Origin of the sequence: Streptomyces venezuelae (genome assembly GCF_008642315.1) — a bacterium.
GTDB classification, from domain to species: Bacteria; Actinomycetota; Actinomycetes; order Streptomycetales; family Streptomycetaceae; genus Streptomyces; species Streptomyces venezuelae_D.
The window spans coordinates 7,385,777-7,443,237 of the sequence record NZ_CP029192.1 but is presented as its reverse complement, the minus strand read 5'-3'; the positions used below and the strand labels follow the sequence as shown (position 1 = coordinate 7,443,237).

The window sequence follows — 57,461 nt, the reverse complement described above, 5'->3', positions numbered from 1 at the left end:
ATCTCGGCGGTCAGGTCGGCGTCGCATCCGTCGAAGCCGACGGTACGCAGCCGGCCGCCGATCTGGTCGGCCTCGTAGACGACGGGCTTGAGGCCCATCTTCATCAGCTCGTACGCGGCGATGATGCCGGAGAGACCGCCGCCGATGACGGCGACCTCGGTGCCGTGCTCGGTCGCGGGTATCTGGCCGAGGCCCGCGGGGTGGGCGAGGAAGTCGTCGTAGGCGTAAGGGAAGTCCGGACCGAACATGGTGATCGGCGGCTGGGCGTCGGTGTGCTGGATGGCCGTGGGCACAGTGGACGTCATGGGGTACGGACTCCTTGCGGGGGAACTGAAGCAGAAGGCTGCGGGGCTGCGGGGGGGGGAGGGCTCAGACGAGGGACGCGTACAGGCCGGGGCGGCGGTCGCGCAGGTACGGGTTGTTCTCGCGGGAGGAGCCCAGGAACTCCGGGTCGACGTCGCCGAGGACGAGCTCCTCGCCGCGGCCCGCACGGGCGCGCGCCACACCGTCGGGACCGACCAGCGTGGAGAGCCCGACGAACTCGAACTCCCCCTCGGGTCCGACTCGGTTGACGTACGCGACGTACAGCTGGTTCTCGAAGGCGCGCACCGGCACGAGGGACTCGGCGACGAACTGGAAGGGGTGCATCTGCGCGGTCGGCACGACGAGCAGGTCGGTGCCCGCGAGGGCGTGCGCGCGGACGTTCTCCGGGAACTCCACGTCGTAGCAGATCATCAGGCCGACGCGGACGCCGCCGAGCTCGGCCTGGACGACGGTCTGCTCGCCGGGGGTGAAGGAGTCGCGCTCGAAGCCGCCGAAGAGGTGGGTCTTGCGGTAGTTCGCGAGGCGGGCCCCGTCCGGGCCGATCAGCCGGACGGAGTTGAAGACCAGGTCGCCCTCGCGCTCCGGGTAGCCGTAGGCGACGCCGACCTCGTGGCGGGCCGCGATCGCGGCGACGGCCTTCGCGGAATCCCCGTCGACGGGCTCGGCGAGCCGGGCGATGTCGTCGCCGATCGCGTACCCCGTGAGGTACAGCTCGGGCGCCACGAGCAGCCCGGCGCCCGCCGCGGCGGCGCGTCCGGCGGCCGCGTCGAGTGCCGCGAGGTTCGCGTCGACGGAACCGGGCTGCCCGGAGCTCTGGAGCAGGGCGGTGCGCAGCGCAGGCATGGCGGATCCTCGGGGCGTGCGAAGGGGAAGGCGGGGTCGGTAAGACGGTACGGTCGGCGGCTGTGCCCGGACAAGGCGCGACCGTTGCGGGCAGCTGCGTGATCTGTTGCGCGTGGCGGGGTGTGCGCGGCGATTCGTTGCGCGTCGGCATGGGCCCCGGGTATCAAGGGGGTCTTCCTGCAGGCGCAGGGTGCGGGTGAGGCTCCCCGCCGCGCGGTGGAAGAGGAGTGGGGCCCGTGGCCGGACGTGCCGGAACCCCCTTCCGCGAGAACGTGATCACGCCCGGACGGACCGGGTGCACGGACTCCGAGACGGAGGCTTTCCATGATCCGCACAGCCACCCCGCACCCCCGCGCCATCGCCGTGGCCGCCGCGTCGCTGCTGACCGTGGGGGCGGCGGGGCGACCGGCACCTTCCACTTCGTCCACCTCGACAGGCCGGGCGGCGAGGGCGGCTGGGCGAAGGGCCGTGTCGACTGCCTGATGACGGGCGGCAAGGTCGCCACGGCGACCGGCATCATCACCGAGGGCAACTTCAAGAAGATGAAGGGCAAGCGCGTCGGCTTCACCGTCGACGACCGGGGTCGCAACGATCGCGTCGGATACAGCTGGGCGGCCTACGGAGCCACCCAGGGCCAACCCGACACCCTGGCGCTGTGCGCGAGCTCGGCCCCCTACGAGAAGGTCAGGAAGGGCACGGGCGACTCGGACGTCGTCCCGTGGAAGGTCCCGTACCCGGAGCCGCAGGAAGCCGGGAACGCCGGGAACTAGGCCGGAGACCCCGAAGAGAAGCGGCGCATCAGGGGCGAGAGCACGAGCACGGACTTCGTCCGCTCCACGAACGGCTCCCCCGCGATGCGCTCGAGGACCCGTTCGAAGTGCCGCATGTCCGCGGCGAAGACCTGCACGATCGCGTCCGCGTCACCGGTGACGGTGGACGCGGACGCGATCTCCGGGTAGCGCTCCAGGCCTCGCTGGATCGCCTCCGGTGAGGTGTTGCGGCGACAGTAGATCTCGATGAACCCCTCGGTCTCCCAGCCGAGGGCCGCCGGGTCCACGCGGACCGTGAAGCCGGTGATGGCCCCGGTGGCCCGCAGCCGGTCCACGCGCCGCTTCACGGCGGGCGCGGAGAGTCCGACCAGCTGGCCGATGTCGGCGTAGGAGCGGCGGGCGTCCTCGGCGAGGGCGTGCACGATGCGTTCGTCGAGATCGTTCAGTCGCACGGGGGGTGGATCACTTCTCTGCTGTGGCCAATCGGGAGCGGCTCATGCCGTACAGGAAGTAGAACACGAGGCCGACGGCCATCCAGACACCGAAGACCTTCCAGGTGGCGGAGTCGAGGCTGAACATGTTGTACGCGCAGAAGCCGAAGCCGAGCACGGGGAAGAGCCAGCCGAGCGGCACCCGGAAGGTGCGCGGCATGTCCGGGCGGGTCCTGCGCAGCACGACCACGGCGATGTTGACCAGACCGAAGGCGAACAGGGTGCCGATGCTGGTGGCGTCGACGAGCTTGCCGAGCGGGATGACGGAGGCGAGCGCCCCGCAGAACAGCGACACGATGACGGTGTTCACGCGGGGCGTGCCCGTCTTCTTGCTGACCCTGCCGAACGCCTTGGGGACCAGTCCGTCGCGGGACATGGCGAACAGGACGCGGGTCTGGCCGTAGAGGACGGTGAGGACGACGGAGGCGATGGAAATGACCGCGCCCGCGGCGAGGATCGTGCCCCACATGTGCTGGCCGCTGACGTCGTTCATGATCGCGGCGAGCGTGGCCTCGGAGCCCTCGAAGTCCTTCCAGTTCCAGGCGCCGACGGCGACGGCGGCGACCAGGACGTAGAGGGCGGTGACGATGACCAGCGACAGCATGATCGCGCGGGGCAGGTCGCGCTGCGGGTTCTTGGCCTCTTCGCCCGCGGTGGAGGCGGCGTCGAAGCCGATGTAGGAGAAGAAGAGGCTCGCGGCGGCGGCGCTGACACCGGCCGTGCCGAGCGGCATGAAGTCCGAGTAGTTGCCGGACTTGAAGCCCATGAAGCCGATGGTGCAGAAGAGCACGAGCGCGGCGATCTTCACGACGACCATGATCGTGTTGGCCGTCGCCGACTCCTTGGCGCCACCGAGCAGGAACACCATGGCGAGCAGTACGACGATCAGGCCGGGCAGGTTGATGATCGCGCCGTCGACCTCGCCGGGCGCCGCGGAGAGCGCGTCGGGGATGGTGACGCCGATGGTCCCGTCGAGCAGCTCGTTGAGGTACTCGCCCCAGCCGACCGCGACCGCGGCGACCGAGACGCCGTACTCCAGGACGAGGCACCAGCCGCAGACCCAGGCGACGAGTTCACCCATCGTTGCGTACGCGTACGAGTACGAGGAACCGGCCACCGGGATGGAGCCGGCCAGCTCCGCGTACGACAGCGCGGAGAAGAGCGCGGTGAGTCCGGCGATCACGAAGGAGATGGTGACGGCGGGACCGGCCTTGGGGACGCTCTCGCCGAGGACGACGAAGATGCCGGTGCCGAGCGTGGCGCCGATGCTGATCATGGTCAGCTGCCACATGCCGAGGGAGCGCCGCAGCGCCCCTCCCTCGCCCTGGCCACCCTCCTCGACCAGGCGTTCCACCGGCTTGCGGCGCATGAGACGGCCGGCGAGGCCAGGGCTGCCCGGGGGGCTTGGGCGGTTCTGCGGGGGTGCGCCTTGGTCGAGCACGCGCTGGCTCCTTCATCGCTGCCGGTCAGGGCGGCGAGGACCCACGGCACCCGCGCTTGGCGACGGGAACCACCGAGCAGGCAGTCCCCGCCACACCACGTTCAGCGCCTGACTCTAGAGTCCATGGCTTCCCGACCGTAATGCAGCAACCTTGCGTACCGCCGAATGATCATTGCGCACTTCCGTCATATGCGTCTCTTCGTTGCGCGGTCCGTTTCGTCCGTTGCGTTCCGCCCGTCACCGGGAGCACGACGAAGGCCCCCGCGGACGCACCGCGGGGGCCTTCGTGCAGGTCGGGAAGGGTCAGCTCCAGCTGGCGTGCAGCGGCTTGCCCTCCGCGTAACCGGCGGCGCTCTGGATGCCGACCGTGGCCCTCTCGGCGAACTCCTCCAGGGAGGCCGCGCCCGCGTACGTGCAGGAGGAGCGGACGCCCGCGATGATCGAGTCGATCAGGTCCTCGACGCCGGGCCGTGCCGGGTCGAGGAACATGCGGGAGGTCGAGATGCCCTCCTCGAAGAGCGCCTTGCGGGCGCGGTCGTACGCGGACTCCTCGGAGGTGCGGTTGCGCACGGCACGGGCGGAGGCCATGCCGAACGACTCCTTGTAGGCGCGGCCCTGGGCGTCGTGCTGGAGGTCGCCCGGGGACTCGTAGGTGCCCGCGAACCAGGAGCCGACCATGACGTTCGACGCGCCGGCGGCGAGCGCCATGGCGACGTCGCGCGGGTGGCGGACACCGCCGTCGGCCCAGACGTGCTTGCCGAACTTCTTGGCCTCGGCGGCGCATTCGAGCACCGCGGAGAACTGCGGGCGGCCCACGCCGGTCATCATGCGGGTGGTGCACATGGCGCCGGGGCCGACACCCACCTTGATGATGTCGGCGCCGGCCTCGATGAGGTCGCGGACGCCCTCGGCGGCGACGATGTTGCCCGCCACGATCGGGACCTGCGGGTCGAGCGCGCGCACGGCCTTCACCGCGGAGATCATCGACTCCTGGTGGCCGTGCGCGGTGTCGACGACGAGCGTGTCGACGCCCGCGTCGAGGAGCTGCTTGGCCTTGCCCGCCACGTCACCGTTGATGCCGACGGCCGCGGCGATGCGCAGGCCGCCGTCGGCGTCGACGGCCGGGGTGTAGAGCGTCGCGCGCAGGGCGCCCGTACGGGTGAGGATGCCGGCGAGGCGGCCGTCCTTGTCCACCGCAGGGGCGTAGCGCCGGTTGGCGGCGTCCAGCTTGTTGAAGGCGTCGCGCGGGTCGATGTCGGCGTCCAGGAGCAGCAGGTCCCGGGACATGACCTCGGAGAGCTGCGTGAAGCGGTCGACGCCGGAGAGGTCGGCGTCCGTGACGACGCCGAGGGGCTTCTGGTCGGCGTCGACGACGACACCGGCGTCGTGCGCGCGCTTGGGCAGCAGGGCGAGCGCGTCGGCGACGGTCTGCGTGGGGGCCAGGACGATGGGGGTGTCCAGGACGTGGTGGCGCGTCTTGACCCAGGAGACGACCTCGGTGACGACCTCGATCGGGATGTCCTGGGGGATGACGACGAGGCCGCCGCGGCGGGCGACGGTCTCGGCCATGCGGCGGCCGGCGATCGCGGTCATGTTGGCGACGACCAGCGGGATCGTGGTGCCGGTGCCGTCGGGCGACGAGAGGTCCACGCCCTGGCGGGATCCGACGGCGGAGCGCCTCGGGACCATGAAGACGTCGTCGTACGTCAGGTCGTACGCAGGCTGGATGTCATTGAGGAAGCGCACGTGCTGCTCATCCCAGTCGATCAGAGGTGGCCCCCGGACAGGTAGCCGGGGGAAAAGCACGTACTTCATTCTCCCATGCCGCCGGGGTTGTGCCGCCTGGGACGATCACCCAGGCGGGCCGGTGGGGCACTGGTCCGATCATCCAAGGAGCAGCCGGAAACGGAACAGCGGGTTCAGTCGCCGCCACGCTCCGTGTCGGCACAGTCGGCACAGTCGGCGCTGTCGGCGCTGTCGGCGCTGTCGGCGGGACCGAGCGCGAGCACGATCTCAAGACCGCCTTCCGCCGCCCCCCGCCAGTGCTCGACGGCCGAGGAGAACACGTCCTGGGCGATCCGCCACTCCCCCGGCGCCGCGTCCGCGTACTCCTGCCATCCGGATACGACGAGCAGCCTCCCGCGCGCGGGCCGCTCCCACGACAGATCGGTGAGGCAGTCGGCGAGCGCGTCCCAGTTGCGCCCGAACCAGTCGGGCAGGCCGAGCCCGCGGGCGCAGCGCTCCATGAAGGCGGCCTTGTCCGTCACACCCGAGAGGGAGAGCGTCGTGGTGGCCCATCCTGCGCCGCGCACGGCCTCCAGCACGGGCGTGAACGGGTCCCCGCCCGCGTCGTGGGTCGTCATCGCCTCAGCACCGCCTTGAAGGACGCGTAGTGGTCGTCGGTGTAGTAGACCTCGTCACCGCTCCCGGTGACGATCCGCCGAGCCCCGCGCCCCCGCTCGCCGGGCGTGCGGACGGTGTACTCGTGGTAGTACCCACGCTTCTGCCGCGGCAGCTCGCGCTCGAAGTTGCCGAAGACGGTGCCGTCCTTCGGGTACGGGAAGGGGCCCCCGTCGTCGATGAGACGCAACGTCTGCCGCGCCTCACCGGGCAGCCGCTCGGCCTGGACGGTGGCCATGCCACGGGCCCAGGCGGGGGCGTCCCGGTCGCCGCCCGCGGACGAGCACCCGGCGACGAAAACCGCGAAGCAGGCGAGCAGAACCCCCAGGGCGCGGGGAACGAACCGGTACACCATGCGTCAGACCTTGCCACGGCGCCCCGTAAGGGGCGCGGGGAACTGCGCGAACAACCCCCACGACCCGCAGACGCTCAGCTCCCGTCCGGATCCGCCCGATCAAGTGCGGGCCGAGGCGCGGCCCCGGCGACAAGCAACTGATCGGCAGCAGCCGTGTCCGTCACCAGGCTGGTGACAAGCCCGGACCGCAGCACCGCGTCGATGGCGGCAGCCTTCCGCTGCCCGCCCGCGATGGCGACGACTTCCGGAATCCGCCGGAGCCGATCCGCCTCGACGGTGATGCACCGCTCCCCGAGGTCCCGCCCGACCCGACGCCCCTCGGCGTCGAACAGGTGGGCCGACATCTCCGCGGCGACGCCCAGCGAGGCGTAGTGCGCCCGCTCCTCGTCACTGAGCATGTCGTGGACGGTGGAGATCCCCGGCTCCCAGGAGCCGATGGAGACGCAGGCGACCGTGACCTTGTCGAAGTACTCGAAGGCGCGGGCGATGCCGGTCTGGTTGCGCAGCGCCGCCGCGGTCGCGGGGTCGGGCAGCAGCATCGGCGCATAGATGGGGTGGGCCTCGCCGCCGGACACCTGGGCGGCGCGGCGGACGGCCTCGACGGAGCCGCGCTCCGCGGTCCCGGCGTCGTACACACCCGTCAGCTGCACGACCGTGCAGGGCGGCAGCTGGTCCAGCGCGGCCGCCATGTGGATCGTGGAGCGGCCCCAGGCGAGGCCGAGCACGTCGCCCTCGGTGACGAGCTCGCCGAGGAGGTCCGCCGCCACCTCCCCGAGGTTCTCCGGGTCGGGCGACTCGTCGATCTCGTCGGCGGGCGCCGGCGACTCCACGACGACGGCGTGCCGCAGGCCGTAGCGGGCGCGCAGCGCGTCCGAGCGCTCCGCGTCCAGCTCGGCGGGCACCCGGATCTCGATACGCACGAGATCACGCTCCAGGGCGGTCTCCAGGACCCGCGCCACCTTGAAGCGGCTGACGCCGAACTCCTCGGCGATCTGGATCTTGGACTTGCCCTCGAGGTAGAAGCGGCGGGCCATGGCCGCCGCCTGCACCAGCTCCGCGGGTCCCATCCGCATGGCTGACCGACCCGCCGACATGGCCGACACGGCGCTCTCCTCACTGCTGTTCACAAACTGGATTCGCCGTTCATCCTTGCAGATCCGGCCTGGTCGATCAGCCCTGGCGGACTGCGTTCACGTTCCCTTGGCTCAGTGGTCGCACGCCCAGCCGCTTGACGCGGTCTTTGCCTCGGCTTGGGTGCGCAATGAACGTACCGCGTCCGCGGGATCCTTGGCGCCGTAGACCGCGGAGCCGGCGACGAAGACGTCGGCCCCGGCCTCGGCGCAGCGCTCGATGGTCTCGGCCGAGACGCCGCCGTCGACCTGCAGCCACATCTCCAGGCCGTGCTTGGCGATCAGCTCACGGGTGCGGCGGATCTTGGGCAGCATGATGTCGAGGAACGCCTGGCCACCGAAGCCGGGCTCGACCGTCATGATCAGCAGCATGTCGAGCTCGGGGAGCAGATCCTCGAACGGCTCGATGGGCGTCGCGGGCTTCAGCGCCATCGAGGCGCGGGCGCCCTTGGCGCGGATCTCGCGCGCGAGCCGGACCGGGGCCGCGGCCGCCTCCGCGTGGAAGGTGACGGACCCGGCGCCCGCCTCGACGTACTGCGGGGCCCAGCGATCGGGGTCCTCGATCATCAGATGGCAGTCCAGAGGCGTGTCCGTCGCACGGGCCAGCGACTCTACGATCGGCACCCCGAGCGTGAGGTTCGGGACGAAGTGGTTGTCCATCACGTCGACGTGGAGCCAGTCGGCGCCTTCGACTGCCTTTGCCTCCTCGGCAAGACGGGCGAAGTCCGCGGACAGGATGCTGGGGTTGATCTGCACGGCCATGCCCCAAGCCTGCCATGCCCGGCGCTCGTTGCTGACCGCAGTCCACCGCATGGGCACGGTGGCTCCCGCGACCGCGTGCCGAGTGCCATGCTGGACGGTCCAGCGGCACCGCGCACGGCAAGCGGGGGGAAGCCATGGCGGAGGAACGGCGGCAGGAGCGGCGCGGCGTCGCGTGGCTGGTCTGCGGGCGGCGCGCCAAGTGGCTGGTGGTGCTGTTCTGGCTGGTGGTGATCATCGTCGCGGCGCCCCTGGCCCAGAAGCTCACCGACGCCCAGGAGAACGACGCGGAGTCCTGGCTGCCCGGCTCCGCCGAATCGACCCAAGTACTGGACATCTCGGCCGAGTTCAGGCCCGAGGTGATCCCGGCGATCGTCGTGTACGCACGCGAAGGCGGCCTCACCGCGGCGGACCGCGAGCAGATCACCGAGGACGTCCGCCAGGCCGGGGAACTGCGCGCCCACGGCATCCGCGGCGCCGAGACCCGCGGCCCCGTGTACGACGAGAAGGCGAACCCCGAGGCGGCTCAGGTGGCCGTCCCGATCACCATGGACGCCGAGGGCTGGGAGCGCATCGGACCCGCCGTCGACAGCATCCGGGAACGGGTCGGGAACGGCGGCGACGGCCTCGCCGTGCACATCACCGGGCCCGGCGGCACCGGCGCGGACTCGGCGGAGGCCTTCGAGGGCATCGACTCGACGCTGCTGCTCGCGGCGGCCGGCATCGTGATCGTCATCCTGCTGTTCACCTACCGCAGCCCGACGCTGCTCCTCGCCCCGCTGCTCTCCGTGATCACCGCGCTGTTCACGGCCCAGGCCCTCGTCTACCTCCTCGCCGAGCACGCCGACCTCACCGTCAACGGCCAGAGCGCGGGCATCCTGACGGTCCTCGTCTTCGGCGCGGGCACCGACTACGCGCTCCTCCTGGTCGCTCGCTATCGCGAAGAACTCCGCCGCCACGAGGACCGCCACGAGGCGATGGCCCTCGCCCTGCACCGGGCGGGTCCCGCGGTCCTCGCGTCGGGCGCGACGGTCGTCCTGAGCATGCTGGTGCTGCTGGCCGCCGAGATGAACTCGACGAGCGGCCTCGGCCCGGTCGCCGCGATCGGCGTCACGGTGGGGCTCCTGGCGATGCTGTCGCTCTTCCCCGCCCTGCTCGTCATCTTCGGCCGGTGGTTCTTCTGGCCGCTGATCCCGCACGTCGGCTCCCCCGAACCGACCGAGCGCGGCCTGTGGGCGCGCACGGGCCGGCGCATCGACCGCCGCCCGCGGCTGATCTGGGGCGTCACGGCGGCGACCCTCGCACTCCTCTCGCTCGGGCTCCTGCAACTGCGGGCCGAGGGCCTCAGCAACGCCGACGCCTTCACCGACAAGCCGGACTCGATCACCGGCCAGGAGGTCCTCGCACGGCACTTCCCCGCGGGCTCCGGCGATCCGCTGGTGATCGTGGCCGGTCAGGCGCAGGACGACGCCGTCGTCCGCGTCGTACGGGACACGCGCGGCGTGGTGCCCGCGAGTGTCGCACGGCCGCCGGGGACGAAGGCCGAGCACGACGGCAAGGTGCTGTTCGAGGCGACGCTGACCGATCCGTCCGACAGCGCGGCCGCGAAACGGACGGTGGAACGGGTGCGCGACGCCGTCCACGCCGTACCCGACGCGGACGCGCGGGTGGGCGGCGGCACGGCGGCCCTGCTCGACATGGACCGCGCCACGGCCCACGACAACAAACTGATCATCCCGCTCGTCCTCGCCGTGGTCCTGCTGATCCTCGCGGTGCTGCTGCGCGCGGTGGTGGCCCCGCTGCTGCTCATCGCGACGGTGGTCCTGTCCTTCGCGACGGCCCTCGGCCTCAGCGCGCTGGCCTTCCGCCACCTCTTCGACTACGCGGGCGAGCCGACGGACTTCCCGCTCTTCGTCTTCGTGTTCCTGGTGGCACTCGGCATCGACTACAACATCTTCCTGTCGACCCGCATCCGTGAGGAGGCGGGCCACCAGGGCACGCGCGCGGGCGTCCTGACCGGCCTCGCCGCGACCGGCGCGGTGATCACCTCGGCGGGCCTGGTCCTCGCGGGCACGTTCGCGGCGCTCGGCACGCTCCCGATGGTGGCGTTCGCCGAGATCGGCTTCGCGGTGGCGCTCGGCGTCCTTCTCGACACCTTCGTCGTCCGTTCGGTCCTGGTGACGGCGCTGTTCCTGGACGTGGGGCCGAAGGTGTGGTGGCCGCATCCGCTGGCACGGCGTGGGGACTAAGGCCTTGTCGTGGGCGTGATGGTGAGGCGCCGCACCTGTGGCAGGACCAGCGGGAGCAGCGCGGCGGCCATGACGACGGCAGCCGCCCAGACGAGGGTGGTGTCCAGTCCGAGCCGGGCGGCCACGGGCCCGGTCAGGAGGTAGGCGACGGGTACGGGCAGCATCTGGCCGAGCGTCGAGTACGACAGGACCCGGCTGAGCCGGTCGCCCGGGATGCGTTCCTGGAGCAGCGAGAGCCATACGACCATGGCGAGCTCCAGGCCCGCACCCGCCACAACGAAGGCGGCCACCAGCGCGGGCAGCGGGGCACGGACGGCCATCGCCGCGAGGGGCAGGGCCAGCATCACCGTCCCCCCGCACACGACGGCACCCGCGGCGGACGGCCGCCACGCGAGTGCCAGCGCGGCCCCCGCGATCAGACCGCCGGTGAACGCGGACACGACCACGCCCCACAGCGCGGCCCCGCCGAGGACCCGTTGCGCGTACAGGGGCCCCAGCATCTGGTAGCCCGCCAGCCACGCGGAGCCGGTCACGGCGGCCTGGCACACCATCACCGCCAGCCAGCGCCGCTGCCACACCTCCTGCCAGCCGCGTCCCATCTCACCCCGCAGGCCCCTACCCGGCCTGCCCTCGCGTGGCGCCGCGGAGTCCGGACGTACGGCCGCCCGGTCCACCTTGATCCGCGCGAACAGCACGGCAGACACCGCGAACGTCACCGCGTCCCAGACGAGCGCCAGGGCCGGGCCCGCCGCGGCGATGAGCACGCCGCCGAGCGCCGGTCCCGCCATCTTCCCCATGTTCTGCCCGAACTTCAGGAGGGCGTTGGCCGTGCGCCGCTGTCCGGTCGGCACCACCTCGACGACGGCACCGTCCGCCGCAGGCACGAAGAAGGCGCTCGCCGAGCCGCACACCCCCGACGTGACCGCGAGCTGCCAGGTGTGGACGGCTCCCGACCAGAGCAGACACGCGGCCGCCGTCTCGACGAGCGCGCACACGACGTTGCACCACACCATCACCCGGAAGCGGTGGTACCGGTCTGCGATCACGCCACCGAGCGGCAGCAGGACGATCTGTGGCAGGACGCCGGCCGCGAGCACGATCCCCAGGGTCTGCGGGCCACCGCCGGTGGCGAGCGCGGCGAAAGCGAGCGCCAGCGGGGCGACGGCCGAACCCGCCCACGACAACAGGCAGCCGCACCAGTGCAGCCGGAAACCACGCCCGGCGAGCGGCACGACGGCCTCGCGCAGCCGGGCCCGCCACGTGGCCCGTACGTCGGACCGTGACTCCGTCGGATCCGGCGGCGCCGCGCTGACCGGCCTCACTCCCCGCCCCTCCGAAGCACACGGTCCCGGTGCGGTGGAACCGGGTGACGAACGGAGACTCTAGGGCGGCGACGAGCCCGCACACGGCGGACGCGCCAACCGCGCCCGAGCTGTCACCCGGAGCGAGGGGTCACCCCGAGCGAGGGGCCGGGCGGTGCGCCGGATCAGACGATGCGGTCGGACGGCGCGATCAGACGGTGCGCCAGGTCAGGCGGTGCGCCGGATCAGCGCCAGGTACATCGCGTCCGTCCCGTGCAGATGCGGCCACAGCTGTACGTCGGGGCCGTCGCCCAGCGCCGGAACGCCCTGCATCAGCGGCCGCGCGTCGACGAGTTCGGCGCCGCCGCCGTGCTTGAGGACGTCGTCCACGACGGCCCGCGTCTCGGCGAGGTGCGGGGAGCACGTGGCGTACCCGACGATGCCGCCGACCCGCACCGACTCCAACGCGTTGCGCAGCAGCGCGCGCTGGAGCGGCGCGAAGCCGTCCAGGTCCTGCGGGCGGCGACGCCAGCGGGCCTCGGGGCGGCGGCGCAGGGCGCCGAGTCCCGTGCAGGGCACGTCCATCAGGACGCGGTCGAAGGTGCCGGGCCGCCACGGCGGGCGGGTGCCGTCGGCCGCGATGACCTGGTAGGGGCCGGGGTTCCCGGCGAGCGCCTGGGCGACGAGGCCGGCCCGGTGCGGCTGCTTCTCGGAGGCGAGCAGCGCGGCGCCGCGCTGGGCGGCGAGTCCGGCGAGCAGGGCCGCCTTGCCGCCGGGGCCCGCGCAGCCGTCGAGCCACTTCTCGTCGGGCCCGTCCAGCGGGGCGTTCGCGAGTGCGAGCGCGACCAGCTGGCTGCCCTCGTCCTGGACGCCCGCGCGCCCCTCGCGCACGGCCTCCAGGGAGCCGGGTTCGCCGCCCTCGCTGAGCCGCACGGCATACGGCGACCAGCGCCCGGGCAGCGCGGAGTCCTCGCCGACGGAGTCGAGGAGTTCGTCGGCGGTGGTGCGGCCGGGGCGCGCCACGAGCGTCACCTCGGGCCGCTCGTTGTCCGCCTCCAGCAGGTCCTCGATGCCGGCGCGGCCACCGCCGAGCGAGTCCCACAGCGCCGAGACGACCCAGCGCGGGTGGGAGTGGACGATGGCGAGGTGGTCCTCGGCGTCCTCGTCGTAGGGCGGCGCGACCTTCTCCACCCAGCCGTCGAGGTCGTCCTGGGAGACCTTGCGCAGCACGGCGTTGACGAACTTGGCGCGCCCGTCGCCGAGCACCACGCGGGCCAGCTCCACCGAGGCGGAGACGGCCGCGTGCGTCGGGATGCGCGTGCCGAGCAGCTGGTGCACGCCGAGGTTGAGCACGTCGAGGACCGGCGGGTCGACCTCGCGCAGCGGCCGGTCGATGCAGGCCGCGACGATCGCGTCGTACGTCCCCTGGCGGCGGAGCGTTCCGTAGACCAGCTCGGTGGCGAGCGCCGCGTCCCGCGTGTCGAAGTCGCCCTTGTCGCGCGCCTTCTTGAGGAGGGGCGGCAGGACGAGGTTGGCGTACGCGTCGCGCTCGTCGACCGCCCGCAGCGCCTCGAAGGCGAGGTAGCGGACGGGGTCCTTCTGGGGGCGGCGGTAGGGCTTGCCGGACTTCCCGGAAGGCTTGCGGGGTCGCCGGTTCGGCTGGTCGTTCAAAGGTGCTCCGCTGCTGAAATGGGTCCGAGTGCTGAAGTGGTCCGAGTGGGAATGGTTCCGAACCAACTCAGCCTACGTCGCCGCGCCCCATCCGCTCACCCGGGGCGATCCGGACCCCGCGTGCCCAGTCCGCTCCGCGCATCGGCTTCTTGCCCTGCGGCTGGACCCAGAGCAGCTCGACGGCGTGCGAACCGGAACCGACGTACACGTTGTTCTTCGCCGCGGAGATCTCACCGGGCGCGAGGTCGGTGCGGTCCTGGACGAGGCCGGCCTGGATGATCTTCAGCCGCTCGCCGCGGAAGACGGTCCAGGCGCCGGGCGCGGGGGTGCAGCCCCGCACGACACGGTCCACCCGCATCGCGGGCGCCGCCCAGTCCACCTGCGCGTCCTCGACGGTGATCTTCGGGGCGAGGGTGACGCCGTCGGCGGGCTGCGACACCGCCTGCAGGCTCCCGTCCTCGATGCCGTCCATCGTCGCGACCAGCAGGCCGGAGCCCGCGAACGCCAGGCGCGTGAGCAGGTCCCCGCTGGTGTCGGTGGGCCGCACCGCTTCGGTGACCGTGCCGTACACGGGCCCGGAGTCGAGGCCCTGCTCGATCAGGAAGGTGGAGGCGCCGGTGATCTCGTCGCCCGCCATCACCGCGTGCTGCACCGGCGCGGCGCCGCGCCACGCGGGCAGCAGCGAGAAGTGCAGGTTGACCCAGCCGCGGGCCGGGATGTCCAGGGCGGTCTTCGGCAGCAGCGCGCCGTACGCGACGACGGGGCAGCAGTCGGGGCCGATCTCGCGCAGCCGCGCCAGGAAGTCCTCGTCGCGCGGCTTGGCGGGCTTGAGCACCTCGATGCCGGCCTCCTCCGCGCGCTCCGCGACCGGGCTCGCGACGAGCCTGCGGCCCCGCCCCGCAGGCGCGTCCGGGCGGGTCACCACGGCGGCGACCTCGTGCCGGTCGGAGGCGATCAGGGCGTCCAGCGCGGGGACGGCGACCTCGGGAGTGCCGGCGAAGACAAGCTTCACTGAGGGGTACCTCGGATCTCTAATCAGTGGTGGTCAGTGGGTGGGGCGACGGCAGCACACCAGTCTATGGGCCGCGCGCGGACCCCGCCCGGGCCGGTCGTCCCCGCCTGCGGCGGCGCTCCCCACCGGGGGCGTACGAATCGCCGCGCGCCCTGTGCATATGCATATACGCCCCCGCACCGTGACCCCACACGAACTAGCGCGTTGGTCAAGAAAGAGTTGACCACAACGGGCCGCCGACGCGGCCCGATCCTTTTCAACGCCGGTTCGAGAGGCTTGTTCATGGCCGACCACGCAACCCACGACGCCCAGGCACGGGCCAGCCTGCACCTCCTGGTACGGGACATCGAGCGGGTCCGGCGGCAGGTGGACGCGCTGCGCACCCTCACCGCGCAGCTCGGCAACGTCTACCGCCCGCGCCGCTCCAGCCCGTCCGCGGGCTTCGTCGTGTACGGGCGGGCCCCCGCCCCGACCGTCCGTCTCGCCCAGGAACTCCGGGACAGCGTCGAGACGCTGGTCACCGCGGCGGTGGACTTCGACCGCTCGCTGGGGTTCTCGTGGGACGCGGTGGGCTCGGCCCTCGGCGTCACCAAGCAGGCGGTCCACCGCCGTTACGGCGCGCGACGGGCCACCACGCAGGCGGCGGCCGAGGCGGAGCGGGCCACGGAGACCCCGACGCCCGCGGTCACGTCGACGGCCACGCGTCCCCTCCCGGTCGGCGTCCCCCTGCCGTCCGTGCCCGCGGCCCGAACGATGCCGACCCAGCCGACGGCGGGCAGCCCCACCCTCCGCGACGAGCCGAGGCCGACGGCCTTCCCCGGTCCCCGCAACGGCTGACCCCGCCGCACACCCCGACGACCGCTGCCCTCTCGCTCCTCCGCCAAGGACGAGGGGGCAGCTTCATGGGGGCGGCGGCTTCATGGGGACCACCGTTGGGCTTCGTGCGGAGGTGAACGAACCCCGCGCGGGGGTGAACGAACCCCGTACGGAGGAACCGCTCAGAACCGGCTCACCCGATGTCCAACGGATCGACCCGCACCCGCACGGGCTCTCCCCCCGCCTCCCGCGCACCCTTCGCCCCCCGCGCCATCCGCGCCGCCTGCGCCGTCTTCAGCGAAGCGGCGAGAGCCGCCCCGCTGCCCGGCGGCACCCGGATCAGCACCCGCTCCCACGGCTCGGACGCGGGCGCCGCCCCCGCACCACGCCGCGACCCCCCGGAACCGGCCCCGCCGCCCCCGCCAGGACCGCCGGGACCTCCCGGCCCGCCACCCCGCACCGGAACCGGCCCCAACACCACCGCGTCCCCCGGCAGTTCCGCACCCGCCAGGAACTCCGCGAGCGCCTCGGACGGACCCGCCACCGCCGCCATGCGCGACACCGGCGGGAAGCCCAGCTCGGCGCGCTCCGCGAGTTCCCGCACCGCGTGGCCCACCGGGTCCCACCGCACCAGCGCCTGCACCGGCCGCAGGGTCGGCTCGGCCACGACCACCACCGTGCCGCCCACGCCCTGCGGACGGACCAGTGCCGCGGCACCGACCCACCGCCGCAGCGCGTCCTCGCCCGCCCGCAGGTCGGGCCGGCCAAGCATCGCCCAGCCGTCGAGCAGCAGGGCGGCCGCGTAACCGCCCTCGGCCACGGGCTCCGCACCCGGTGTGCTCACCACCAGCGCCGGCGCCCCCGGCACCGTGTCGAGAACCTGCTCGCGGCCCGACGTCCGCACCGGCACCGCGGGGAACGCCCGGCCCAGCTCCTCCGCGGTCCTGCGCGCCCCGACGACCTGTGCCCGCAGCCGGAACCCGCCGCAGGACTCGCAGTGCCAAGCGGCCTCCGCCACGCCGCACCAGCCGCACCGCAGGGCCGCCCCGCTCTCCTGCGCCTCCAGGGGCCCGGCGCAGTGGCGGCACCGTGCGGGCTCACGGCAGCGCTCGCAGGCGAGCCGCGGCACATACCCGCGCCGCGGCACCTGCACCAGGACGGGCCCGTGCTTCAGCCCCTCACGGGCGACCTGCCACGCCAGCGTCGGCAAGCGCGCGGCCCGCGCCGCCTCGTCCCGCGCGAGGTCCAGGTCGCCCACGGTCCGCACGAGCGGCGCGTTCCCCCGCACCTGCTCGCGGTCGGCGACGAGCGGCGCGGCCCACCCGCTCTCGACGAGTTGCGCCGCCTCGACCGTGCAACTCCAACTCCCGAGCAGGAAGCCGCACTTGTCCCGCGTGGCCCGCAGCTCCAACACTTCTCGCACATGCGGAAAAGGGGCCCGGTCGTCGCTGTGGTTGGAGTCCCCGTCGTCCCAGACGACGACGAGGCCCAGGTTCCGTACGGGCGCGAACATGGCGGCCCGGGTGCCGACGACGGCCCGCACGGTCCCGCGCCGCACGGCGAGCCACTCCTGGTAGCGCCGCTCCTGCCCGGCGTCGGCGGTGAGCAGCGCATGCTGCCCGGGGCCGAGCAGCTCGGTGAGCGCGGCGTCCACGCGCGCGGCGGGCCGCCCGGTCGGCACGACGACGAGCGCGCCCCGCCCGGAGGCGAGGGTGGCCTGGACGGCGCGGGCGATCTCCTCGGCCCACTGCGGCCCGGGCAACGCCGTCCACACGGCGCGGGGCGCGCCCCCCGAGGCGAGGGAGCGCAGGAACTCCGGCCCGTGCCCGTACCTCCCCCAGCTCCCCGGTTCGGGCGCGGCCGGCGGGGCGGGCGGCTCGGGAGCCGCCTTGGACTCGGCCCGCGCGTGCCGGGGCGGCACCGCGAGCTGCAGCACGTCGGCGAGACTGCCCGCGTACCGGTCGGCGACGGCCCTCGCCAGCTCCAGGAGCCCGGAGTCGAGCACCGGCTCCGGCGACACGACCTGCGCCAGCGCCGCAAGCGGCCCCGTGTACTCCGTCTCCGCGCACCGCTCGACGATGAACCCGTCGATCAGCCCGCCACCTTCACGCCGCCCCTCCCGCACGTTCCGCGACCCGGCCCCGAACCGCACCCGGACCCGCACCCCGGGCTGCGCCTCGGCGTCCAGCTCCTGCGGCACGGCGTAGTCGAAATAGCGGTCGAGGTGCAGCACACCCTTGTCCACGAGCACGCGCGCGACCGGCAGCTCCTTGGCCAGCGCGGCCCCCCGCCAGGTCCGGGGCTTGGCACGCGGCACCTTGGCCCTGCGCACCGACTCACGAATCAGCGCGAGCTGCTCCGGCTCCTCGGCTCCCCCGCCCTCGACCTCGTTCTCCCTGCTCACAGCTGCATTCCTACCAGACCGCACTGACACGGCCGCACGGCCGCAAAAACGCCGATGCCCGGCACCCCCGCAGGGGTACCGGGCATCGACAGTGACCGGGAGAGGGCGAGGACTACAGTCCCGCCGCCTTCCGCAGCGCCTCCACGCGGTCCGTGCGCTCCCACGTGAAGTCGGGGATCGCCCGGCCGAAGTGGCCGTACGCCGCGGTCTGCGAGTAGATCGGGCGGAGCAGGTCGAGGTCGCGGATGATCGCGGCCGGGCGCAGGTCGAAGACCTCGCCGATGGCCGTCTCGATCTTGTCCGTGTCGATCGTGGCCGTGCCGAACGTCTCGACGAAGAGGCCGACCGGCTCGGCCTTGCCGATCGCGTACGCGACCTGGACCTCGCAGCGGGCCGCGAGACCGGCGGCGACGACGTTCTTGGCGACCCAGCGCATCGCGTACGCGGCGGAGCGGTCGACCTTGGACGGGTCCTTGCCGGAGAAGGCGCCGCCGCCGTGGCGGGCCATGCCGCCGTACGTGTCGATGATGATCTTGCGGCCGGTGAGGCCGGCGTCGCCCATCGGGCCGCCGATCTCGAAGCGTCCGGTCGGGTTGACCAGCAGGCGGTAGCCCTCGGTCTCCAGCTTGATGCCGTCCTCGAGGAGCGCCTTCAGCTCGGGCTCGACGACGAACTCGCGGATGTCGGGGGCCAGGAGCGAGTCCAGGTCGATGTCCGACGCGTGCTGCGAGGAGACGACGACCGTGTCGAGACGGACGGCCTTGTCGCCGTCGTACTCGATGGTGACCTGGGTCTTGCCGTCGGGGCGCAGGTACGGGATGGTCCCGTTCTTGCGCACCTCGGAGAGGCGGCGCGAGAGGCGGTGCGCGAGGTGGATCGGGAGCGGCATGAGCTCCGGGGTCTCGTCGCAGGCATAGCCGAACATGAGGCCCTGGTCGCCCGCGCCCTGCTTGTCGAGCTCGTCCTCGTCGCCCTCGACACGCTTCTCGTACGCCGTGTCGACGCCCTGCGCGATGTCGGGGGACTGCGAGCCGATGGACACCGAGACGCCACAGGAGGCGCCGTCGAAGCCCTTCTTCGAGGAGTCGTAACCGATCTCGAGGATCTTGTCGCGCACGAGCTGCGCGATCGGCGCGTACGCCTTCGTCGTGACCTCACCGGCCACGTGGACGAGGCCCGTGGTGATCAGCGTTTCCACGGCGACCCGGGAGGTCGGGTCCTCCCGCAGAAGCGCGTCGAGAATGGTGTCGCTGATCTGGTCAGCGATCTTGTCGGGGTGACCCTCGGTCACAGACTCCGAGGTGAAGAGGCGCCGGGACACATCGCTCCCTGTGGTTGCAGCGGCTGCTGGCTGATCATGGGTGGACGGCCGGGAGCTGCGCCCGGCGTCGTCCGAGACCAGTTTATCGGTCACACTCGGCCGCCGGACCACATGTCTCGCCACTTGGGAGCCCTGTGACCTGCGACACTGCCTTGCGCGGTACGACGATCGGCCCCCACCGGGAATCCTCGTGCCCGATTTTGGGCGGGTTTGAGGCGCCCGATGAGGCGAAGATGACATTGAGCCCTGCCTGTGGACACCCCGTCAAGACAAGCGCTCGAATATGGCCGAGTTCCGGATGGTGAGACGGGGAGCACACACAGAGCCGCGTGGCGTCAGGAGAGGCGCTGGGCGACCAGGTCCCAGACGGTGTCGGCGAGGGCTTCCTTGGGACCGTACGGCACCGGTGTCTCGCTGCCGTCCGCGCCCAGCACGACGGCCTCGTTCTCCTCGGAGCCGAAGGTCTTGCGCTCGCCGACCTCGTTGACCACCAGCAGGTCGCAGCCCTTGCGGGCGAGCTTGGCGCGGCCGTTGGCCAGTACGTCGTCCGTCTCCGCGGCGAAGCCGACGATCACCTGGCCCGCGCGGGGCCTCTCCCCCGCGATCTCGGCGAGGACGTCGGGGTTGCGGACCAGCGCGATGGGCGCGGGCTCCTGGCCGTCCTTCTTCTTGATCTTCCCTGTGGCGTACGTCTCGGGGCGGAAGTCGGCCACGGCGGCCGCCATGACCACCGCGTCGGCGTCGGCGGAGGCCTTCACGACGGCCTCGCGCAGCTGCACGGCGGTGCCGACCGGCACGACGTCGACGCCCGCCGGGTCGGGCAGCGCCGCGTTGGCGGCCACGAGCGTGACACGGGCGCCGCGGGCGGCGGCGCTGCGGGCCAGCGCGTAGCCCTGCTTGCCCGAGGAGCGGTTGCCGAGGAAGCGGACCGGGTCGAGCGGCTCACGGGTGCCGCCGGCGCTGACGACGACGTGGCGGCCCGCGAGGTCCTGGGCCAGGTCCTTGCGCGCGAGGACGCGGCGTACGACCTCGAAGAGCTCGACGGGGTCCGGGAAGCGGCCCTTGCCGGTGTCGACGCCGGTGAGCCGGCCGACCGCGGGCTCGACGACGAGCGCGCCGCGGCGCCGCAGCGTGGCCACGTTCTCCTGGGTGGCGGGGTGCTCCCACATCTCGGTGTGCATGGCGGGGGCGAAGACCACCGGACAGCGGGCCGTCAGGAGCGTGTTGGTGAGCAGGTCGTCGGCGAGTCCGTGGGCCGCCTTGGCGAGCATGTCGGCGGTGGCGGGGGCGACGATCACGAGGTCGGCGTGCTGGCCGATGCGGACGTGCGGCACCTCGTGGACGTCGGACCAGACCTCGGTGGAGACGGGGTGGCCGGAGAGCGCGGACCAGGTAGCGGCGCCCACGAAGTGCAGCGCCGACGCGGTCGGCACGACGCGCACGTCATGGCCGGACTCGGTGAGCCGCCGCAGCAGCTCGCACGCCTTGTAGGCGGCGATGCCGCCGCTGACCCCCAGGACTACCTTCGGCTTCTCGGCCACTGCCACTGTCTCCCCGCACTCGGATGCGTACTGCTCCATGACACACCACAGGCCCGGCAGTCGTACTGCCGGGCCTGTGGTGAAGGTACGAAACGCTTACTGCGCCGGGCCCTCGATGGCCTCGGACGTCAGCAGGCCCGCGTTGATCTCGCGGAGCGCGATCGAGAGCGGCTTCTCGTGGACGTGCGTGTCCACCAGGGGGCCGACGTACTCCAGGAGGCCCTCACCGAGCTGCGAGTAGTACGCGTTGATCTGGCGCGCGCGCTTGGCGGCGTAGATCACGAGGCTGTACTTCGAGTCGGTGGCTTCGAGCAGCTCATCAATCGGCGGGTTGATGATGCCCTCGGGCGCGGTGATGGAAGAGGACACTCTCTGCCTTCCGATGGGGTCAAGTGATGTCAGGACCAGAAGTCGAGACACTGTTAAAGATCAAAGAACTTTCATCAAGGCTAGCAGCTCACGGGCCACGTCCTCGACTGAGGTATTGACCAGCGTCGTATCGAACTCGGCTTCGGCGGCGAGCTCCACCTTGGCGGCTTCGAGCCTGCGCTCGATCACCTCGGGCGCCTCGGTTCCGCGGCCGGTGAGGCGGCGGACCAGTTCGTCCCAGCTCGGCGGGGCGAGGAAGACGAGCTGGGCCTCGGGCATCGACTCGCGCACCAGGCGAGCGCCCTGCAGGTCGATCTCCAGGAGGACGGGCTCGCCCGCGTCGAGGCGGTCGAGGACGGCGCGGCGCGGCGTTCCGTAGCGGTTGCCCGCGAATTCGGCCCACTCCAGGAGCTCGCCGTTGGCGATGAGCTTGTCCATCTCGTCGTCGGAGACGAAGAAGTACTGGACACCGTGCTTCTCACCCGGCCGCGGCTTGCGGGTGGTGGCCGAGACCGAGAGCCAGACCTCGGGGTGTTCTTTGCGCATATGAGCGACGACCGTGCTCTTGCCGACCCCGGAGGGGCCGGAGAGCACGGTCAGCCGCGGACGTACGTCCGGGGGCACGGGGGTCGTCCCCCGGGATGTTGCAGCCATGCAGCGATTATCCAGGTTCTCAGGAGTGCCTGAGAACATCAGCCGGCGGCACCCCCACCGAACTCTCGCTCGAGCGACGCGATCTGGTTGGAGCCGAGACCGCGCACACGGCGGCTCTCGGAGATGCCAAGACGCTCCATGATCTGCTTGGCACGGACCTTGCCCACGCCCGGCAGGGACTCCAGGAGGGCGGAGACCTTCATCTTGCCGATGACATCGTTCTCCTGGCCCTGCTTGATGACCTCGTGAAGCGAGGCACCGGAGTGCTTGAGTCGATTCTTGACCTCGGCCCGCTCCCGGCGAGCCGCGGCGGCCTTTTCGAGCGCGGCTGCGCGCTGTTCAGGGGTAAGGGGCGGAAGAGCCACGCCTACGTCACCTCGGATGTCGAACTGTCGGATACGGACCGGTGAGGAACCTAGTCGCCCCACACCTGGTGAGCAACGTGCAACGCACTTGCCCGTTCGCTCTCGTCGGAGACTAGCGGGCATGGCCGCCGGAGTCAGCGAGAACAGACGAAAAGTCCTGGTCAGCCTGCGCCGAGCCGTACATATCGGGCATTTCTCCCCGGTTTTGGCCGGGGAACCGTCAAGGAAACATAAGGACGGGCCCCGTCGCCCCGCTCAGCGCGGGTCGACAGCCGCCCTGATCTCGTCCGCGAAGCGCGTCGCGGAGTCCCGCAGGGCCGTGACGTCGGGCCCGTGGCGCAGCACTCCGCGGCTGACGTTCGGGACGACGTCGCGCACCGCCGCGCCGAACACCGAGGGAAGGTCGGCCGGGGTCGCGCCCTGGGCACCGATGCCGGGGGCGAGCAGCGGGCCGTTGATCGCCAGGTCGTACGAGGACAGGTCCCCGAGCGTGGCGCCGACGACCGCCCCGAAGGAGCCGAGGGGCTCCGCACCGGCGTTCTCGGCGGCGAGGTGGCCGAGGATCGTGGCGCCGACCGTGCGGCCGTCCTCGCGCACCGCGTGCTGCACCTCGGCGCCCTCGGGGTTGGAGGTGAGGGCGAGCACGAAGAGCCCGGCGCCGTTCTCCCGCGCGAGGTCGACGGCCGGCTTCAGGGAGCCGTAGCCGAGGTAGGGCGAGACGGTGAGCGCGTCGCTGAACAGCGGCGAGTCCTTGTGCAGGAAGGTCTCGGCGTACGCCGCCATGGTCGAGCCGATGTCGCCGCGCTTGGCGTCCATGACGGTCAGGGCGCCGGCCGCCCGCAGTTCCTCGACGGCCTTCTCCAGGACGGCGATGCCGCGCGACCCGAAGCGCTCGAAGAACGCGCTCTGCGGCTTGAACACCGCGACGGTCCCGGCGAGCGCCTCCACGACGGTCCGCGTGAACCGCTCCAGGCCCGCGATGTCGTCGTTCAGGCCCCATGCGCTCAGGAGCGAGGCGTGCGGGTCGATGCCGACGCACAGGGGGCCGCGCTCGTCCATGGCGTGGCGCAGGCGCGTGCCGAAGGGCTCCAGGGGGCTCATGCGGTGACCTCGGGCTTCTTGACGTCGGCGCCGACCGCGTCGGCGAGGGTGGCGTACGGGCTCGTGCGCAGGCGCGCGGCGAGGCCCTTGTGGATGGCGCGGCCCCAGAAGGGCCCTTCGTAGATGAAGGCGCTGTAGCCCTGGACGAGGGTGGCGCCCGCGAGGATGCGCTGCCAGGCGTCCTCGGCGTTCTCGATGCCGCCGACGCCCACGAGCGTGATCCGGTCGCCCACGCGCGCGTAGAGGCGCCTGAGGACCTCCAGGGAGCGCTCCTTGAGGGGCGCGCCCGACAGGCCGCCGGTCTCTCCGTAGAGGGCGGGGTCGGAGGCCAGGCCGAGGCTCTCGCGGGCGATCGTCGTGTTCGTGGCGATGATGCCGTCGAGACCGAGCTCGACGGCGAGGTCGGCGACGGCGTCGATGTCCTCGTCGGCCAGGTCCGGTGCGATCTTGACGAGCAGCGGGACGCGGCGGCCCTCGACGCTGCGGTCGGCGGCCTCGCGCACGGCGGTCAGGAGGGGGCGCAGCGACTCGGTGGCCTGGAGGTTGCGCAGGCCCGGCGTGTTCGGGGACGAGACGTTGACGACGAGGTAGTCGGCGTGGCGGGCGAGCCGCTCGGTCGACTTCACGTAGTCGGCGGCCGCCTCCTCCTCGGGGACGACCTTGGTCTTGCCGATGTTCACGCCGACGACGGTCGTGAAGACGGGCGTACGGGACGCCAGGCGCTCCGCCACGGCCGCGGAGCCCTCGTTGTTGAAGCCCATGCGGTTGATCAGCGCACGGTCCGGGACGAGACGGAAGAGGCGCTTCTTGGGGTTGCCGGGCTGGGGTTCGCCGGTGACCGTGCCGATCTCGATGTGGTCGAAGCCGAGCATCGACATGCCGTCGATCGCGACGGCGTTCTTGTCGAAGCCGGCGGCGAGCCCGAAGGGGCCGTGCATCCGCAGCCCGAAGGCCTCGGTGCGCAGTTCCTTGTGGCGGGGCGCGAGGACAGCCGCGACGAAGGTGCGCAGCACGGGGATACGGGCCGCGAGGCGGATCCAGCGGAAGGCCATGTAGTGGGCCTGCTCGGGGTCCATGCGCTTGAAGACGAGGTTGAAGAACAGCTTGTACATAGGGGTCCTCAGGGAGCTCAACGTGCTCGGGGTGCTCACCAGAAGGGGGACACCGTTTTCGGTGTCCCCCTTGTGGGCTGCTAGTCGCGGGTCGCGGTCAGGTGTTCCGCGTGTTCCTGGAGCGATCGGACGCCCACGCCGCCGTGGTTCAGCGCGTCGATGCCCTGGACGGCCGCGGCCAGCGCCTGGACGGTCGTCAGGCACGGCACGGAGCGCGAGACGGCGGCCGTGCGGATCTCGTAGCCGTCGAGGCGGCCACCGGTGCCGTACGGGGTGTTGACGATAAGGTCGACGCCGCCGTCGTGGATGAGCTGGACGATGGTCTTCTCGCCGTTCGGGCCCTCGCCCTCGGACTGCTTGCGCACGACCGTGGCGTTGATGCCGTTGCGCTTGAGGACCTCGGCCGTGCCGGACGTGGCGAACAGCTCGAAGCCGTGCGCGACCAGTTCACGCGCCGGGAAGATCATCGAGCGCTTGTCGCGGTTGGCGACGGAGATGAAGGCGCGGCCCTTGGTCGGCAGCGGGCCGTAGGCGCCGGCCTGCGACTTGGCGTACGCGGTGCCGAACACCGAGTCGATGCCCATGACCTCGCCCGTGGAGCGCATCTCCGGGCCGAGGACGGTGTCGACCCCCGCGCCGTGGATGTCGCGGAAGCGCGACCACGGCATGACGGCCTCCTTGACGGAGATCGGCGCGTCCATGGGGAGCGTGCCGCCGTCGCCGACGGCCGGGAGCATGCCCTCGGCGCGCAGCTCGGCGACGGTCGCGCCGAGCGAGATGCGCGCGGCGGCCTTGGCCAGCGGCACCGCGGTCGCCTTCGAGGTGAAGGGGACGGTGCGCGAGGCACGCGGGTTGGCCTCGAGGACGTAGAGGATGTCGCCCGCCATGGCGAACTGGATGTTGATCAGTCCGCGCACGCCGACGCCCTTGGCGATGCCCTCCGTGGAGGCGCGCAGGCGCTTGATGTCGAAGCCGCCGAGGGTGATCGGGGGCAGCGCGCACGCCGAGTCGCCGGAGTGGATGCCGGCTTCCTCGATGTGCTCCATGACGCCGCCGAGGTAGAGCTCCTCGCCGTCGTAGAGCGCGTCGACGTCGATCTCGATGGCGTCGTCCAGGAAGCGGTCGACGAGGACCGGCCGCGAGGGGCTGATCTCGGTCGACTCCTCGATGTACGCGGAGAGGCGGGTCTCGTCGTAGACGATCTCCATGCCGCGGCCGCCGAGCACGTAGGACGGGCGGACCAGGACGGGGTAGCCGATCTCGTCGGCGATCGCCTTGGCCTCCGCGAACGTCGTGGCGGTGCCGTGCTTGGGCGCGGGGAGGCCGGCCTCGGCGAGCACGCGGCCGAAGGCGCCGCGGTCCTCGGCGGCGTGGATGGCCTCGGGCGAGGTGCCGACGACCGGCACGCCGTTGTCCTTGAGGGCCTGCGCGAGGCCGAGCGGGGTCTGGCCGCCGAGCTGGACGATGACGCCCGCGATGGGGCCGGCCTGCGCCTCGGCGTCGACGATCTCCAGGACGTCCTCGAGCGTGAGCGGCTCGAAGTACAGGCGGTCGGAGGTGTCGTAGTCCGTCGAGACGGTCTCGGGGTTGCAGTTGACCATCACGGTCTCGTAGCCCGCGTCGCTGAGCGCGAAGGAGGCGTGGACGCAGGAGTAGTCGAACTCGATGCCCTGGCCGATGCGGTTCGGGCCCGAGCCGAGGATGATCACCGCGGGCTTCTCGCGCGGCGCGACCTCGCTCTCCTCGTCGTACGAGGAGTAGAAGTACGGGGTCTTCGCGGCGAACTCGGCGGCGCAGGTGTCGACCGTCTTGTAGACCGGGCGGACGCCCAGGGCCTGGCGCACCTCGCGCACCACGTCCTCGCGCAGGCCGCGGATCTCGGCGATCTGGGCGTCGGAGAAGCCGTGCCGCTTGGCCTCGGCCAGCACGTCGGCGTCCAGGCGCTCGGTGGCGGCGAGCTCGTCCGCGATCTCCTTGATCAGGAAGAGCTGGTCGACGAACCAGGGGTCGATCTTCGTCGCGTCGAAGACCTCCTCGGGCGTGGCGCCCGCGCGGATGGCCTGCATGACGGAGTTGATGCGGCCGTCGGTGGGGCGCACCGCCTCGCGCAGCAGTTCGACCTTGTCGCCGGGCTCGCCGACGAAGGTGAACTGCGAGCCCTTCTTCTCCAGGGAGCGCAGCGCCTTCTGGAGCGCCTCGGTGAAGTTGCGGCCGATGGCCATGGCCTCGCCGACCGACTTCATGGTGGTCGTCAGGGTCGAGTCCGCCGAGGGGAACTTCTCGAAGGCGAAACGCGGGGCCTTGACCACCACGTAGTCGAGGGTCGGCTCGAAGGAGGCCGGGGTCTTCTCGGTGATGTCGTTCGGGATCTCGTCCAGCGTGTAGCCGACGGCCAGCTTGGCGGCGATCTTCGCGATCGGGAAGCCGGTGGCCTTGGAGGCGAGCGCGGAGGACCGGGACACGCGCGGGTTCATCTCGATGACGATGACCCGGCCGTCCTCGGGGTTCACCGCGAACTGGATGTTGCAGCCGCCGGTGTCGACGCCGACCTCGCGGATGATCGCGATGCCGACGTCACGCAGGATCTGGTACTCGCGGTCGGTCAGCGTCATCGCGGGCGCGACGGTGATCGAGTCGCCCGTGTGGACGCCCATCGGGTCGAAGTTCTCGATGGAGCAGACGACCACGACGTTGTCGTTCTTGTCGCGCATCAGCTCCAGCTCGTACTCCTTCCAGCCGAGGATGGACTCCTCCAGGAGCACTTCAGTGGTCGGCGAGAGGGTGAGGCCCTGGCCCGCGATGCGGCGCAGCTCTTCCTCGTTGTGCGCGAAGCCGGAGCCCGCGCCACCCATGGTGAAGGAGGGGCGGACGACCACGGGGTAGCCGCCGAGCTCGTCGACGCCCTTGAGGACGTCGTCCATGGAGTGGCAGATGTACGAGCGGGCGGACTCGCCGTGCCCGATCTTCTTCTTGACCTCTTCGACCACACCCTTGAAGAGGTCGCGGTCCTCGCCCTTGTTGATGGCCTCGACGTTGGCGCCGATGAGCTCGACGCCGTACTTCTCGAGGACGCCCTGCTCGTGCATGGAGATGGCCGTGTTGAGGGCCGTCTGGCCGCCCAGGGTGGGCAGCAGCGCGTCGGGGCGCTCCTTGGCGATGATCTTCTCGACGAACTCCGGGGTGATCGGCTCGACGTACGTGGCGTCGGCGATCTCCGGGTCGGTCATGATCGTCGCCGGGTTGGAGTTGACGAGGATGACGCGCAGGCCCTCGGATTTGAGGACGCGGCACGCCTGGGTGCCGGAGTAGTCGAACTCGGCGGCCTGGCCGATGACGATCGGGCCGGAGCCGATGACCAGGACGGACTGGATATCGGAGCGCTTAGGCACGCTGGCCCTCCATCAGGGTTACGAAGCGGTCGAAGAGGTACGCGGCGTCGTGCGGGCCGGCGGCCGCTTCGGGGTGGTACTGGACGGAGAAGGCCGGCTGGTCGAGCAGTTGCAGGCCTTCCACCACGTTGTCGTTGAGGCAGACGTGGGAGACCTCGGCGCGGCCGAAGGGGGTCTCGGCGGCCTTGTCGAGGGGCGCGTCGACGGCGAAGCCGTGGTTGTGCGCGGTGACCTCGACCTTGCCGGTGGTGCGGTCCTGCACCGGCTGGTTGATGCCGCGGTGGCCGTACTTCAGCTTGTACGTGCCGAAGCCGAGGGCGCGGCCGAGGATCTGGTTGCCGAAGCAGATGCCGAACAGCGGCGTCTTCCGCTTGAGGACGGCGGTCATGAGCGCGACGGGGCCTTCGGCGGTGGCCGGGTCGCCGGGGCCGTTGGAGAAGAAGACTCCGTCGGGGGCGACGGCGTACACGTCCTCCTCGGTGGCCGTGGCGGGCAGCACGTGGACCTCGATGCCGCGCTCGGCCATGCGGTGCGGGGTCATGCCCTTGATGCCGAGGTCGATGGCGGCGACGGTGAACCGCTTCTCGCCGATCGCGGGGACGACGTAGGCCTCCTTGGTGGCGACCTCCTCGTACAGGCTCGCGCCCTTCATCTGGGGCTGGGCCTTGACGCGCTCGACCAGCTCGGCGTCGGCGGGCAGCGTCTCGCCGGAGAAGATGCCGGAGCGCATGGAGCCGCTCTCGCGCAGGTGGCGGGTGAGGGCGCGGGTGTCGATGCCGCTGATGCCGACGATGTTCTGGGCGGCCAGCTCGTCGTCGAGGGAGCGCTTTGCGCGCCAGTTCGAGGGGATGCGGGCGGGGTCGCGGACCACGTAGCCGGAGACCCAGATGCGGCCCGACTCGTCGTCCTCGTCGTTCCAGCCCGTGTTGCCGATCTGCGGGGCGGTGGCGACCACGATCTGGCGGTCGTACGAGGGGTCGGTCAGGGTCTCCTGGTAACCGGTCATGCCGGTGGAGAACACCGCTTCGCCGAAGGTCTCCCCCACGGCCCCGTAGGCGCGACCGCGGAAGGTGCGGCCGTCCTCCAGGACGAGTACGGCGGGAACCTTGCTGGCTCCCCTGGTGGAGGTCGTCATCGTGCGGTGCCTTCCGTAGTGCTGTTCTTGTCGATCATGTTGTTGAGTGCCTCGACCCACTCCGCCTGCTCGGCGGCGTGGTCCGAGCGGAAGCCGGAGTCGAGCAGCTTGCCGCCGTGTTCCCACGTGACGATCAGGAGACCGCCCTCCGTGAGGACCTTGCCGGCGATGCCCTTGTCGAGACGGGCCTCGCGCAGCTGCGCGACCGGGATGAAGAAGTCGGTCGCGCCGGGGCGCACGACGTCCAGGCCCGTGTCGGTGAGCGTCAGCTCGACGCGGCTGCGGGTGCCGAGGCCGTGCGCCACGATGCGGTCCAGCCACTGTCCTGCCGTGGTCGACCCGTGGTACCTGCCGCTCAGCTCAAGTCTCGCCGGACCCTGCTCGCCCGGCATTCCAGGCAGTGTCGGCTTGCCGTCTCCGTCAAGGGCGGTGGTGGGAGACGGGCGGGCGGGCAGCTCGGGCAGGTCGCTCTGGAGCGTGCCGCGCCACTTCCAGCCCTCGCGCATCAGCCAGTAGACGAGCGCGATGAAGAGCAGCAGCCCCACGACCCAGCCGAGGCGCGCGGCCCAGTCGGTCACCTCCGCCGACTCCTTGTCGGCGGCCAGTTCCAGAAGTGATGTCACGTGAGCTTCCCGTCGACGAGCGTGGCCCGACCCCGGAGCCACGTGTGCGTGACGCGGCCCGGCAGCTCACGGCCCTCGTAGGGCGTGTTGCGGCTGCGCGAGGCGAAGCCCGCGGGGTCCACTGCCCCACGGTAATCGGCGTCGACCAGGACGAGGTTCGCGGGCTCACCTGCCGAGACGGGACGCCCGTGACCGGCGGCGCCGCCGATCGCGGCGGGCTTGAAGGACATCCGGTCGGCGACGGCCTCCCAGGTGAGCAGGCCGGTCTCGACCATCGTCTGCTGCACCACGGAGAGTGCGGTCTCCAGGCCGACCATGCCCATGGCGGCCGCGGCCCACTCGCAGTCCTTGTCCTCGTGCGGGTGCGGGGCGTGGTCGGTGGCGACGATGTCGATCGTGCCGTCGGCAAGGGCCTCGCGCAGCGCCATCACGTCGCGTTCGGTGCGCAGCGGCGGGTTGACCTTGTAGACGGGGTTGTAGGAGCGCACCAGCTCATCCGTGAGGAGGAGGTGGTGGGGGGTGACCTCGGCGGTGACGTCGATGCCGCGGGACTTGGCCCAGCGCACGATCTCGACCGACCCGGCGGTCGACAGGTGGCAGATGTGCACCCTGGAGCCCACGTGCTCGGCGAGCAGCACGTCACGCGCGATGATCGACTCCTCGGCGACGGCGGGCCAGCCGCCGAGGCCCAGCTCGGCGGAGACGACGCCTTCGTTCATCTGGGCGCCCTCGGTGAGCCGCGGCTCCTGCGCGTGCTGGGCGACGACGCCGCCGAAGGCCTTCACGTACTCCAGGGCGCGGCGCATGATCACGGCGTCGTCGACGCACTTGCCGTCGTCGGAGAAGACGGTGACCCCGGCGGCGGACTCGTGCATGGCGCCGAGCTCGGCGAGCTTCTTGCCCTCCAGGCCGACGGTGACGGCGCCGATGGGCTGCACGTCGCAGTAGCCGGACTCCTTGCCGAGCCGGTAGACCTGCTCGACGACGCCGGCGGTGTCGGCGACGGGGAAGGTGTTGGCCATGGCGAACACGGCGGTGTAGCCACCGGAGGCGGCGGCGCGCGTGCCGGTGAGGACGGTCTCGGAGTCCTCGCGGCCCGGCTCGCGCAGGTGGGTGTGGAGGTCCACGAGGCCCGGCAGGAGCACCTTGCCGTCGGCCTCGACGACCTCGGCGCCCTCCGCGGAGAGCCCAGCGCCGACGGCCTCGATCGTCTCGCCGTCGATCAGGACGTCCTGCGCCTCGCCGCCGAGCACCTTCGCACCACGAATCAGGATCTTGCTCATGCTTACTTGCTCTCCTCGGAACGGGTGTGGGTGACGGCGGGCTCGTTGCCGCCCAGAAGCAGATAGAGGACGGCCATGCGGATGGAGACGCCGTTGGCGACCTGCTCGACGACCGTGCAGCGGTCGGAGTCGGCGACCTCGGCGGTGATCTCCATACCGCGGACCATCGGTCCCGGGTGCATGACGATGGCGTGCTCGGGCATCTTCGCCATGCGCTCGCCGTCCAGGCCGTAGCGCCGGGAGTACTCGCGCTCGGTGGGGAAGAACGCGGCGTTCATGCGCTCGCGCTGCACGCGCAGCATCATCACGGCGTCGGACTTGGGCAGCACCCGGTCCAGGTCGTAGCTGACCTCGCAGGGCCACTGCTCGACGCCGACCGGCACGAGGGTCGGCGGGGCGACGAGGGTGACCTCGGCGCCGAGGGTGTGCAGCAGGTCGACGTTGGAGCGGGCGACGCGGCTGTGCAGGATGTCGCCGACGAGGGTGATGTGCTTGCCCGCCAGGTCCTGGCCGAGGCCGGCGTCGGGGCCGACGAGGCGGCGCCGCATGGTGAAGGCGTCGAGCAGGGCCTGGGTGGGGTGCTGGTGGGTGCCGTCGCCCGCGTTGATGACGGCGGCGTCGATCCAGCCGGAGGTCGCCAGGCGGTAGGGCGCACCGGAGGCGCCGTGCCGGATGACGACCGCGTCGACGCCCATCGCCTCCAGGGTCTGCGCGGTGTCCTTCAGGGACTCGCCCTTGGAGACGCTGGAGCCCTTGGCGGCGAAGTTGATGACGTCGGCGGAGAGGCGCTTCTCGGCGGCCTCGAAGGAGATCCGGGTCCGGGTCGAGTCCTCGAAGAAGAGGTTGACCACGGTGCGGCCGCGCAGGGCGGGCAGCTTCTTGATCGGCCGGTCGGCGACGCGCGCCATTTCCTCGGCCGTGTCGAGGATGAGGACGGCGTCGTCGCGGGAGAGGTCGGCGGCCGAGATGAGGTGTCGCATCATCTGCGTGTACTCCGGTGTGTGGAGGTCTGCGGGCGCGCGGGCGCACAGGGGTGTGCCCCTGGGCCCGTGAGGGAGGAAACCGGTCTTACGCGGAGGCGGGCTTGGCGCCGAGCAGCACGGCGTCGCGGCCGTCCTCCTCGGCGAGCTGCACCTTGACCGTCTCCCGCAGCGACGTGGGGAGGTTCTTGCCCACGTAGTCGGCACGGATGGGCAGTTCGCGGTGGCCGCGGTCGACGAGGACGGCGAGCTGCACCGCGCGGGGGCGGCCGATGTCGTTCAGCGCGTCGAGGGCGGCGCGGATGGTGCGGCCGGAGAAGAGCACGTCGTCGACGAGGACGACCAGGCGGCCGTCGATGCCGTCACCGGGGATGTCGGTGCGGGCCAGCGCGCGCGGGGGGTGCATGCGCAGGTCGTCGCGGTACATGGTGATGTCGAGGGAGCCGACCGGGATCGTGCGGCCGGTGATCTCTTCGAGCTTCTCGGCGAGCCTGCGGGCGAGGAAGACGCCACGGGTGGGGATGCCGAGGAGGACCACGTCGTCGGCGCCCTTGGCGCGTTCGACGATCTCGTGGGCGATGCGGGTCATTACCCGCGCGATGTCCGGGCCCTCGAGTACGGGGCGCGCGACAGCGGAGTCTTTGGTGTCCTGCGTGTCCATATGAAACGGACCTCCTTCTCCGCCTCACGGGACGGACTTTAAAGGACGTCGAAATTGCGCCAGCCAGACTACCAGCACTTACGACCGGGCACGTCATCGGCCTCCACCGAAGGGGCGGTAAGGACCTCTCGGCTTGACGCAGGCAAGTAACGCTGCGTAACCTCACAGTGAGTTACCAGCCACGCGGCGGAGCCGCCTGATTGTCGCAGCGTCCGGGGAGCTATATGTCCAGCGAATACGCCAAGCAGCTCGGGGCCAAGCTCCGCGCGATCCGTACCCAGCAGGGCCTTTCCCTCCACGGAGTCGAGGAGAAGTCCCAGGGACGCTGGAAGGCGGTCGTCGTGGGGTCGTACGAGCGCGGCGACCGTGCCGTGACCGTGCAGCGCCTCGCCGAGCTGGCGGACTTCTACGGCGTCCCGGTCCAGGAGCTCCTGCCCGGTACGGCGCCCGGTGGCGCCGCTGAGCCGCCGCCGAAGCTCGTCCTCGACCTGGAGCGTCTTGCCCACGTCCCGCAGGAGAAGGCGGGCCCGCTGCAGCGGTATGCCGCCACGATCCAGTCGCAGCGCGGTGATTACAACGGCAAGGTCCTCTCGATCCGCCAGGACGACCTGCGCACCCTCGCCGTGATCTATGACCAGTCCCCCTCGGTCCTGACCGAGCAGCTGATCAGCTGGGGCGTCCTGGACGCGGACGCGCGCCGCGCCGTCGCCCACGAAGAGGTCTGAGCCCGCCGCGGGAGACTTCAGCAGAAACGTACCGCCGGGGTGCGGTGGCCGAATGGCTGCCGCACCCCGGCGGTTTTCTCTGTGTTTCCCGGAACCGAATAGCCGCACACCGGGCGCAGAAAAGTCGGAGGGCCCGCAGCGTATTGCTGCGGGCCCTCCGGATGACGATGCCGAGGCTTTACGCCCCGCCTGCTCTACGCCTCGTCGCGGCGCAGGGACGGCTTCAGGTCCTTGAAGCGTCCGAGCAGACCGTTGACGAAGGACGGCGACTCGTCCGTGGAGAACTCCTTGGCGAGCTGGACCGCCTCGTCGAGCACCACCGCGTCGGGCGTGGCGTCGACCCAGACGAGTTCGTAGGCCCCGAGCCGCAGGATGTTGCGGTCGACGACCGGCATGCGGTCCAGGGTCCATCCGACGGCGTACTGCGCGATGAGTTCGTCGATGCGGCGCTCATGCTCCGCGTACCCCTCGACGAGCTCCATCGTGTACTCGCTCACCGGCGGCTGCCGGGTGTCGGACCGCGAGTGGCGCACCCAGTCCGCGAGGACCGTCAGGACGTCGGTACCGCGCTGGTCTGCCTCGAAGAGGATCTGGAAGGCGCGCTTGCGGGCCGTGTTACGAGCAGCCACGGTTAGCTGTTCACCCGGCCGAGGTAGCCGCTGTCACGGGTGTCGACCTTGATCTTCTCGCCCGTGGTGATGAAGAGCGGGACCTGGATCTGGTGGCCGGTCTCCAGCGTGGCGGGCTTGGTGCCGCCCGTGGAGCGGTCGCCCTGGACGCCCGGCTCGGTCTCCTGGATGACCAGCTCGACGGCGGCGGGGAGCTCGACGTAGAGCACCTCGCCCTCGTGCTGGGCGACGGAGGCGGTGAAGCCCTCGATCAGGAAGTTGGCGGCGTCACCGACGGCCTTGCGGTCGACGTGCAGCTGGTCGTAGGTCTCCATGTCCATGAAGACGAAGTAGTCGCCGTCCATGTAGGAGAACTGCATGTCGCGCTTGTCGATCGTGGCCGTGTCGACCTTGACGCCGGCGTTGAACGTCTTGTCGACGACCTTGCCGGAGAGCACGTTCTTGAGCTTGGTGCGCACGAAGGCCGGGCCCTTGCCGGGCTTGACGTGCTGGAACTCGACGACGGACCAGAGCTGGCCGCCTTCGAGCTTGAGCACCAGGCCGTTCTTGAGGTCGTTCGTGGAAGCCACGGTTGCGGAATCTCCTGCACTGACTGACTGGTGGACGACCCCGGGCGCGCTCGCGCCTTCAGAGCGCGAGCAGTTCCTTGGTCGTGATGGTGAGTAGCTCGGGTCCGCCGTCCGCCTCGGGGCGCACGACGAGCGTGTCATCGATCCGGACACCACCCCGGCCAGGGAGGTGAACCCCCGGTTCGACGGTGACCGGCACGCAGACGTCCAGTTTACCCATGGCCGCGGGCGCCAATTGAGGGTCCTCGTCGATTTCGAGCCCCACACCGTGTCCGGTGATGGGAGCGAGGCCTTCCGCATAGCCCGCGGAGTCCAGTACGTGGCGTGCCGCGCGGTCCACGTCGCGGCAGGCCGCGCCGGGTGCGAGGGCCTCTCGGCCGGCCCGCTGCGCGGCGAAGACGACGTCGTACAACTCGATCTGCCAGTCGGCGGGTGACGTGCCGATGACGAACGTACGACCGATCTCGCAGAGGTAGCCGCGGTAGCTCGCACCCAGACACACGGACAGGAAGTCCCCCTCCTCCACACGCCGGTCCGTCGGCCGGTGGCCGCCCCTGCCGGAATTGGGTCCCGTCCCTACGGAGGTCGCGAAGGCGGGGCCGTCGGCGCCGTGGTCGACGAGCCGCCGCTCCAGCTCCAGCGCGAGATGCCGCTCCGTGCGTCCCACGAGGATGGACTCGAGCAGCTCCCCCAACGCCTGGTCGGCGATCTCGGCGGCGACCCTCAGGCAGGACAGCTCGGCCTCGTCCTTGACCAGTCGCAGCTGCTCGACGGCCGTCCCGAGGTCCAGGAGCCGCAGCCGGGGCGCGACGGAACCGACCGCCCTGTGCCGGGCCACGGTCAGATGATGTTCCTCGACGGCCAGCGCGTCGATGCCCTGAGCGGTGGCGAGACCGGCCCCGGCGACAGCCGGATCAGCACTCGGCTCCGGCAACAACTGCACCCGAAGCCCCCCGTCGGCCCGCTCCTCCCCCGGCTCCCCACCGGGCGGACGCCCGCACACCAACACGTCCTCGTCCTCACCCTTGCCGACGAGCAGCACGGCGCCGTCGGGCGCCGCACCCGCGAGATAACGCACATTGGCGGGCCGGGACACGAGCGCCGCCCCACCACCCCCGGCAGCACACCGTTCCCGAACCCGCTCCCTGCGGACCGCGTACACCTCTGACATGGGGCGAGCCTAAGATCCCACCCACCCCACGGCCCGCCGGACGCGTCCGACCGGGCGTCACCCTCGTGCCGAACCCTCAGCTGTCACAGCCGACACCGTCGCCGTCACGGTCGAGGTGCCTGCCGTAGCCGGGTTCCCCGCGGTGCACGGGGGCGGCACCGGCAGCGCGGGCCTCGGCGCAGTTCCCGTAGGAGACGGCGCCCCCACCGGAACCACCACCGCCCGGCGCCGTGACGGTCGACCGGACGGTCTTGGTCACCTTGACGGTCCTGGTCGCTTCGACCGTCTTGGTCGACCGAACGGTGACCGTCGCCCGCGGCCGAGGCTCCGCGCTCCCTGAAGCGGTGGGTGAAGCGGTGGCCGTGGCGGTCGCGGTCACGGTGGCTTTCGCCTCGGCGGAGCCCGCTTCGGCGCCGTCGCCGCCGGCGCCCGCTGCGAGACCCAGGCCGAGGGCGAGGACGATCGCGGGAATGACGTACCGCTTCCTGGCCCACTTCGGGGCAGGGCGGACGTCTGGTGGGGTGCCGTAAGGATTGCTCATGTCATGCCCCTCGAGCGTATTTCAGGGGCATGACCGTAGTACCGCGCTCAGGCGGCGTGAAGGAGTTGGGGAGGCATGGTGTTCCAACCGTGACCGGTGGGCACCGCCCCCGCTACCACTGCGGTGGGCTTGCGATGGCTCGGGTCAGGGCCTCGTCCAGGAGGCGGGCCGTGGTGGGGACGTCCAGCTGGGAGTTGTCGATGATGGGGAGGCCCGAGCCGTACCACCCCGCCATGCGGCCGTGGATGCGGGCGACCTCCTCGTCCGTGAGGCGGCGGTTTCCGCTGCGTTCCGCGTTGCGTTCGAGGACGACTTCCAGGCCGGGGAGGAGGACCACGGGGAGCAGGCCCGGGCCCACGTGCCGTTTCCAGCCGCCGAGGCCGACGACCGGGCGGTCCGGGAAGACCGCGTCGTCGAGGACGCACGAGATGCCGTTGGCCAGGAAGTTGCGCGCGGCGAAGCCGCAGGTGCGGCGGGCCAGGCGGTACTGCGCCTCGGAGTGGTCGTTCCAGCCCGACTGGGGGTCGGCGAACCCCGAGCGCACCCATTCGCGTACGTCGTCGAGGCTGATGTGGGCGGTGGGCACACGGCGGTGCTCGGCCCAGTACTTGGCGACGCTCGTCTTGCCCGCGCCCGCGGGGCCGATGAGCAGCACCGCGAGCGTCGTGGCGCCAGTGTCCGTGGGAGCCGCTCCCTGCGGAGGGCTCGGCATGGCGACGGGGCCGCCCGGCGGGAGTTGGACGTGGCTCGTCGTGCCGGCGGCGGGCGGCGGGGAGTCGGGCGTGGGAGGCACCGGTCCCGGTCCGTGCGGGGGCGGGGCCGCCGGGGCGTGCGGCATCGGGGGCTGACCCTGCGCGTGCGCCGTGTGCGGGGCGTGACCGCCCGCGAAACCCGGCGCGGGAGGCGCGGGGGGCGCCGCTCCGGGAGGCGGAGCGGTCGGGTGGTGTGCGGCCTGCGACCAGCCGGTGGCCGGTCCGTGCCCCGGCTGATGGGGCGGCGGCAGCGGAGATCCCACTGCGTGCTGCATCCGGTGCCACTCCGTCTCGTGCGACTGTCGCTGGTGGGCAGCGACCTGGCCGCCCGTTACCGAACGGTACCGTCCCCGGCCGCTGTTGTGTGAACGGCCGGGGAGGCCGAGACGTGCCCGTGGCCGAATCAGAAGGCCACGGTGAAGGAGCAAAAGAGGCGCTACCGGCCCACTTCTCCGTACGCGGCGAGCAGCACCGCCGGGTCGGGACCCTCCAGGACCGTCGGCTTGCCGAGGCCGTCGAGGACGATGAAGCGCAGCAGGTCACCGCGGGACTTCTTGTCGACCTTCATGGTCTCGAGGAGCTTGGGCCACTGGTCGTAACGGTAGGTCAGCGGCAGACCGACCGATTCGAGCACCGTACGGTGACGGTCGGCCGTCGCGTCGTCCAACCGGCCCGCCAGACGGCCGAGTTCGGCCGCGAAGTGCATGCCCACGGAGACGGCGGCGCCGTGCCGCCACTTGTAGCGCTCGTTCTTCTCGATGGCGTGCGCGAGGGTGTGCCCGTAGTTGAGGATCTCGCGCAGGCCCGCCTCCTTCAGGTCGCCCGAGACGACCTCGGCCTTGACCCTGATGGACCGCTCGATGAGCTCGGCGGTGTGCGGCCCCGCAGGCGTGCGCGCCGCCTCCGGGTCCGCCTCGATGAGCTCAAGGATCGCCGGGTCGGCGATGAAACCGGCCTTGATGATCTCCGCGAGCCCGGAGACATAGTCGTTCACCGGCAGGGATTCGAGCGCCGCCAGGTCGCACAGGACACCGGCCGGCGGGTGGAAGGCACCCACCAGGTTCTTGCCCTCGGCCGTGTTGATGCCGGTCTTGCCGCCGACCGCCGCGTCCACCATGCCGAGCACCGTGGTCGGCACGGCGATCCACCGCACCCCGCGCAGCCAGGTCGCGGCCACGAACCCGGCGAGATCGGTGGAGGCACCGCCGCCGACACCGACGATGACGTCGCTGCGCGTGAAACCGGACTGGCCCAGGGCCTTCCAGCAGTACGCGGCGACCTCCGCCGTCTTGGCCTCCTCGGCGTTCGGCACCTGGATGGCGACCGCTTCGTAGCCCTGATCGGCGAGGTCCTGGCGGAGCGCGTCGCCGGTCTCGGCGAGCGCCTCGGGGTGGATCACAGCGACCCGCTTGGCCTGGTCGCCGATGAGGCCGGGCAGCTCGCCGAGGAGCTGCCGACCCACCAGGACCTCGTACGGATCCGTGCCGGCGGTGCCGCCGACGTGGATACGGGTGGGGGTCTGCTCCGTCGTCATGCTTCCTTCAACTCCAGTGCGTCGAGGACCGCCTGGGCGACCTCATCGGGGGTGCGGTCGTCGGTGGGGACGACCACGCGGGCGACTTCGGCGTACAGCGGCCTGCGCGACTCCATCAGCTCGCGCCACTGCTTGCGCGGGTTGACCGCCAGCAGCGGGCGCGCCTGGTTCAGCCCGGTGCGCCGGACCGCTTCCTCGACGTCCATCAAGAGGCAGGCGACGGGATGCTCGGCGAGGAGCGCGCGCGTCGACGCGTCGAGAACGGCGCCGCCGCCGAGGGCGAGGATGCCGTCGTGTTCGACGAGGGCCGCGGCGACCGCGGCCTTCTCCAGGGCACGGAAGTGCTCCTCGCCCTCGTCGACGAAGATGTCGGAGATCTCCCGGCCCTGCGCGGCCACGATGTCGGCGTCGGTGTCCCGGAACGAGACGCCGAGCCGTGCGGCGAGCAGCTCGCCCACGGTCGTCTTGCCGACGCCCATCGGCCCGACCAGGACCACCTTGGGACCGGTCACCGGATCTTCAGGTTGTCGAGGTAGGACCGCACGTTGCGGCGCGTCTCGGGGACGCTGTCGCCGCCGAACTTCTCGGCCACGGCGTCGGCGAGGACCAGCGCGACCATCGCCTCCGCGACGATGCCGGCCGCGGGCACGGCACACACGTCCGAGCGCTGGTGGTGCGCCTTGGCCGCCTCACCCGTCGCCACGTCGATCGTCGCCAGCGCGCGCGGCACGGTCGCGATCGGCTTCATGGCCGCCCGCACCCGCAGCAGCTCGCCCGTGGTCAGCCCGCCCTCCGTACCACCGGAGCGGCCGGAGGTGCGCTTGATGCCGCCCTCGGTGGTGACGATCTCGTCGTGCGCCTGGGAACCCGGGACGCGGGCGAGGTCGAAGCCGTCGCCGACCTCGACGCCCTTGATCGCCTGGATGCCCATGAGCGCGGCCGCGAGGCGCGCGTCCAGGCGCCGGTCCCAGTGCACGTGCGAGCCGAGCCCGACCGGCACCCCGTACGCGAGGACCTCGACGACACCGCCCAGGGTGTCGCCGTCCTTGTGGGCCTGGTCGATCTCGGCGACCATCGCCTTCGACGCGTCCGCGTCCAGGCAGCGCACCGGGTCGGCGTCCAGCTTCTCGACGTCGGCGGGGGTCGGGTAGACCCCGTAGGGGGCCTTGGCCGCCGCCAGCTCCGTCACGTGCGAGACGATCTCGATGCCGGCCGTCTCCTTCAGGAACGACCGCGCCACCGCGCCGAGCGCCACGCGGGCCGCGGTCTCCCGCGCCGAGGCCCGCTCCAGGATCGGACGCGCCTCGTCGAAGCCGTACTTCTGCATGCCCGCCAGGTCGGCGTGGCCGGGCCGCGGCCGGGTCAGCGGGGCGTTGCGGGCGAGGTCGGCCAGCACCTCCGGATCCACCGGATCGGCCGCCATCACCTGCTCCCACTTGGGCCACTCCGTGTTGCCCACCATCACGGCGATCGGCGAGCCCATGCTCAGCCCGTGCCGGACCCCGCCCAGGAACGTGACCTCGTCACGCTCGAACTTCATCCGCGCACCCCGGCCATAACCGAGCCGCCGCCGCGCCAGATGATCCGCCACCATCTCCGTCGTGACCGGAACGCCGGCGGGAAGACCCTCCAACGTCGCGACAAGCGCGGGTCCGTGCGACTCCCCCGCGGTCAGCCAACGCAACCTGCTCAACGGTGCTCCTCATGCTCGCGCCTCGAACTGCTGTCTTCGACGGCGCGGCCGGGTGCGCGGCCCTGGCCCGCCACCCCCGATCCTCCCACGACCTGAGGGGCGACCCGGCGACCGGTCCATCTGACGGACGTCCCTCGGTCGCGCCTCCACCACGGCGCGACCAGGGATTTACCGTGCGGCCAGCGCGTGCTCCCCCGCCTTGCGCATGGCGGCGAGGGGCGCGGGGGCGTGTCCGGTCATCTGCTCGACCTGCAGCACGGCCTGGTGCACGAGGAGGTCGAGACCGCTGACGACGGCCCCTCCGTACGCCGACCAGCGGGCGGCGAGCTCGGTGGGCCACGGGTTGTACAGCACGTCGAAGAGGGTGGCGGGCCGCTCGGGCACGGTGGCCGACAGCGCGTCCGTGGTGCCCGCGGGCGTCGTGGCGATCACGAGGGGCGCGTGCAGCGCCTCCGACGCGTCCTCCCAGGACTCCGTCCTGACCCGCACGTCGAGGCGGTCGCCCCACTCGCGCATCTCGGCGGCACGGGCGTCGCTGCGCACGTACGCGACGACCTCACCCGTGCAGATCCGCGCCAGCGCGGCCAGCGCGGACGACGCGGTGGCACCCGCGCCCAGGATCGCGGCCGACTCGACCTGCTCGACGCCCCGCTCGCGGAGCGCGGCGACCATGCCGGGGATGTCGGTGTTGTCGCCGACCCGTCGGCCGTCCTCGCCGAACACCACCGTGTTCACGGCCTCGACGGACGCCGCGGTCTCGCTCACCTGGTCGAGCAGCGGAATGATCGCCCGCTTCAACGGCATGGTCAGCGAGAGCCCGGCCCATTCGGGCCCCGCTTTCCCGATGAACTCGGGCAGCGCCGCCTCGTCGATCTCGAAACGGTCGTACGTCCAGTCGGTCAGACCCAGTTCCTCGTACGCGGCGCGGTGCAGCACCGGGGAGAGGGAATGGGCGATCGGGGAGCCGAGAACCGCGGCCCGTCGCTTTTCCGCGCTCACTGCCCCTCCAGGTATTTCTTGCGGTTCTGGTTCTGCTCCTCGTTCGTCTCCGCGAAGAGGGTCTTGTCCTCGCTGACGGAGACGAAGTAGTACCAGTTGCCCTTGGCGGGATGCAGCGCCGAATTCAGCGCGACCTCGCCCGGGTTTCCGATCGGTCCGGGCGGCAGACCCTTGATCTTGTACGTGTTGTACGGGTCGTTGAGCCTGCGGAGCTCGTCGACCGAACCCGTCGCCAACTCGGACTTGCCGCGCAGGTAGTTGACCGTCGAGTCGAAGTCCAACAGACCGTACGTTTCGGTGTTGTTGGGCTTGAGACGGTTGTAGACGACCGTGGCGACCTTCTCGAAGTCGTGCTTGTACTTTCCTTCGGCCTGGACCAGGCTCGCCACGGTGAGAACCTGGAGCGGGTCCTTCAGGTTCAGCTCGCCGGCCTTGTCCTTCAGGCCGAGCTCCTCGTACTTCTCCGTCGCGTGGGACACCATGTTCTTGAGGACGTCCGCGGGCTTCTGCCCCTTTGCGACCGGATAGCTGGAGGGATAGAGGAATCCTTCCAGAGGGTCCTTGATGTCCTTGTTGGTATTCGCCCAGTCGGGAAGTCCGAGACTGCGCCAATCCTTCTTGGCGACATTCTCCGTGGTGCCCTTGGCAACATGGAGGCGCTTGTCGATCTGCTCGTAGACCCAGACGTTCCGCTTGCCCTCGGGAATGATGAGATTGCTGCGGCTCTTCGGGCTGAGCATCAGCGCGACGGCGCTCTTCGCGGACATCTCTTTCTTGAGCGTGTAGACGCCTGACTGGATGGACTGTCCGTCCGGGTGCTTCTTCTGGGCGGAGACGAACGCGTCGACGCTCTTGACGACGCCCGCCGCCTTGAGCTTCTGGCCGATCGCGTAGCCGCCGGAGTCCTTGGGGATCTCGACGATGGCCGTCCCCGAGCCCTCGCCCGCGAAGTCGGGCGCCGTGCCGAAACGGTCCTGGTAGAACTGGTAGCCGAAGTAGGTGACGCCGCCGAGGCCGCCCGCGAAGACGAGGGTGACGACCAGACAGGCGCATCCGCTGCGGCGCTTCTTGGGCTTCTTTCCGCCACGCCCGCGCCGGTCGCCCCGACGGCCGGAGTCGTCGTCATCGTCGGAGTCGTCGTCCCCGCCATCGGCGAAGAACGCGTGCTCGCCCTGGTCCGGCCCCGGGTCCCAGTCGGTCCTGGACTCGGGATCGGCCTCGGCGGACGCGGGCCGACGTTGGCCGGGCGGCTCCGGCGGGGAGTAGGCGTCGGGCGTCGAGTAGTAGTCGTGGCTCTCCGAGCCGTACCCGGGCTGCTGGCCGCCGTACGGGTCCATCGGGTCGCCGCCATAGGGGACCTGCCCCTGCCCGCCGGTGTCCCAGCCGCCGTTCGAGTGGCCCTGACCGGAACCGCCGCCGTACCCCTGATCGGGGTTTCCGTTGTAGCCGTACGCGGCCCCGGCGTCGTACTGCTGCTGACCTTCGTACTGCTGCCGGTCATAGGCCTGCTGCTGACCGGTGCTCCACTCCCCGCCGTACTGCTGCTGGGACTGGTGAGGCTGCTGATGCTGGTGCGGCTGCTGCGGGTGGTACTGCCCCTGGCCGCCGTAGGTGGACGTGCCGCCCGCGGGCTGCTGTCCTCCCCATCCGCTGTCCCCGTACAACGGGTCCTCCGGATGCCACGGTTCGGAGCCTGGGCCCCGGCCATACTCAGTCATCGATCCCCTACATGCCGCGAGGCGGGGCCGCCGTCGGGATGGCCGGGCAACCGTTCCGCCTCTTGATGCTGTGCGGCAGCTGTTCGAACACCGCCGCATCGCGCGGAACGTTACCGTATCGCGATCAGATGACCACTTCGACGCCCTCGCCGGGAGCTTTACCTGACGCCCGTTCGGACTCCAGGGCCTGCTGAAGGATGATCACGGCCGCCGCCTGATCGATGACAGACCTGCCCTTTTTGGACTTCACACCGGAGGCGCGCAGACCCTGACTGGCCGTCACTGTGGTCATCCTCTCGTCCACGAGCCTCACCGAAATGGGGGCGACCATGCGGGCGAGCTCCTGGGTGAAGGCGCGGATCTTGGCGGCCGCCGGGCCCTCGCCCCCGTTGAGGGAGCGAGGGAGGCCGACGACGATCTCGATCGGTTCGTACTCGTCGGCCAGCTGCTTCAGCCGGCGCCGCGCCGCCGGGACGTCACGTCCCGGCACCGTCTCGACCGGCGTGGCGAGGATCCCGTCGGGGTCGCACGAGGCGACCCCGATCCGGGCGTCACCGACGTCGATGGCGAGCCGCCGGCCTCGGCGCATGCCCTGTGCAGGCTCGGTCATCAGGCCGTCTCGGCGACGAGGCGCTCGACGGCGGCGATGGCCTCGGGCACCGCGGCCGCGTTCTGGCCGCCACCCTGGGCGACGTCCGGCTTGCCGCCGCCACCGCCACCGAGGGTCTTGGCAGCCGTGCGGACCAGGTCACCGGCCTTGAGGCCGCGCTCACGGGCCGCCTCGTTGGTGGCGATGACCGTCAGCGGGCGGCCGTTGGCCGTGGTGAAGAGGGCCACGACGGCCGGGCGGTCGCCCTGGATGCGGCCGCGCACGTCGAGGACCAGCTTGCGCAGGTCGTCGGCGCCCGTGCCGTCCGGCACCTGGCCGGTGACGAGGGCGACACCGCGTACGTCCTTGGCGGACTCGACGAGACCGGCGGCGGCCTGGAGGACCTTCTCCGCGCGGAACTTCTCGATCTCCTTCTCGGCGTCCTTCAGCTTGGCGAGCATGCCGGAGATCTTCTCGGGAAGCTCCTCGGGACGGCCCTTGACCAGCTCCTGGAGCTGGGCGACGACCGTGTGCTCCTTGGCGAGGAAGTTGTACGCGTCCACGCCGACCAGCGCCTCGATGCGACGCACGCCGGAGCCGATGGAGGACTCGCCGAGCAGCTTCACCAGGCCCAGCTGGGCGGTGTTGTGCACGTGCGTGCCGCCGCAGAGCTCCTTGGAGAAGTCGCCGATGGTGACGACGCGCACGCGCTCGCCGTACTTCTCGCCGAACTCGGCGATGGCGCCCTGCTTCTTGGCGTCGTCGATCGACATGACCTCGGCCTGCACGTCCAGTTCCCTGGAGAGCACCGAGTTGATCTTCTGCTCGACGTCCGTCATCACGGCCGTGGGCACGGCGGACGGCGAACCGAAGTCGAAGCGGAAGCGGCCGGGCTGGTTCTCGGAACCGGCCTGGGCGGCCGTCGGGCCGAGCGCGTCGCGCAGCGCCTGGTGCGTCAGGTGCGTGGCGGAGTGGGCGCGGGCGATGGCACGGCGGCGGTGCGAGTCGATCGAGGCCCAGACCGGGGCGCCGACGGTGATCTCGCCGACCTGGACGACACCCTTGTGGACGTGGACGCCGGGCACCGGCTTCTGCACGTCGCGGATCTCGACGACGGCGCCGCTGTCCATGCGGATGCGGCCGGTGTCACCGATCTGACCGCCGCCCTCGGCGTAGAACGGGGTGCGGTCGAGGACGATCTCGACCTCGTCGCCCTCGGTGGCCGCGGGCGAGGAGACGCCGTTGACCAGCAGGCCGACGATCTGGGCCTCGTTCTCCGTGAGGGAGTAGCCCGTGAAGTCGGTGGCGCCGGCGGCGTCGGCGATCTCACGGTAGGCGTGCAGGTCGGCGTGGCCGGTCTTCTTGGCCTTGGCGTCGGCCTTGGCGCGGTCCCGCTGCTCCTTCATCAGGCGGCGGAAGCCGTCCTCGTCCACGGAGAGGCCCTGCTCGGCGGCCATCTCCAGGGTGAGGTCGATGGGGAAGCCCCACGTGTCGTGCAGCAGGAACGCCTTGTCGCCGGAGAGGACCTTGCCGCCGGCGGCCTTGGTCTCGGTGACGGCGGTGTCGAGGATGTTCGTGCCGCCCTTGAGGGCCTTGAGGAAGGCGGCCTCTTCGGCGAGGGCGACGGTCTCGATGCGCTTGCGGTCGGTGACGAGCTCCGGGTACTGCTGGCCCATCGTGTCGATGACGACGTCGACGAGGGCCTTGACGACCGGGCCCGTGGCACCGAGCAGGCGCATGTTGCGGATGGCGCGGCGCATGATGCGGCGCAGCACGTACCCACGGCCCTCGTTGCCGGGGGTGACGCCGTCGCCGATGAGCATCGTCGACGTACGGATGTGGTCGGCGACGACGCGCAGGGAGACGTCCGAGCCGTGCTCCGCGCCGTACCGCACGCCGGTCAGCTCGGTCGCCTTGTCCATGACGACACGGAGGGTGTCCGTCTCGTACATGTTCTGCACGCCCTGCAGGATCATCGCGAGGCGCTCCAGGCCGAGGCCCGTGTCGATGTTCTTCGACGGCAGCTCACCGAGGATCGGGAAGTCCTCCTTGCCGTCGCCCGCGCCGCGCTCGAACTGCATGAAGACCAGGTTCCAGATCTCCACGTAGCGCTCGTCGTTGACGGCGGGGCCGCCCTCTTCGCCGAACTCGGGGCCGCGGTCGTAGTTGATCTCGGAGCACGGGCCGCAGGGTCCGGGCACGCCCATGGACCAGAAGTTGTCCTTCTTGCCCAGGCGCTGGATGCGCTCGGCGGGGACGCCGACCTTCTCGCGCCAGATCTGCTCGGCCTCGTCGTCGTCGAGGTAGACGGTGATCCACAGGCGCTCGGGGTCGAGGCCGAAGCCGCCCTTGTCGACCGGGCTGGTCAGCAGCTCCCAGGAGAGCGTGATGGCGCCTTCCTTGAAGTAGTCGCCGAAGGAGAAGTTGCCGCACATCTGGAAGAACGTGCCGTGGCGCGTGGTCTTGCCGACCTCTTCGATGTCGGGCGTGCGCACGCACTTCTGCACGCTGGTGACGCGCGGTGCGGGCGGCTTGACCTCACCCAGGAAGTAGGGCTTGAACGGCACCATGCCGGCGGGGACGAGCAGCAGAGTCGGGTCGTCCGCGATGAGCGACGCCGAAGGGACGACGGTGTGCCCGCGCTCCTCGAAGAAGCTCAGCCAGCGGCGGCGGATTTCAGCCGACTCCATCAGTGGTCCTCATTCCGGTTGTACTGCGTCTTCATGTCGTTCTTGTAGCTGCTGTGGCTCTCGATGACCGCGAAGCGGCGCGGCGGGGCCAGCTCGGCGTCGGGGTCGTTCTGCAGGCCCAGCGCCTCGCCCAGTTCGGCTTCGCGCTCGTGCATTCCGTCACGGATGTCGAGGGCGAAGTCCTTCAGGCGGTGACCCGTCTCGATCGCCTTGTTCGCGGCCTGCGCGGCGAGGCTCTCGGGGGTCAGCTGCTTGAGCTTGCGGTTGACCTTGGTGGTGGCCCATACGCCGGCGGCTGCGCCCGCGGTGAACCAGAACGTACGGCGGAACATCGCTGCGTCAGTCCCTCTTGGTCCGGTTGGCCCGCTTGGTCCGCCGCGCGGACGGGACGGTGCGACCCACGATCACCGTACGACGGGACGGCTTGGCGGGCATGTCCTTTGTTTCGGGGGCGGTCTTGCGGCCGATGGCCCTGCGCACCCCGTACCCGAACGCGGCGACCTTGACCAGTGGGCCGCCGAACGTCGAGGCGACCGTCGTGGACAGCGCCGACGCGTTCGACGTGACCTCCTGGACGTCGGAGGCGATGGCGTCGACCCGGTCGATCTGCGTCTGCGCGGTGCGCACCGCGGTGGAGGCGTCGGCCAGGAGGGGGACCGCCTGCTCGGTCACGTCCGCGACGAGTTTGGTGGTCGCCCTGAGCGTCTGGGCCAGCCTCGCCAGTGCCACCGCGAGGAAGGAGACCAGGATCGCCCAGAAGACAGCCACCAGAATCCCGGCAACCTCTCCACCGGACACTTGGCACCGCTCCCTGGATCTCGTCCCTGAACTTCGTTCTGAACATCGAAAAGTCGTCCCCCGACCCTATCGCGCCGGGGGCGCCGCTCCGTACCGCATTCCCCCGCGCGCTTCCAGGAGTTGCCCGAAGTGATTGTACGGACCGCATACGGATGAGTACGCTCCGTACCCTATGCGACCTTCTCAGTCCGGCAACCTTCCCCTGGAACTGAACGCCTTCGTCGGCCGGGACACCGAACTCGCCGAGCTCGCCACGGCTTTGGAGGCGGGGCGACTGGTCACGGTGACGGGGGTCGGCGGGGTCGGTAAGTCGCGGCTCGCCGTGCGCGCCGCGGCACGCAGCAGACTGCGCGACGGCGCCTGGCTCGTGGATCTGACGGCGCTGCGGGACGCCGACCTGCTGGAGCACGCGCTCGCCGACGCCCTGGGCCTGACGGACCATACGAAGCGGCCGCCGCGCCAGGTGCTGCTCGGGCACCTCGCGGAGCGGGAACTGCTCCTGGTCGTCGACGGCTTCGAGCTCCTCGTCGACGCCTGCGCCTCCCTTGTCCGCGATCTGCTGCGGCACTCCCCCGGCCTCCGGGTGCTCGCGGCGGGACGCAGGCCGCTGGAGATCGAGGGTGAGCGGCTCTTCCCGCTCGCGCCGATGCCTGGCCCGGACGCGGCGGCGCTCTTCACCGACCGGGCGGTGGCGGGCCTGCCGGGCTTCGCCGTCGACGACGGCAACCGCACGGACGTCATGGAGCTGTGCCGCCGTCTCGACGGGATCCCGCTCGCGGTGGAGCTGGCCGCGGGACGGCTGCGGGCGCTCTCGCCCGCGCAGCTGCTCGCCCGGCTCGACGACCGGTTCCGGCTGCTCACGGGCGTCCGCCGCGACGCGCTGCCGCGGCACCAGACGCTGCGCACGGCCATCGGCTGGAGCCACGAGCTGTGCGCGCCGCGGGAGCGGCTGCTGTGGTCGCGCCTGTCGGTGTTCGCCGGGCAGTTCGACCTGGAGGCCGCCGAGTACATCTGCGCCGGGGACGGACTGCCCGCCGACGACGTGCTCGACGTACTGAACGAGTTGCTCGCCCAGTCCGTCGTGAACCGTGAGGACGGCCCGTCGGGCGTGCGCTACCGCATGCTCGACACGGTCAGGGCCTATGGCGCCGACTGGCTGGAGGCGGCGGGCGAGAGCGGCCGGATGCGGCGCAGGCACCGCGACTGGTACATGGGGCTCGCCACCTGGTGCGAGCTGGACTGGTTCTCGCCGCGCCAGCCGGAGGTCGCCGCCCTCGTCGACCTCGAACTGCCCAATCTGCGCGCCGCGTTGGAGTTCTGTCTGACCGAGGGCGACCAGGCCCATCTGGGGCAGTACCTCGCCGGCACGCTCTGGTTCTACTGGGCGGGCTGCGGCCGTCTCGCGGAGGGCAGGCACTGGCTCGACCGGGCCCTCGAACTCGACGGCGGGCACGACGACTCCCGGCTCAAGGCGCTGTGGGTGCTCGGCTACGTGGCGGTGCTGCAGGGCGACACGGTCGCCGCGCTGGCCGCGCTGCACGAGTGCCGTGACGGGGCGGAGCGCACGGGCAGCGCGCTCGCGGCGGCGTACGCGGAGCACCGCATCGGCTGTCTGGCCCTGGTCACGGACGACCTGCCGCGCGCGGAGACGCTGCTGCGCTCGGCGCTCGAGCAGTACCGGGAGATCGGCGAGCTCAACAGCAACGTCCTCATGGGGCAGACCGAGCTCGCCATGGCGCTGGCCTTCCGGGGCGAGCTCGCGGTGGCGGTGGAGCTCTGCGAGGAGGTGCGCCGGGTCTGCGACGACCACGGCGAGCGCTGGACCCTCGCGTACGCCCTCTATGTGCTGGGGTTCGCGGCGTGGACCCGCGGCGAGGCGGGGACGGCGCGGGAGCTGCTCGCCGAGTCGCTCCGCCTCGACCACCGCTTCCACGATCTGCTCGGGACGGTCCTCTCCATCGAGTTGCTCGCGCTCTTCACCGCGGCGGAGGGCGATCCGGCGGAGGCGGCGGTGCTCCAGGGCGCCGCGGCGAGCATCTGGCCCTCGGTGGGACTGCCGCTGTTCGGCTCGGTGCACTTCGGCGGGCCGCACCTGATGTGCGAGCGGCAGGCGCGCGAGAAGCTCGGCGACGCGCGGTACGAGGAGTGCGTGCGGGCGGGCGCGAGGCTCGGCCTGGACGCGGCGGTCACGCGCGCGCTCGGCGACGGCCCCGGAAACCAGCGAACCCGCCGCCTGCCCCGCCAGGAAGGGCGGGGAGGCGACGGGCTGCAGCAGGGTGAGCTACGTCCGGGTCAGCGGGCGTAGTACTCGACGACGAGCTGCTCGTCGCAGATCACGGGGATCTCCTTGCGGTTCGGGTCGCGGTCCAGGCGGAAGGCCAGGGCCTTCAGGTTCACCTGGAGGTAGCGCGGGGTCTCACCGTCGGGGGCGAAACCACCCTCGCGCGCGACCTGGAACAGCGGCTTCTCGCGGCTGCGCTCGCGGACCATCACGACGTCGTCGGGACGGACGCGGTACGACGGCTTGTCGACCTTGCCGCCGTTGACCTCGATGTGGCCGTGCACGACCATCTGGCGGGCCTGGTAGATCGTGCGGGCGATGCCCGAACGCAGAACCAGGGCGTCGAGACGACGCTCCAGCTCGATGACCAGGGCCTCACCGGTCTTGAGCTGCGTCTTGGACGCACGCTCGTAGGCACGGACGAGCTGGCGCTCCGAGAGGTCGTACTGCGCGCGCAGACGCTGCTTCTCGAGCAGACGGACCTTGTAGTCGGAGTTCTGCTTGCGCCCACGGCCGTGCTCGCCCGGCGGGTAGGGACGGGCCTCGAAGTACTTGACGGCCTTCGGGGTCAGCGCGATGCCGAGGGCACGCGACTTCTTGACCTTGGGGCGGGACTGGTTCGGCATGAACCAACCTCTCTGTTCTCTGTGAAATCGGCTTCACCAGGGTTAGGGGAGGTCGCAATCCGCAGCCTGGGAAACCTCGCGGACCGCCGTGGGCTCGAAAGCCGTGGGGCCGTGAGGCAGCCGCTCCCTGGTCTGGGCACAATGTGCAGCACGCGAGTGGCCCACCGACCGATTCCCGGGGCTCCGGGTGGTGGTGGGCTGCCCGCGACACCTTCGACGGTGCGCGACGCTCCTGGATCCCCTCGCCTCGCGGCGGCGGGGTTCCGGCTGGATGTCCCGTTCTGGTGGTGCCGGTACGAGACCGGACACGGGACGCAGCACTTCGGGCAAGTGTACCGGGTGCGGCGGGGTGCCTCAGCCGCAGGTGGCGAGGAGCTCCTGGAGGGCCCGTTTCTCGGGGGCGGTGACGGTCAGCGCGTACTTGGCCTTGATGCCGGTCCAGCGCCGCCCGTACTCGCACCAGTATTCCTTGCGGGGCGGCTTCCACTTGTCGGGGGTCCAGCTGCTCTTCGCGTAATTGGTTTCCTTGTCCGCGGCGAGCAGGACGTCCAGGTCGTTGGCGTAGGTCAGGCGCCGGTCCGGGGTCCAGGCCCAGGCACCGGCCCGCCAGGCGGCGCCGAGCGCGACGACGTGGTCGGTCTGGATCTGGGAAGCGCGGCGGTAGTGGTACGGCAGCTCCCTGCCGGTGTACGGGTCGCGCAAGGTCCCAGAGAGCACGGCACAGGGGTTGCGGGCGTCCTCGCGCAGGTCCCTCAGGTCGCGGCGCAGGACGTCGTCGCGGGTGTCGCAGCCGTTGCGCCCGCCGGGGGCGTCGGTCTCGTCCGACCAGCCCTCGCCGAACTCGGAGCGCTGGTACGTCTGCCAGTTCTTGCCCCACGCCACGGTGAGGCGGTCGAGCTGGTCGCGCGCCCGGTCCGCGGTGGGCGGGAAGCCGGGGCTGGCGAGGGGGGCTGCCGTCGCGGGAGGGCGCGACGTACGGCGGGCGTCCGCGCGGTCCAGCTGCGGCGGCGTGCAGGCCGTCGCCACAGCGGCAAGGACGAGGACCGCGCCCGCAGCGGTACCGGCAGCTCTGCCCATGGCGCCGAGCGTAGGCGGCCGAGGTCGGCCCCGCCCGTCGGTGCCGTTCAGGTGCATCCCGTAGGGGCGCGGGGAACTGCGCGCCCAGCCACGACGCACCCGCAGACGCAGACCGAACGCCTAGCTCTCGGGCTGCTCACCCTTGAGGCGGGACCGGACCCGCTCGACCACGTCGGCGTACCGCGCCTCGGCCCCGTACCGAGTGGGCTGGTAGTACCGCTTGCCCTCGATCGTGTCCGGTGCGTACTGCTGGGTGGCGATGCCGCCGGGGACGTCGTGCGGGTAGACGTACCCCTGGGCGTGGCCCAGCTTGGCCGCGCCCTTGTAGTGCCCATCGCGCAGGTGCGGCGGAACAGGGCCTGCGAGGCCGCCGCGGACGTCGGCCTGTGCCTGCTGGATCGCGATCGTCGCGGCGTTCGACTTCGGGGCGAGGGCCAGCGCGATCGTGGCGTGGCTGAGGGTGAGCGCGGCCTCCGGGAAGCCGATCATCGCGACGGCCTGGGCGGCGGCGACCGCGGTGGGCAGGGCCGTCGGGTCGGCGAGGCCGATGTCCTCGCTGGCGGAGATCATCAGGCGCCGGGCGATGAAACGGGGGTCCTCCCCCGCCTCGATCATGCGGGCCAGATAGTGCAGGGCGGCGTCCACGTCCGAGCCGCGGATGGACTTGATGAGGGCGCTCGCCACGTCGTAGTGCTGGTCGCCGTCGCGGTCGTACTTCACGGCGGCCCGGTCGACCGACTCCTCCAGGGTCTGGAGTGTGATCGCCTCCTCGCCCTTGGCGAGCGCCGAGCCCGCACCCGCCTCCAGCGCCGTGAGCGCACGCCGGGCGTCACCGCCGGCGATCCGGAGCAGGTGCTCCTCCGCCTCCTCGGGCAGCTCCACGGCGCCGGCCAGACCCCGCTCGTCGATGAGCGCCCGGCGCAGCAGGCCGCGCAGGTCGTCGTCGGTGAGCGGTTCGAGGGTGAGCAGCAGGGAGCGGGACAGGAGCGGGGAGATGATCGAGAAGTACGGGTTCTCGGTGGTCGCCGCGATCAGCGTGACCCAGCGGTTCTCCACGGCGGGCAGCAGGGAGTCCTGCTGCGCCTTGCTGAAGCGGTGGATCTCGTCGAGGAAGAGGACGGTCTCCTTGCCGTGGCCGCCCATGGCACGGCGGGCGCCGTCGATCACGGCGCGCACTTCCTTGACGCCCGCCGTGATCGCGGAGAGCTCGACGAAGCGCTTGTTCGTGGCCTTGGAGACCACGTACGCAAGGGTGGTCTTGCCGATGCCGGGCGGGCCCCACAGGAACACCGAGGACGGTCCGGCGGGTCCTCCGCCGCCCTCGCCGACGAGGCGGCGCAGCGGCGAGCCGGGCTTCAGCAGATGCTGCTGGCCGACGACCTCGTCGAGGGTGCGGGGGCGCATCCGGACGGCCAGGGGGCTGCTGGACGGGTCCTTCTCCTGGCGGTCTTCGGCTGCGGCGGTGAACAGATCGGGCTCCACGTCAAGAACCCTATGTCACCCCACTGACAATCCCTCCGGGCGCCGGTCAGGCCCAGAGGTCGGCGCCCCAGCGGGTGAGGATCAGCATCGCGATGACGCCGGTGTGCATCACCGGCAGCGCCCAGGTGAAGTCCGCGAGGAAGGTCTTGGCCCAGGCGGGCGCGGGCAGGAAACCGGCGCGGATGTTGGACGAGGTGACGTACCAGAACATCACCAGCGTCATGATCCAGGCGAGCGTGCACCAGAGGCAGAGCGCGTTGATGTGGTAGAGCGACTGGATCATCAGCCAGGTGCAGAAGCCGACGCCGAAGAGCGTGCCCGCGTTGAACGTCAGCCAGTACCAGCGGGGGAAACGGGCTCCCGCGAGGAGGCTCATGCCGACGCAGATCACGATGCCGTAGGCGACCAGGCCCAGCATCGGGTTCGGGAAGCCGAACGCCTCGGCCTGCTCGCTCTTCATGATGCTGCCGCAGGCGACGACCGGGTTGATGCTGCAGCCCGGCTGGAAGTTCGGGTCCTTCAGGAGCTCGAACTTGTCGAGCGTGATGATCCAGGAGGCGAGCAGACCGCCCGCGCCGGTGATCACCAGGAGCAGGGCGAGCGCGCGGCTGCCGCCGACGGACCGGGGAGCGACCGTGCGCTCCTGGTCGTCCAGGGCGCCGTCCTTCGCTGACATCGTTTTGCTCATCACGCCGTTCCGTCGCTTGTGGTGGCCGAGGGCAGGGACATTGTGCCGTACGTACCTGTGTGTCCGTCCCCGGAACGGCATCGCGGGGTCCGTTTCCGGACCCCGCGGGCGACAGCTGTGCGAGAGCCGTGCGAAGGCGCCTCGTTCGCGCGGTTACGCCAGCTTCGCCGTGAGCACCGCGACGACGTCGTCGACCGCGACGGCGCTCTGCTCGCCGGACTCCATGTCCTTGAGCTGGACGACGCCCTCGGCGAGGTCGCGCTCACCGGCGACGACGGTGAAGCGCGCACCGCTGCGGTTGGCGTTCTTCATCGCGCCCTTGAGGCCCTTCCCGCCGTACGAGAAGTCCGCGGCGACGCCCGCCTTGCGCAGCTCGGTCACCTTGGCGAACAGGACGCGGCGCGCCTCGTCGCCGAGCGGCACCGCGAACACGCTGGTGGACGCGGGCAGTTCGAGCTCCACGCCCTCCGCCTCCAGGGCGAGCACCGTGCGGTCCACGCCGAGCGCCCAGCCGACCGACGGCAGCGAGGGGCCGCCGATCATCTCGGAGAGGCCGTCGTAGCGCCCGCCGCCGCCGACGGCGGACTGCGAGCCGAGGCCGTCGTGGACGAACTCGAAGGTGGTGCGGGTGTAGTAGTCCAGGCCGCGGACGAGCTTCTCGTCGTCCTCGAAGGCGACGCCCGCCGCCGTGATCAGCTCGCGGACCTGTTCGTGGTACGCCTTGCACGCGTCGCACAGGTAGTCGCGCAGGGAGGGCGCGCCGACCAGCTGCTCCTGGACGTCGGCCCGCTTGTCGTCGAGGACCCGCAGCGGGTTGATGTCGATACGTCGACGTGTCTCCTCGTCCAGGTCCAGGCCGCGCAGGAACTCCTGGAGCGCGGCGCGGTAGACGGGGCGGCACTCCTTGTCGCCGAGCGAGTTGAGCAGGATGCGGAAGTTCCGCAGGCCGAGGGCGCGGTACGCCTGGTCGGCCAGGATGATCAGCTCGGCGTCGAGCGCCGGGTCCTCGGCGCCGATCGCCTCGGCGCCGACCTGGGAGAAGTGCCTGTAGCGGCCCTTCTGGGGGCGCTCGTACCGGTAGTAGGAGCCCGAGTACCAGAGCTTGACGGGGAGGTTGCCCGCCTTGTGGAGGTTGCCCTCCAGGGCCGCGCGCAGCACGGAGGCGGTGCCTTCGGGGCGCAGCGCGAGCTCGTCGCCGCCCTTGGTGGTGAAGGCGTACATCTCCTTGGTGACGATGTCGGTGGACTCACCGACACCGCGCGCGAACAGCTCGACGTTCTCGAACCCGGGCGTCTCGATGTAGCCGTAGCCGGAGTTGCGCAGCGGCGCGGCGATGGCCTCGCGGACCGCCAGGAACTTCGCGGAGTCCGGCGGAAGCAGGTCGTACGTGCCCTTGGGGGCCTTGAAGGTGCTCACGGAATTTCTCTCGTCACATTCCTCGTCGCGGGGCGGACGTCTCGTCCGCGCCCAGGCCGGCTGCCACCTGCCGCATGTACGGGTTGGTGGCGCGCTCCTGGCCGATGGATGTCTGGGGGCCGTGGCCGGACAGCACCACGGTCGAGTCGTCGAGCGGCAGGCACACGCGTGCCAGCGACTCGAGGATCTCCGGGTGGCTGCCGCCGGGCAGGTCGGTGCGTCCGATGGAGCCGGCGAAGAGCAGATCGCCCGAGAAGAAGACCGAGGGGATCTCCTGCGTCTCGGGCATCTGGAAGGTCACCGACCCCTTCGTATGGCCCGGCGCGTGCGCGACGGAGAAGTCGAGCCCGGCCAGCTTCAGCCCCGCGCCGTCGGACAGCTCCCGCACGTCGTCCGGCTCCCCCACCGTCAGCTCGCCCATGAGCGGCATCCCGATGGAGCGGCCGAGCGCCTTCTCGGGGTCGCTCATCATGTACCGGTCCGAGGGGTGGATCCACGCGGGCACGTCGTGCGCTCCGCACACCGGGACGACCGAGGCGACATGGTCGATGTGGCCGTGGGTGAGGATGACCGCGACGGGCTTGAGCCGATGCTTCTTGAGTGCGTCCTCGACTCCCTGGGCGGCCTGGTGGCCCGGGTCGATGATCACGCACTCCTCGCCTGCGGCGGGGGCGACCAGGTAGCAATTGGTGCCCCAGGCCCCGGCGGGGAACCCGGCAATGAGCACGATCGTCCTTCGTTCGTCGTCCGGCGGCGGGTGACCGCGGCCCCCGGCGGGAGAACGCGGCAGATCAGAGCCTACCGGCGCTGCCGATTCCACAGGTAACCCATATACGGTACGGGGCACTACGCGGCGCATGCCGAGACATGCGCGGGAGAAGGGGAGAAGAGCCGGTGGTCAGCCAGGAACAGCGGCGCAAGCAGCTCGCCCGGGAGAAGATGGTGCGCCAGCAGCAGCGGCGGGAGGCCGCGCGGCGCAGGGCACGGGCGCGCAACGCGGTGATCGCGGGCGCCCTCGCGGTGGTCGTGGCGGGCGGCGCGGTGTCGTACGCGGCGGGCGCCTTCGACGGGGACGACACCAAGGACGAGGCGAGCGCGAGCCCCAGCAGCACCCCGAAGGACCCGTGCGCGAAGGCCGCGCCCGGCAAGGTGAAGCCGCTGAGCTTCAAGAAGGAGCCCGCGCTCACGATCGACAAGTCCGCCGACTACACGATGGACCTGACGACGACGTGCGGCGACATCGCCCTCGACCTGGACGCGGCGAAGGCCCCGCACACGGTCAACTCCTTCGACTTCCTGGCGAAGAAAGGCTACCTCGACCACACCAAGTGCCACCGTCTGACGACGGGCGGCATCTACGTCCTGCAGTGCGGCGACCCCAAGGGCGACGGGACGGGCACCCCCGGTTACCGGATCCCGGACGAGAACCTCAAGGACAAGCGCCTCAAGGGGAAGGTGTATCCGGCGGGCACGGTCGCGATGGCGAACCAGTACAACGCGCAGACCAAGAAGGGCCGGAACAGCGGCGGCAGCCAGTTCTTCCTCGTCTACCAGGACAGTCAGCTGCCACCCGACTACACACCGTTCGGGACCATTTCCGATTCGGGGATGAAGGTCCTGAAGAAGATCGCCGCCGCGGGCGAGAGCACCGGGCAGGGCGACGGCGCTCCGAACGCGAACGTCGTCATCGACAAGGCCACCGTCACGAAGAACTGACCCCTGGCGGGCAAACTTCGGTCGTGCGGGATGCGGACAGCCGCCCCGCCGGTCGCCTATGTTGGCGGAGACGAAACTGTGGACGATGCCGGGGGCCCCGAGGCCCTGCGCAGGCATCATGTGGAGGAGGCGCTGTGAGCAGCGACCCGTGGGGCCGCGTCGACGAGACGGGGACCGTGTACGTGCGTACGGCCGACGGCGGCGAGCGAGTGGTCGGTTCGTGGCAGGCAGGATCTCCGGACGAGGCCCTGGCTTACTTCGAGCGCAAGTACGACGGTCTGGTCGTCGAGATCGGACTTCTCGAGCGCCGGGTGAAAACCACCGACCTGTCGGCCAAGGACGCGACGACCGCCATCGATCACCTGCGTCAGCAGGTCGACGAGGCGCACGCGGTCGGCGATCTGGACGCCCTGGGCAAGCGGCTCGACAAGCTCGTGGAGAGCGTCGACGCGCGCCGCGAGGAGCGCAAGGTCCAGAAGGCCAAGCAGTCCGACGAGGCGCGGCACGCCAAGGAGGCGCTGGTCGTCGAGGCCGAGGAGCTGGCCCAGAGCGAGCAGTGGCGGGCGGCCGGCGAGCGGCTGCGGGCCCTGGTGGACACCTGGAAGGGTCTGCCGCGGCTCGACCGCAAGTCGGACGACGAGCTGTGGCACCGTTTCTCGCACGCCCGCTCGGCGTTCTCCAAGCGCCGCAAGGCGCACTTCGCCTCGCTGGACGCGCAGCGCGAGGAGGCCCGCAAGGCCAAGGAGAAGCTGGTCGGCGAGGCCGAGGCGCTGTCGAACTCGACGGACTGGGGCCCGACGGCCGCGCGGTACCGCGAGCTGATGGCCGACTGGAAGGCCGCGGGCCGCGCCCAGCGCGAACACGAGGACGACCTGTGGAACCGCTTCCGCGGCGCCCAGGACGTGTTCTTCGCGGCGCGCAGCGCGGTCTTCGCGGAGCGCGACGCGGAGCAGGGCGAGAACCTGAAGCTGAAGGAGGAGCTGGCCGCCGAGGCGGAGAAGCTCGTCCCGGTGACGGACCTGAAGTCGGCGCGTGCCGCCTTCCGTGCCATCAACGAGCGGTGGGAGGCCATCGGTCACGTCCCGCGTGACGCCCGCCCCAAGGTCGAGGGCCGGATGCACGCCGTGGAGCGGGCGCTGCAGGAGTCCGAGGAGGCCGAGTGGCGCCGGACCAACCCGGAGGCACGGGCTCGGGCCGAGGGCCTCACCGGTCAGCTGCAGGCCGCCGTGGACAAGCTCCAGGGCCAGATCGAGACCGCTCGCGCCGC

General features: G+C 71.2%; 53 protein-coding genes (2 of these 53 running past the window's edge). 7 read left to right on the top strand and 46 right to left on the bottom strand.

Annotated elements, in window-relative coordinates; genetic code table 11:
* Together DEJ48_RS32925 and DEJ48_RS32920 are read right to left on the bottom strand one after the other, a co-directional pair.
* Window positions 1-305, bottom strand: partial view of a flavin monoamine oxidase family protein gene (locus tag DEJ48_RS32925; protein ID WP_150219791.1) — the 5' end (the start) only. It extends 1,390 nt beyond the left edge of the window; the window shows 305 of its 1,695 coding nt (coding positions 1-305); its start codon is at window positions 303-305; its stop codon lies beyond the left edge, outside the window.
* Window positions 306-369: 64 nt separating this feature from the next.
* Window positions 370-1,167 (bottom strand): carbon-nitrogen hydrolase family protein, encoded by a 798-nt coding sequence (locus DEJ48_RS32920; protein ID WP_190537738.1) that lies wholly within the window; start codon window positions 1,165-1,167, stop codon window positions 370-372.
* 236 nt (window positions 1,168-1,403) lie between these two features.
* Between DEJ48_RS32920 and DEJ48_RS32915 the strand changes: the two genes are divergently transcribed.
* Window positions 1,404-1,937, top strand: a complete 534-nt coding sequence (locus DEJ48_RS32915; protein ID WP_150219790.1) for a hypothetical protein — start codon at window positions 1,404-1,406, stop codon at window positions 1,935-1,937.
* On the opposite strand, the gene DEJ48_RS32910 is transcribed toward DEJ48_RS32915, so the two are convergent.
* From DEJ48_RS32910 to rpe, 7 genes are all read right to left on the bottom strand, one after another.
* On the bottom strand, window positions 1,934-2,389 hold the full coding sequence (locus tag DEJ48_RS32910) for an Lrp/AsnC family transcriptional regulator (RefSeq protein ID WP_055564807.1): 456 nt from the start codon (window positions 2,387-2,389) through the stop codon (window positions 1,934-1,936). The two genes, DEJ48_RS32915 and DEJ48_RS32910, sit on opposite strands and share 4 nt — an antisense overlap.
* Before the next feature lie 10 nt (window positions 2,390-2,399).
* A complete protein-coding gene (locus DEJ48_RS32905; RefSeq protein ID WP_150219789.1) occupies window positions 2,400-3,869 on the bottom strand; it encodes an amino acid permease in 1,470 nt (489 codons plus the stop codon).
* A 303-nt stretch (window positions 3,870-4,172) separates the two neighbouring features.
* A complete protein-coding gene (locus DEJ48_RS32900; RefSeq protein WP_190537735.1) occupies window positions 4,173-5,615 on the bottom strand; it encodes a GuaB1 family IMP dehydrogenase-related protein in 1,443 nt (480 codons plus the stop codon).
* A 173-nt stretch (window positions 5,616-5,788) separates the two neighbouring features.
* On the bottom strand, window positions 5,789-6,232 hold the full coding sequence (locus tag DEJ48_RS32895) for a barstar family protein (RefSeq protein WP_150219788.1): 444 nt from the start codon (window positions 6,230-6,232) through the stop codon (window positions 5,789-5,791).
* Window positions 6,229-6,624, bottom strand: a complete 396-nt coding sequence (locus tag DEJ48_RS32890; protein WP_150219787.1) for a ribonuclease domain-containing protein — start codon at window positions 6,622-6,624, stop codon at window positions 6,229-6,231. The genes DEJ48_RS32895 and DEJ48_RS32890 overlap by 4 nt, the downstream gene beginning before the upstream one ends.
* 74 nt (window positions 6,625-6,698) lie before the next feature.
* A complete protein-coding gene (locus DEJ48_RS32885) occupies window positions 6,699-7,751 on the bottom strand; it encodes a sugar-binding transcriptional regulator (RefSeq protein ID WP_150219786.1) in 1,053 nt (350 codons plus the stop codon).
* A 78-nt stretch (window positions 7,752-7,829) separates the two neighbouring features.
* Window positions 7,830-8,516 (bottom strand): ribulose-phosphate 3-epimerase, encoded by a 687-nt coding sequence (gene rpe, locus DEJ48_RS32880; RefSeq protein ID WP_150219785.1) that lies wholly within the window; start codon window positions 8,514-8,516, stop codon window positions 7,830-7,832.
* A gap of 134 nt (window positions 8,517-8,650) precedes the next feature.
* Here rpe and DEJ48_RS32875 point away from each other — a divergent pair, with 134 nt between their 5' ends.
* Complete coding sequence (locus DEJ48_RS32875) at window positions 8,651-10,762, top strand: MMPL family transporter (RefSeq protein WP_150219784.1); 2,112 nt, start codon at window positions 8,651-8,653, stop codon at window positions 10,760-10,762.
* On the opposite strand, the gene DEJ48_RS32870 is transcribed toward DEJ48_RS32875, so the two are convergent.
* From DEJ48_RS32870 to fmt, 3 genes are all read right to left on the bottom strand, one after another.
* Window positions 10,759-12,084 carry an MFS transporter gene (locus DEJ48_RS32870; protein ID WP_223832276.1) on the bottom strand — a complete coding sequence of 442 codons (1,326 nt, stop codon included), beginning with the start codon at window positions 12,082-12,084 and terminating at the stop codon, window positions 10,759-10,761. The genes DEJ48_RS32875 and DEJ48_RS32870 overlap by 4 nt on opposite strands.
* Window positions 12,085-12,291: 207 nt before the next feature.
* Window positions 12,292-13,734: an RsmB/NOP family class I SAM-dependent RNA methyltransferase gene (locus DEJ48_RS32865; protein WP_150219783.1), complete on the bottom strand. Its 1,443-nt coding sequence runs from the start codon at window positions 13,732-13,734 to the stop codon at window positions 12,292-12,294.
* 67 nt (window positions 13,735-13,801) lie between these two features.
* Window positions 13,802-14,746, bottom strand: a complete 945-nt coding sequence (gene fmt / locus DEJ48_RS32860) for a methionyl-tRNA formyltransferase (protein WP_150219782.1) — start codon at window positions 14,744-14,746, stop codon at window positions 13,802-13,804.
* A 282-nt stretch (window positions 14,747-15,028) separates the two neighbouring features.
* Here fmt and DEJ48_RS32855 point away from each other — a divergent pair, with 282 nt between their 5' ends.
* Window positions 15,029-15,583 (top strand): hypothetical protein, encoded by a 555-nt coding sequence (locus DEJ48_RS32855; protein WP_150219781.1) that lies wholly within the window; start codon window positions 15,029-15,031, stop codon window positions 15,581-15,583.
* Window positions 15,584-15,755: 172 nt separating this feature from the next.
* Here DEJ48_RS32855 and DEJ48_RS32850 read toward each other — a convergent pair whose 3' ends face one another.
* The 14 genes from DEJ48_RS32850 to pyrR all read right to left on the bottom strand — a co-directional run bounded on the left by DEJ48_RS32850 (window position 15,756) and on the right by pyrR (window position 32,500).
* Window positions 15,756-17,966, bottom strand: a complete 2,211-nt coding sequence (locus tag DEJ48_RS32850; RefSeq protein ID WP_150219780.1) for a primosomal protein N' — start codon at window positions 17,964-17,966, stop codon at window positions 15,756-15,758.
* 112 nt (window positions 17,967-18,078) lie between these two features.
* Complete coding sequence (gene metK / locus DEJ48_RS32845; RefSeq protein ID WP_150219779.1) at window positions 18,079-19,287, bottom strand: methionine adenosyltransferase; 1,209 nt, start codon at window positions 19,285-19,287, stop codon at window positions 18,079-18,081.
* 335 nt (window positions 19,288-19,622) lie between these two features.
* Window positions 19,623-20,867 carry a bifunctional phosphopantothenoylcysteine decarboxylase/phosphopantothenate--cysteine ligase CoaBC gene (coaBC, locus tag DEJ48_RS32840; RefSeq protein ID WP_150219778.1) on the bottom strand — a complete coding sequence of 415 codons (1,245 nt, stop codon included), beginning with the start codon at window positions 20,865-20,867 and terminating at the stop codon, window positions 19,623-19,625.
* Window positions 20,868-20,924: 57 nt separating this feature from the next.
* A complete protein-coding gene (gene rpoZ / locus DEJ48_RS32835; RefSeq protein WP_005319902.1) occupies window positions 20,925-21,197 on the bottom strand; it encodes a DNA-directed RNA polymerase subunit omega in 273 nt (90 codons plus the stop codon).
* Window positions 21,198-21,257: 60 nt separating this feature from the next.
* The gene (gene gmk / locus DEJ48_RS32830; protein ID WP_150219777.1) at window positions 21,258-21,851 is read right to left on the bottom strand and encodes a guanylate kinase; all 594 of its coding nucleotides are present in this window, start codon (window positions 21,849-21,851) and stop codon (window positions 21,258-21,260) included.
* Between the two features lie 38 nt (window positions 21,852-21,889).
* Complete coding sequence (locus DEJ48_RS32825) at window positions 21,890-22,216, bottom strand: integration host factor (RefSeq protein WP_055564204.1); 327 nt, start codon at window positions 22,214-22,216, stop codon at window positions 21,890-21,892.
* Window positions 22,217-22,471: 255 nt separating this feature from the next.
* Window positions 22,472-23,317, bottom strand: a complete 846-nt coding sequence (gene pyrF / locus DEJ48_RS32820) for an orotidine-5'-phosphate decarboxylase (RefSeq protein ID WP_190537733.1) — start codon at window positions 23,315-23,317, stop codon at window positions 22,472-22,474.
* Complete coding sequence (locus DEJ48_RS32815; RefSeq protein ID WP_150219776.1) at window positions 23,314-24,429, bottom strand: quinone-dependent dihydroorotate dehydrogenase; 1,116 nt, start codon at window positions 24,427-24,429, stop codon at window positions 23,314-23,316. Before DEJ48_RS32815 ends, pyrF begins: the two co-directional genes overlap by 4 nt.
* Window positions 24,430-24,509: 80 nt before the next feature.
* A complete protein-coding gene (carB, locus tag DEJ48_RS32810; RefSeq protein WP_150219775.1) occupies window positions 24,510-27,818 on the bottom strand; it encodes a carbamoyl-phosphate synthase large subunit in 3,309 nt (1,102 codons plus the stop codon).
* Window positions 27,811-28,953, bottom strand: a complete 1,143-nt coding sequence (gene carA, locus DEJ48_RS32805) for a glutamine-hydrolyzing carbamoyl-phosphate synthase small subunit (RefSeq protein WP_150219774.1) — start codon at window positions 28,951-28,953, stop codon at window positions 27,811-27,813. Before carA ends, carB begins: the two co-directional genes overlap by 8 nt.
* Window positions 28,950-29,576, bottom strand: a complete 627-nt coding sequence (locus DEJ48_RS32800) for a hypothetical protein (protein ID WP_150219773.1) — start codon at window positions 29,574-29,576, stop codon at window positions 28,950-28,952. Before DEJ48_RS32800 ends, carA begins: the two co-directional genes overlap by 4 nt.
* Entirely contained in the window at window positions 29,573-30,859 is a 1,287-nt protein-coding gene (locus tag DEJ48_RS32795) for a dihydroorotase (RefSeq protein ID WP_150219772.1), read from the bottom strand. The genes DEJ48_RS32800 and DEJ48_RS32795 overlap by 4 nt, the downstream gene beginning before the upstream one ends.
* Window positions 30,860-30,861: 2 nt before the next feature.
* A complete protein-coding gene (locus tag DEJ48_RS32790) occupies window positions 30,862-31,842 on the bottom strand; it encodes an aspartate carbamoyltransferase catalytic subunit (RefSeq protein ID WP_150182823.1) in 981 nt (326 codons plus the stop codon).
* 85 nt (window positions 31,843-31,927) lie between these two features.
* Window positions 31,928-32,500 (bottom strand): bifunctional pyr operon transcriptional regulator/uracil phosphoribosyltransferase PyrR, encoded by a 573-nt coding sequence (pyrR, locus tag DEJ48_RS32785; protein WP_150219771.1) that lies wholly within the window; start codon window positions 32,498-32,500, stop codon window positions 31,928-31,930.
* Between the two features lie 224 nt (window positions 32,501-32,724).
* On the opposite strand from pyrR, the gene bldD reads away from it, so the two are divergent.
* Complete coding sequence (gene bldD, locus DEJ48_RS32780) at window positions 32,725-33,225, top strand: transcriptional regulator BldD (protein ID WP_030787240.1); 501 nt, start codon at window positions 32,725-32,727, stop codon at window positions 33,223-33,225.
* 194 nt (window positions 33,226-33,419) lie between these two features.
* On the opposite strand, the gene nusB is transcribed toward bldD, so the two are convergent.
* From nusB to DEJ48_RS32710, 14 genes are all read right to left on the bottom strand, one after another.
* Window positions 33,420-33,854: a transcription antitermination factor NusB gene (nusB, locus tag DEJ48_RS32775; protein WP_150165597.1), complete on the bottom strand. Its 435-nt coding sequence runs from the start codon at window positions 33,852-33,854 to the stop codon at window positions 33,420-33,422.
* Between the two features lie 2 nt (window positions 33,855-33,856).
* Window positions 33,857-34,423, bottom strand: a complete 567-nt coding sequence (gene efp, locus DEJ48_RS32770) for an elongation factor P (protein WP_055543676.1) — start codon at window positions 34,421-34,423, stop codon at window positions 33,857-33,859.
* Between the two features lie 58 nt (window positions 34,424-34,481).
* Complete coding sequence (locus tag DEJ48_RS32765; RefSeq protein WP_150219770.1) at window positions 34,482-35,594, bottom strand: M24 family metallopeptidase; 1,113 nt, start codon at window positions 35,592-35,594, stop codon at window positions 34,482-34,484.
* 76 nt (window positions 35,595-35,670) lie between these two features.
* Complete coding sequence (locus DEJ48_RS32760) at window positions 35,671-36,135, bottom strand: excalibur calcium-binding domain-containing protein (RefSeq protein ID WP_150219769.1); 465 nt, start codon at window positions 36,133-36,135, stop codon at window positions 35,671-35,673.
* Between the two features lie 112 nt (window positions 36,136-36,247).
* The gene (locus DEJ48_RS32755; protein WP_150219768.1) at window positions 36,248-37,162 is read right to left on the bottom strand and encodes a Pro-rich N-terminal domain-containing protein; all 915 of its coding nucleotides are present in this window, start codon (window positions 37,160-37,162) and stop codon (window positions 36,248-36,250) included.
* A gap of 161 nt (window positions 37,163-37,323) precedes the next feature.
* Entirely contained in the window at window positions 37,324-38,421 is a 1,098-nt protein-coding gene (gene aroB, locus DEJ48_RS32750; RefSeq protein WP_150219767.1) for a 3-dehydroquinate synthase, read from the bottom strand.
* On the bottom strand, window positions 38,418-38,933 hold the full coding sequence (locus DEJ48_RS32745) for a shikimate kinase (RefSeq protein ID WP_150219766.1): 516 nt from the start codon (window positions 38,931-38,933) through the stop codon (window positions 38,418-38,420). The genes aroB and DEJ48_RS32745 overlap by 4 nt, the downstream gene beginning before the upstream one ends.
* A complete protein-coding gene (aroC, locus tag DEJ48_RS32740) occupies window positions 38,930-40,114 on the bottom strand; it encodes a chorismate synthase (RefSeq protein ID WP_150219765.1) in 1,185 nt (394 codons plus the stop codon). Before aroC ends, DEJ48_RS32745 begins: the two co-directional genes overlap by 4 nt.
* A 168-nt stretch (window positions 40,115-40,282) precedes the next feature.
* Window positions 40,283-41,113 carry a shikimate dehydrogenase gene (locus DEJ48_RS32735; RefSeq protein WP_150219764.1) on the bottom strand — a complete coding sequence of 277 codons (831 nt, stop codon included), beginning with the start codon at window positions 41,111-41,113 and terminating at the stop codon, window positions 40,283-40,285.
* Complete coding sequence (gene mltG, locus DEJ48_RS32730) at window positions 41,110-42,831, bottom strand: endolytic transglycosylase MltG (RefSeq protein WP_150219763.1); 1,722 nt, start codon at window positions 42,829-42,831, stop codon at window positions 41,110-41,112. The genes DEJ48_RS32735 and mltG overlap by 4 nt, the downstream gene beginning before the upstream one ends.
* Before the next feature lie 124 nt (window positions 42,832-42,955).
* Window positions 42,956-43,441, bottom strand: a complete 486-nt coding sequence (ruvX, locus tag DEJ48_RS32725) for a Holliday junction resolvase RuvX (protein WP_150219762.1) — start codon at window positions 43,439-43,441, stop codon at window positions 42,956-42,958.
* Complete coding sequence (gene alaS / locus DEJ48_RS32720) at window positions 43,441-46,110, bottom strand: alanine--tRNA ligase (RefSeq protein ID WP_150219761.1); 2,670 nt, start codon at window positions 46,108-46,110, stop codon at window positions 43,441-43,443. The genes ruvX and alaS overlap by 1 nt, the downstream gene beginning before the upstream one ends.
* Window positions 46,110-46,442, bottom strand: coding sequence for a DUF6167 family protein (locus DEJ48_RS32715; RefSeq protein ID WP_150219760.1), 333 nt, complete (start codon window positions 46,440-46,442; stop codon window positions 46,110-46,112). The genes alaS and DEJ48_RS32715 overlap by 1 nt, the downstream gene beginning before the upstream one ends.
* 7 nt (window positions 46,443-46,449) lie before the next feature.
* Window positions 46,450-46,908, bottom strand: coding sequence for a DUF948 domain-containing protein (locus DEJ48_RS32710; protein ID WP_150165621.1), 459 nt, complete (start codon window positions 46,906-46,908; stop codon window positions 46,450-46,452).
* Between the two features lie 172 nt (window positions 46,909-47,080).
* On the opposite strand from DEJ48_RS32710, the gene DEJ48_RS32705 reads away from it, so the two are divergent.
* A complete protein-coding gene (locus tag DEJ48_RS32705; protein WP_190537731.1) occupies window positions 47,081-49,213 on the top strand; it encodes an ATP-binding protein in 2,133 nt (710 codons plus the stop codon).
* Here DEJ48_RS32705 and rpsD read toward each other — a convergent pair.
* The 6 genes from rpsD to DEJ48_RS32675 form a co-directional block, all read right to left on the bottom strand.
* A complete protein-coding gene (gene rpsD / locus DEJ48_RS32700; protein ID WP_055563995.1) occupies window positions 49,201-49,815 on the bottom strand; it encodes a 30S ribosomal protein S4 in 615 nt (204 codons plus the stop codon). The two genes, DEJ48_RS32705 and rpsD, sit on opposite strands and share 13 nt — an antisense overlap.
* A gap of 354 nt (window positions 49,816-50,169) precedes the next feature.
* Window positions 50,170-50,892: an HNH endonuclease family protein gene (locus DEJ48_RS32695; RefSeq protein ID WP_150219759.1), complete on the bottom strand. Its 723-nt coding sequence runs from the start codon at window positions 50,890-50,892 to the stop codon at window positions 50,170-50,172.
* Window positions 50,893-51,012: 120 nt separating this feature from the next.
* Window positions 51,013-52,374: a replication-associated recombination protein A gene (locus DEJ48_RS32690; RefSeq protein ID WP_150219758.1), complete on the bottom strand. Its 1,362-nt coding sequence runs from the start codon at window positions 52,372-52,374 to the stop codon at window positions 51,013-51,015.
* Window positions 52,375-52,420: 46 nt separating this feature from the next.
* Complete coding sequence (locus DEJ48_RS32685) at window positions 52,421-53,062, bottom strand: vitamin K epoxide reductase family protein (protein ID WP_150219757.1); 642 nt, start codon at window positions 53,060-53,062, stop codon at window positions 52,421-52,423.
* 153 nt (window positions 53,063-53,215) lie between these two features.
* On the bottom strand, window positions 53,216-54,478 hold the full coding sequence (gene hisS / locus DEJ48_RS32680; protein WP_150219756.1) for a histidine--tRNA ligase: 1,263 nt from the start codon (window positions 54,476-54,478) through the stop codon (window positions 53,216-53,218).
* 13 nt (window positions 54,479-54,491) lie between these two features.
* Window positions 54,492-55,205, bottom strand: coding sequence for an MBL fold metallo-hydrolase (locus DEJ48_RS32675; protein WP_150219755.1), 714 nt, complete (start codon window positions 55,203-55,205; stop codon window positions 54,492-54,494).
* A 167-nt stretch (window positions 55,206-55,372) separates the two neighbouring features.
* Between DEJ48_RS32675 and DEJ48_RS32670 the strand changes: the two genes are divergently transcribed.
* Together DEJ48_RS32670 and DEJ48_RS32665 are read left to right on the top strand one after the other, a co-directional pair.
* On the top strand, window positions 55,373-56,194 hold the full coding sequence (locus DEJ48_RS32670) for a peptidylprolyl isomerase (RefSeq protein ID WP_150219754.1): 822 nt from the start codon (window positions 55,373-55,375) through the stop codon (window positions 56,192-56,194).
* Between the two features lie 134 nt (window positions 56,195-56,328).
* Window positions 56,329-57,461 carry the 5' portion of a DUF349 domain-containing protein gene (locus tag DEJ48_RS32665; protein ID WP_150219753.1) on the top strand. 100 nt of this gene lie beyond the right edge of the window, so the window shows 1,133 of its 1,233 coding nt (coding positions 1-1,133); the start codon lies at window positions 56,329-56,331; the stop codon falls past the right edge of the window.

Bases quoted from the DNA above. Each gene is read 5' to 3' on its own strand.
- DEJ48_RS32920 (WP_190537738.1), bottom strand. From the start codon at position 1,167: ATGCCTGCGCTGCGCACCGCCCTGCTCCAGAGCTCCGGGCAGCCCGGT.
- DEJ48_RS32895 (WP_150219788.1), bottom strand. From the start codon at position 6,232: ATGACGACCCACGACGCGGGCGGGGACCCGTTCACGCCCGTGCTGGAG.
- DEJ48_RS32890 (WP_150219787.1), bottom strand. From the start codon at position 6,624: ATGGTGTACCGGTTCGTTCCCCGCGCCCTGGGGGTTCTGCTCGCCTGC.
- rpe (WP_150219785.1), bottom strand. From the start codon at position 8,516: ATGGCCGTGCAGATCAACCCCAGCATCCTGTCCGCGGACTTCGCCCGT.
- DEJ48_RS32875 (WP_150219784.1), top strand. From the start codon at position 8,651: ATGGCGGAGGAACGGCGGCAGGAGCGGCGCGGCGTCGCGTGGCTGGTC.
- DEJ48_RS32855 (WP_150219781.1), top strand. From the start codon at position 15,029: ATGGCCGACCACGCAACCCACGACGCCCAGGCACGGGCCAGCCTGCAC.
- coaBC (WP_150219778.1), bottom strand. From the start codon at position 20,867: ATGGAGCAGTACGCATCCGAGTGCGGGGAGACAGTGGCAGTGGCCGAG.
- gmk (WP_150219777.1), bottom strand. From the start codon at position 21,851: ATGGCTGCAACATCCCGGGGGACGACCCCCGTGCCCCCGGACGTACGT.
- pyrF (WP_190537733.1), bottom strand. From the start codon at position 23,317: ATGAGCCCCCTGGAGCCCTTCGGCACGCGCCTGCGCCACGCCATGGAC.
- DEJ48_RS32815 (WP_150219776.1), bottom strand. From the start codon at position 24,429: ATGTACAAGCTGTTCTTCAACCTCGTCTTCAAGCGCATGGACCCCGAG.
- carA (WP_150219774.1), bottom strand. From the start codon at position 28,953: ATGACGACCTCCACCAGGGGAGCCAGCAAGGTTCCCGCCGTACTCGTC.
- DEJ48_RS32795 (WP_150219772.1), bottom strand. From the start codon at position 30,859: ATGAGCAAGATCCTGATTCGTGGTGCGAAGGTGCTCGGCGGCGAGGCG.
- DEJ48_RS32790 (WP_150182823.1), bottom strand. From the start codon at position 31,842: ATGATGCGACACCTCATCTCGGCCGCCGACCTCTCCCGCGACGACGCC.
- pyrR (WP_150219771.1), bottom strand. From the start codon at position 32,500: ATGGACACGCAGGACACCAAAGACTCCGCTGTCGCGCGCCCCGTACTC.
- bldD (WP_030787240.1), top strand. From the start codon at position 32,725: ATGTCCAGCGAATACGCCAAGCAGCTCGGGGCCAAGCTCCGCGCGATC.
- DEJ48_RS32765 (WP_150219770.1), bottom strand. From the start codon at position 35,594: ATGTCAGAGGTGTACGCGGTCCGCAGGGAGCGGGTTCGGGAACGGTGT.
- DEJ48_RS32760 (WP_150219769.1), bottom strand. From the start codon at position 36,135: ATGAGCAATCCTTACGGCACCCCACCAGACGTCCGCCCTGCCCCGAAG.
- DEJ48_RS32755 (WP_150219768.1), bottom strand. From the start codon at position 37,162: ATGCAGCACGCAGTGGGATCTCCGCTGCCGCCGCCCCATCAGCCGGGG.
- aroB (WP_150219767.1), bottom strand. From the start codon at position 38,421: ATGACGACGGAGCAGACCCCCACCCGTATCCACGTCGGCGGCACCGCC.
- mltG (WP_150219763.1), bottom strand. From the start codon at position 42,831: ATGACTGAGTATGGCCGGGGCCCAGGCTCCGAACCGTGGCATCCGGAG.
- ruvX (WP_150219762.1), bottom strand. From the start codon at position 43,441: ATGACCGAGCCTGCACAGGGCATGCGCCGAGGCCGGCGGCTCGCCATC.
- alaS (WP_150219761.1), bottom strand. From the start codon at position 46,110: ATGGAGTCGGCTGAAATCCGCCGCCGCTGGCTGAGCTTCTTCGAGGAG.
- DEJ48_RS32715 (WP_150219760.1), bottom strand. From the start codon at position 46,442: ATGTTCCGCCGTACGTTCTGGTTCACCGCGGGCGCAGCCGCCGGCGTA.
- DEJ48_RS32705 (WP_190537731.1), top strand. From the start codon at position 47,081: ATGCGACCTTCTCAGTCCGGCAACCTTCCCCTGGAACTGAACGCCTTC.
- rpsD (WP_055563995.1), bottom strand. From the start codon at position 49,815: ATGCCGAACCAGTCCCGCCCCAAGGTCAAGAAGTCGCGTGCCCTCGGC.
- DEJ48_RS32695 (WP_150219759.1), bottom strand. From the start codon at position 50,892: ATGGGCAGAGCTGCCGGTACCGCTGCGGGCGCGGTCCTCGTCCTTGCC.
- DEJ48_RS32685 (WP_150219757.1), bottom strand. From the start codon at position 53,062: ATGAGCAAAACGATGTCAGCGAAGGACGGCGCCCTGGACGACCAGGAG.